The sequence below is a fragment of the Rhodobacter aestuarii genome, from assembly GCF_900156655.1.
GTDB lineage: Bacteria > Pseudomonadota > Alphaproteobacteria > Rhodobacterales > Rhodobacteraceae > Rhodobacter > Rhodobacter aestuarii.
On the sequence record NZ_FTOG01000004.1, the window covers coordinates 225,109 to 280,255 of the forward strand.

Genomic DNA, 55,147 nt, shown 5'->3' on the forward strand with positions numbered 1-55,147 from the left:
GGCCCCGCTCGGCCAAGGTGATCGCGCAGGCCATGCCCGCTGGCCCCGCGCCCACCACGGCGATGCGTTTGGGGTTTTCCGCCGGTGCCAGAACCAGTTCGGTTTCATGCGCGGCGCGCGGGTTCACAAGACAGGTGGAGATTTTGCCCGAGAAAGTATGATCAAGGCAGGCTTGGTTGCAACCAATACAGGGGGCGATTTCCGCCGCGCGGCCGGTAGCGGCCTTGGCCACAAAATCGGGGTCCGCCAAGAAGGGCCGCGCAAGGCTGACCATATCCGCCTTTCCCTCGGCCAAGATGCCCTCGGCCACCTCCGGCGTGTTGATCCGGTTGGAGGTGATGACGGGGATCCCCACCTCGGGCCGCAAACGCCCCGTCAGCCATGCAAAGGCCGCGCGCGGGACAGAGGTGGCAATCGTCGGCACGCGCGCCTCATGCCAGCCGATCCCGGTGTTGAGCATCGTGGCGCCCGCCCCCTCAATCGCTTTGGCCAGCGTCACCACCTCGTCCCAAGTTGAGCCGTCGGGAATGAGATCAATCAGAGAGATACGAAAGATCACGATGAAATCTTGGCCCACCGCCGCGCGGACGCGTTTCATCACCTTAACGGGCAGGCGCATCCGGTTTTCATACGGTCCACCCCAGTCATCGGTGCGGCGGTTCACATGGCGCACAAGGAATTGATTGAGGAAATACCCCTCTGACCCCATCACCTCGACCCCGTCATAGCCCGCCTCGCGGGCGCGCGCCGCGGCGGTGGCGATGTCAGTGATTTGCTTTTCAATCCCCGCTGCATCCAGCTCTTTTGGCGGAAAGGGCGAGATGGGGGATTTGACCGCGCTGGCCGAGACGCATTCTGGCCCATAGGCATAGCGCCCGGCATGCAAGATTTGCATCGCGATCCGCCCGCCCGCGTCATGCACCCGGTCTGTGACCATCCGGTGATTGGCCATGTCTTCAGGCGTGAACAGCCCCGCCGCGCCGGGAAAGACCCCGCCTTCGCGATTGGGGGCCATGCCGCCCGTCACCATCAGCCCAACACCGCCGCGCGCGCGGGTGGCATAAAATTCGGCCACCCGGTTCCAATCTCCGGTTTCTTCAAGATTGGTATGCATCGATCCCATCAGCACACGGTTGGGCAACACCACATGCCCCAAATCAAGCGGGCTTAGCAGATGCGGATACTGGCTCATGATGTCCTCCCTTTGGGTCAGATTAGCCAGATGGCCTGCGCTGTCACGCCCAACGCCGCGTCATGGCGGGTAAGTTGCGGAAATGAGAGGCGGATCGGGCAAAACTAACCTTAGGTTTACCAAGGCAACAATCGTTTCCATGCCTTAACCGAACCCCGCAATTTCCCCGGTATTGTCCTTGGTGTGTCCCATTTGCGCCCGATTTGAGGGTGAAAGCTTTTGAGAACAGGAAACATTGCCGATGGATAACCGATGGACCGCCTGACCGAAATGGAAGCCTTTGCCACTGTTGTGGATCAGGGTGGCTTTACTGATGCTGCGAAGAAAATGGGTATCTCGAAATCTGCGGTGTCAAAGCATGTTTCCGCGCTGGAGGCGCGGCTTGGCGCGCGGCTTTTGAACCGTACCACGCGGCGCGTGTCGCCCACCGAGATTGGCCTCGCCTATTATGACCGCGCCCGACGTGTGCTCAACGACGCGGGGGAGGCCGATGCGCTTGTGACCTCCATGCAGGTCGCGCCCTCGGGGCTGTTACGGATTTCGGTGGCAACTGATTTTGGGGTCAACTTGCTCTCGCCCGTGCTTGGGGATTTCTTACAAGAATATCCCGAGATCACTGTGAATATGGTGCTCAATAACCGCTATGTGGAGCTGATTTCCGAAGGCTTTGATATGGCGATCCGGGTTGGCGAGTTGGAAGACAGCACGCTTCGCGCTCGAAAGCTGACGGAAACCGCCAAGCGGATGATCGCGGCCCCCGGCTATTTTGAGAAATACGGTCGCCCGACAAAGATCGACGATCTGAACGAACACAAGCTTTTGCATTATTCGAACCAGTCGAATGGCAATGTTTGGAAGATCACCGCGCCTTCGGGCGAGCGGCGGCAGGTGCGTTCTGCCGGTTGGCTGACGGTGAACGATGGGCAATCGCTGCTGCATGCCGCGATCGCGGGGCTGGGCATCGCCTATCTGCCCTCGTTCCTTTACGCCGAGGCGATGCAGCAAGGTTTGGTGGAAGAGGCCATGCCCGATCTGCCAATGGAAACGCTTGGCATCTATGCGGTTTACCCGCCGGGCCGGTTCACGCAGCCCAAAGTGCGCGCTTTCATTGATTTTCTGGCACAGACCTTCAACGACAAAGGTCCTGACAACTGGTGAGTTTTCGCGGCGCCTCTCCGCCCGGCGCTGTTACTTGGGGGTCGAGGCCAATACGGCTTCGACCCTTCTGTTTTGCTCGCGCCCCTCTGGGGTCAGGTTCGACGCACGCGGGGCAAGCCAGCCCGCGCCTTCGGCGCTCAGTTGTGCGGGGCTAACCCCATGCACCGAAATCAGCCGTTGCCGCACAGCTTCGGCGCGACGTTTTGAAAGCGCGATATTGCCCGCAAGCGAGCCGGAATTGTCCGTGTGCCCAACCAGCGCGACGCGCGCATCGGGGTGAATCGCCAGATAATCGGCCAGCGAAGCGAGCGTTTCGTAGTTTTTATTGCCGAGCGCAGCCGCCCCGCTTTCAAAGACCAGATCATCCAGCGGGACCGCGCCTTCGGCCTCAAGCAAGGTGCCAAGATCGCTGGTCTGTTCCGCTTGTGGCTGCGGGGAGGGTTGTGGTGCGGCCAAGGGCGTTGCCGGCACCGGTGCGGCCACTTCCTGCAAGGTGAAATTGGTCAGATGCACGAACCCGGACTCCGAGGAGCGGGAGACCGTTAGTGCCAACCAATCATCGCCCCGGCGCGCGGCCAAATAGCGAAAATCGCCCAAATCGACATGCATTTCGGGTTCGGGCAACAGATCGAGCGCGTAGCGGAAATCAAAGCCGCCGCAGGCATCCGTCTCGCATTCATAGACCACGGCATAGCCTGCCGCTTCGATCTGTGCGCGCAGGGGCGCAAAGATCTGAAGCGAGGTTTCTTGATTGCCGCGCAACCGCCAAGCCCGATCGGTGCGGCTGCCCTCAAGATGCTGGCTTGCAAGCGTAGCTTCCTGCCAAGGCCCGATGCGCATTTCATAAGAGGTTCCGGCGGCGGCGCGCTCAGCGGAAACCATCGCGCCTTGTGGCAAGGTGAGTTGCAATGGCGCGGCCACCGCAGGCGCTGCAAGGCAAATCAGGGGCAGGGCGAGCCAGCGTTTCATGCGGTGACCTCGCGGCGGTAATGGTAGGAACAGGTTTCAGCCATGCCCAAGGCACGGTAGAGCGCATTGGCGGGCGCATTGGCGCGGGTCACGACAAGCGCGAGCGTTTCGGCCCCTTGTTCGGCGGCCCAACGGGTGGCCTCGGCCATCATGGCGCGGGCAAGGCCGTGGCGGCGGAAGCTCGGCAGAACCGAAAGCGCGTGCACCATTGCGACGCCTTCATGGATCGCAACGAACCCTGCCCCAGCGGCGCGGTCTTGCTTGCGGCCCAGCACAACCGCTTTAGGGCCGGTTGCCCGCGCCATTACCGCTTGGCGTTCTGGGCCGATGCTGGTTTCGTCCCATACCTCGCGCGCAATTGCCAAGGGGGGCCAATGGGCAAAGGCGGTGACGGGTGGCACGTCTTGCGGCAATTGCGCGATGGGGACGGTATAGATCACCACCGGGTCAAAAAGCTCATAGCACCGTGCCTCTAGGGCCGCATCCAGCGCAGTATCTTCAGGGCGCAGCATGAATTTGGGTTGCTGGCCAAGGGCGCGGTGCGCAGCCTCCGCCGCCGCGATATCGGCTTGATCAAACGCTCCCTCTAGGCTCGCGCAGCTGACCCGCGATCCGCCACCCAACCCTTCGCGGATCACGAACCCCCCAACCCGGCGGGTGGAGGCCGCGGGCCAAGTGGCATCTATGACCGCGAAAAAATCGGTCATTGCCCCTCCGGGAACATGGCTTGCAGCGCGGTATAGGCCGCTGCGAGCGCGGCTTCATCAGTGGCGCGGGCCACAAGATTGGTGCCGTAACGGCCATCGGTCACGAAAGGGTAGGAGCCGAAAGAGACCTCTGGGTGATCTGCCGCCAGTTGCCGTAACTCATCTGCAATGGCGGCTTCGGCCACCATCAATTGCCAGTTGCGGCTGATCAGCGGCTTGCCACCCGCGAGGCGCGGCACCAGCCCCGCCACCATCGCTTGGAAGATATTAGGCACCCCCGCCATCACATGGCAGTTTTCCACGCTAAAGCCTGGTGCGCCGGAAACGGGGTTGTCGATCAACGCCGCGCCATCGGGAATGCGCGCCATGCGCAAACGCGCCTCGGTAAATTCCACCCCGCGCGCGGCATAATGCGCGGCCAAAATCGCGCGCGCATCTTCGCGCACGCCGATGTGCCTGCCAAAAGCCTCCGCCACTGCATCGGCGGTGATGTCATCATGCGTTGGCCCAATCCCCCCTGAAGTGAACAGATGATCATGCGCGCCCGCCAATTCGCGCACGGCGGCGATGATCGTGGGCGCATCGTCCGAAATCACCCGGATCTGGCGCAGGTCGATGCCGTGTTGCACCAGCACCCCCGCGAGGTGATGGGCGTTCCCTTCTCGGGTGCGCCCGGTCAGGATTTCATCGCCGATGATCAAAATAGCTGCGGTCGGGTTGGGCATGTGATCTCTCCTCGCGCATCGGTATAAGCGGCTGCGACGTTGCGGAAAAGCCCGGCTCTGGCCAAGCGGCGCGATTGTGACTATCTAGGGCCCACGAAGCAGGAGATGTGCAGTGACTGACGCCCAAGGACGCGTGACCAAAGACGGTATCCGGATTTACGATGTGGCGGAATATGAGGGGATGCAGGCGGCGGGCCATGTGGCGGCGCGCATCCTTGATGAAGTGGCGCCCTTGGTGGTGCCCGGCGCGACCACGGCCGTTCTGGATGATTTCGTGCGCAACCGGGTGGAAGAACTGGGCGCGACCTCGGCGACAATCGGCTATCGCGGCTATAAGCACGCGTCCTGCATTTCGGTGAACCATGTGGTGTGCCACGGCATTCCCGGCCCGAAAATCCTGAAAGACGGCGACATTCTCAACATTGACGTGACGGTGATTTTGGATGGCTGGTTTGGCGACACTTCGCGGATGTATGTGGCGGGCAACCTGTCGCGCAAAGCGGAACGCCTGATCCAAGTCACCCATGACGCGCTGATGATCGGCATTGAGCAAGTGAAGCCCGGCAATACCTTTGGCGATATTGGCTTTGCGATTCAGCGCTATGTCGAAGCGCAGCGGATGAGCGTGGTGCGTGATTTCTGTGGCCACGGCGTGGGCCGCGTGTTCCACGCCCCGCCGAACGTGCTGCACTATGGCCGCAAAGGTGCGGGCGCGGTGCTTGAAGAGGGCATGATCTTCACCATCGAGCCGATGGTGAATCTTGGTCGCCCCGAAACCAAAGTGCTATCGGATGATTGGACGGCGGTGACCCGCGATAAATCGCTGTCGGCCCAGTTTGAGCATTCGGTGGGCGTGACCGCCGACGGCGTGGAGATTTTCACCCTGTCTCCGGCGGATCGGTTCCACCCGACCTGGGGCTAAGATTGCGGGCTAAATTCGCCCCAAAGCGTTGAAAGTTAAACGGGCCGGGGCGATTGCTCCGGCTCAGTCGTATTTGCGCTGATCGTCGATCACCTTGCCATCATTGGGCAGGCTGCCCGGCGCGACAAGCTCGATCTTGCCCTTCAGCTTCAGCGCCTCAACCACGCCTGCTGCGTAACGCTCCGGCTCGCAGGTTTCGGTCTCAACCTGCACCGTCATCGCATCCATCTCGCCTTCGCGCGTGGCAATGACGCGGGCGCGTTTGACTTCTGGGTGGGCGGCGACAAAGGCGGCCACTTGTTCGGGGCGCACGAACATGCCCTTGATCTTGGTGGTTTGATCGGCGCGGCCCATCCAGCCTTTGATCCGCATATTGGTACGCCCGCAGGGCGAGACGCCAGGCAAAACCGCGCTCAAATCGCCGGTGGCAAAACGAATGAGCGGATAGCCTGGGTTGAGCGAGGTCACGACCACTTCGCCCACCTCTCCGGGTGCGACCGGGTCGCCTGTGCCGGGACGAACGATTTCAACAATCACGCCCTCATCGACAATCATCCCCTCCATCGCCGGGCTTTCATAGGCGATATTGCCCAGATCGGCGGTGGCATAGCATTGCAGGCAGGAAATGCCGCGCTCGGCATATTCTGCGCGCAGGCTGGGAAAGAGCGCGCCCCCCCCGACCGCCGCGCGGGTGATGGCCAACTGCTCGCCCATCTCGGCGGCTTTATCCAAGATCACCTTCAGATAGTCGGGCGTGCCCGCATAAACCGTGGTGCCCACATCAACCGCCGCGCGCACCTGTAACTCGGTCTGCCCGGTGCCTGCGGGCAACACCGCCGCACCCACGGCCCGCGCGCCGGATTCAAAGATCATCCCTGCGGGGGTGAGGTGATAGCCAAAGCAGTTTTGCACGATGTCGCCCTTGCCCACGCCCGCAGCATGCAAGAACCGCCCCATGCGCCACCAATCGGCGCTGGTGTCGCCGGGTTCGTAAATCGGACCGGGGCTCTGGAAGATATGCGCAAAGGCATGGGCGGGCTTGGTTGTCATGCCGCCAAAGGGTGCTGCCGATTTTTGCGCTGCGCCAAGGTCTGACTTGCGCAGCACGGGCAGGGTGGCGAGCGCCTCAAGGCTGGTGATCTGCGCCGCCTCAACTGCGCCCAGATGCGCTGCGAGACCGGGTGCCGTGAGCGCGCGCGAAACCGCTAACGGCAGCGCCTGCGCCAAGGCCGCCGCACGGGCATCAGCAGAGCGGGTTTCCAGATCGTCATAGTAACGGCTCATGGGGGGACCTTTCGCTGCGGTCAGGGGGTTTCTGCGCTGCAAAATGCTGCGCAGCAATTTAATGTATACAGAGGGTTATCAGGCCAGCCAGCGCTTGCGGCGGCGGTAGCTGCGCACGTCGCGGAAGCTTTTACGGCCATCATCGGACATGCCCAGATAGAACTCTTTCACATCCGGGTTTTCGCGCAATTGTTTGGCGGGGCCATCCATCACCACGCGACCACTTTCCAAGATATAGCCGTAATGTGCATAGCGCAGCGCGACGTTGGTGTTTTGCTCGGCCAACAGGAAGGTCACGCCTTCACCCTCGTTCACGGCTTTGACGATCTCAAAGATCTGTTCCACCAATTGCGGAGCAAGGCCCATTGAGGGTTCATCCAGCAAAATCGTTTCGGGCCGCGACATCAGCGCCCGGCCCATCGCCACCATCTGTTGCTCGCCGCCGGAAGTATAACCCGCTTGGGATTTGCGGCGCTCTTTCAGGCGGGGGAAATAGCTATAGACCATTTCGAGGTCTTTCATCACCTCGGCGCGGCCATCTGTGCGGGTATAGGCGCCCGTGAGCAGGTTTTCTTCGACCGTGAGGTGCTCAAAACAATGCCGCCCCTCCATCACCTGAATCACGCCTTTGCGCACCAGATCGGCGGGAGACATATCTTGCACCCGCTCGCCGCGGTAGACGATGGCGCCTTTCGTGACCTCGCCTCGTTCAGAGCGCAGAAGGTTCGAGATCGCCTTAAGGGTCGTTGTCTTGCCTGCGCCATTGCCGCCCAAAAGCGCGGTGATGCCACCTTTCGGCACCGATAGGCTGACGCCTTTCAGAACCAAGATCACGTGGTTGTAGATCACCTCGATATTGTTCACTTCCAAAAGCGTATCGGCTTCGGTCTTGGCGGCGTCGAGCATGGCAGTCTCCCTATGCGGAGCCCCCGGCCCGTAAGCCGGGGGCATTGGCGTGAGTGGCTTAGTTGCAGCGGGGCGTGATGCCCGATTCTGCCGCGAAGGCCGCCGAATCTTCGGCAATCAACGGGTCCAGAACGTCGGCGTCAGAGGTGATCCAGTCAGAGACCGCGCTCCATTTCTTGGTGCTCGAATCCCATTGCAAGATCATCGCCGAGCCGGGGCCGCCGTGGTCGGCGCAGGTGGCGTGGATTTCCTGCGCGAAGCCCGGCAGGCCCAGTTCCGTCAGGCGTTCTTGCGTGAGGTTAAGGTTTTCAAACCCTTCGCGCACCTCTTCCGGGGTCACCGCCGAATGGCCCGCCATTTCTTGCGCGGTGCGGATCGCTTCCGAGATGATCATCGCCGCATACATGCCGCGCGAGTAAAGCACGTTGCCAAGGTTATCGCCCGCGCCCGCCGCTTTGCCGGGGTCGAAGACATATTGCTTCAGGTCGGCATAGATCGGGAATTCGTCACCGACGCCGTGGAAGCTGATCGACTTATAGCCCATCGCTTTGTCGCCCGCGGGGCCAACGTCGTTTTCAGAACCCGACCACCAGACACCGATGAAGTTTTCCATCGGGAAGCGGATGTTGACGGCTTCTTGGATCGCGACTTGGTTCATCACGCCCCAGCCCCACATCAGCACGTAATCGGGCTTGTCGCGGCGGATTTGCAGCCACTGCGATTTTTGCTCTTGGCCCGGCGGGTCAACCGGCAGCAGGCTCAGTTCGAAACCGTGTTTCTTGGCCAGTTCCTCGAGCGTGCGGATCGGTTCTTTGCCATAGGCCGAGTTGTGATAGACGAGCGCGATTTTCTTGCCCGAAAGATCGCCGCCGCTTTGATCGAGCAGGTATTTCACCGCGACCGAAGCGCCATCCCAATAGTTGGCCGGGTAGTTGAAGACCCATTCAAACACAGAGCCATTCGCCGCCGAGGTGCGCCCGTAGCCGGGGGTGTAAAGCACATGGTGGTCAGCAGTGACTTTGGGGATCAGCTGGTAGGTGATCCCGGTCGAAAGCGGGTTATAGGCAAGCGCCGCTTGGCCCTTGGTGCCCTCATAGCATTCGACACCTTTTTCGGTGTTATAGGCGGTTTCGCATTCGGGCACCGCGACCATCTCGCCGCCAATGCCGCCATCGCGCTCATTAAGCAGCGTGAAGTAATCGGCAAAGCCATCGGCATAAGGGATGCCGTTGGCTGCATAAGACCCGGTGCGGTAGCTCAGGTTCGGCACCGTCAGATCCGCCAATGCGGGGGCCGCGGTGGCCACAAGGGCCGCAGCCGCGAGTGCAGCAAAGCTCTTTTTCATACGTTCTTCCTCCCAGTGACGTATTGTTCTTGTCAGCCGGTTGCCCGGGTCTTGCGCCGGCCCCTCAGTGCGGGAAGGGCCAGAGTCTCAGTTTTTCTTTGGCGATGCGCCACAGCTGGGCGAGCCCATGCGGTTCGACGATCAAGAAGATCACGATCAAGGCGCCAACGATCATCAGTTCCAGATGCGCGGCCACATCGGTGGGCCAGCCCAAGGCCCCCACAAGCACGTTCTTGAGGAATACCGGCAGAAGCACCAGAAATGCCGCCCCGGCAAAGGAGCCAAAGATCGAGCCCAAGCCGCCGATGATCACCATGAAGAGCACCAAGAACGACTTGTTGATGCCGAAGGATTCGCCCACTTCCGCCGCGCCAAGGTAGACGGAGAACAACAGCGCCCCGGCGATGCCGATGAAAAAGGATGAGACCGCAAAGGCTGTGACCTTGGCCGAAAGCGGGTTCACGCCAATGATCTCTGCGGCGATGTCCATGTCACGAATGGCCATCCATTTGCGCCCCACGGTGCCGCGTGTCAGGTTGCGCGCCATCAGGGCAACGAGCGTGAGGATCACAAGGCAAAACAGATATTTCGCGACGGCTGAGGTTTGCGCCCCGGTGATGTAGATGCCAAACATCGTGCGGTCCGGCGCGGTGATCTGGCCCGAGGCTGAGTAGTTGTAAAACCACGGCACTTTGTTGAAGAGCCAGACCAAGAAGAACTGCGCGGCAAGCGTCGCCACGGCCAGATAGAACCCCTTAATCCGCAGGCTCGGCAGACCAAAAAGCACGCCCACAAAGGCCGTCACGCCGCCCGCCAAAATGACATGGAAGAAGAACGGCACTTCGGGAAAGGTGGTCATCAGCTTGTAGACCGCATAGGCGCCCACCGCCATGAAACCGCCGGTGCCCAAGCTCACCTGTCCGGCATAGCCCACCAGAATGTTGAGCCCAATCGCCGCGATTGCATAGATCAGGAAGGGCACGAAGACCGCATTCGCCCAATAGTCATCAATGAAGAAGGGCACCACGGCATAGGCAACGATCAACGCTGCGAAATAGCCCATACGGTCCAGCCGGATCGGAAAGGTCTGACTGTCGGCCCGGTAGCTTGTCTTGAAATCACCTGCTTCGCGGTAAAACATCAGCCTCTCCCCCGTTTTGTGACACGGGGAAGGGCCGATGCGCTCCCCGTCAGCAGCCGCGCTTGATCCGCATCCAGGACCAGATCCCGGCTCCGGCGCCCATGGCGGCAAACATGATGTTGATGGTTCTTATCAGCGCCGGTTCTTCCGGCGGGGCGGCGAGGGCGATCCAACCAAATGTCAGGGCCGCCAGCCAGCCGATGGTGAAGGCGATGGAACAGGTTTTCAGCGTCATTGCGAAGAGGCCTCCCTACCTCTTGCGCAGCCACGATATGAGGCTGCGCGTGATGCAACCTTCCTTTCGTGCGCGCCGCCTCTCCCTGACGGGGCGCAGGTTTGACAGGATGTCGCAGCCCGGCCCAGCAATCAACTGGTTTTTCAACTTGCGCGTGCAGCATCGTCACACCCTCTCGATGATCTTCTCGCCGAACAGGCCCTGTGGCCGGAACACGAGGAAGATCAGCGCCAGCACATAGGCGAACCAGTTCTCGGTCGCGCCGCCAATCAGCGGGCCAATCCAGAACTCAAAAAGCTTCTCGCCCATGCCGATGATCAGCCCGCCCACAATGGCGCCCGGGATCGAGGTGAAGCCGCCGAGCATCAGCACCGGCAGTGCCTTGAGCGCAATGAGCGAAAGCGAGAATTGCACGCCCGATTTGGAGCCCCACATGATGCCTGCCACCAGCGCCACAAAGCCCGCGATGGACCACACCAAGATCCAGATGAAGCGCAGCGAAATGCCAACAGAAAGCGCGGCTTGGTGGTCATCGGCCACAGCACGCAGCGCGCGGCCCTGCTTGGAATATTGGCTGAAGATCGTCAGCGCGGTCACCAAAAGCACGGCGACAAGCGTGGCCACAAGATCGAGATTGTCGATAAAGAAGCCGTAGCCGAACAGGTCGCCCGTTACGGTTTCAATCGTTTCGTTGATCCCCTGCGGCAGGCCGACATCAAGCGTTTTGATATCGGCGCCCCACATCACATCGCCAAAGCCTTCAAGGAAATAGGCGAGCCCGATGGTGGCCATGAAAAGGATGATCGGCGCTTGGTTCACAAGGTGTTTGAGCACCAATTTCTCGATGATGATTGCCATGATCACCATCACCCCGGCCGTCAGCAAAATTGCCAAAAGCGCAGGCACTTGCCACGGGAAGCTTTCCAGATGGCCGCCGGTCATGGCGTTGATCAGATGCGCAAACGGCACTTGGCCTTTTTGAATGCCGACGAGCGTGAGCGCAGCGAAAAGAGCCAGCACCCCTTGGGCATAGTTGAACACGCCAGAAGATTTGTAGATCAGCACGAACCCAAGCGCGACGAGCGAATACATCACCCCGGTCATCAACCCATTCAGCGCCGTTTCGGTCGCGTAAAGCAGCTGGTCAGTCATGGGCCACCCCCAGATAGGCGTCGATCACGTCTTGGTTGTTGCGCACTTCATCGGGCGGGCCGTCGCCAATTTTGCGGCCGTAATCCATCACCACCACGCGGTCGGACAAATCCATCACCACGCCCATATCGTGTTCGATCAAAACTGTGGTGGTGCCAAACTCGTCGTTCACATCGAGAATAAAGCGGCACATGTCCTCTTTTTCTTCGACGTTCATGCCCGCCATCGGCTCGTCCAAAAGCAAGATCTTGGGTTCTGCGGCCAAGGCGCGGGCGAGTTCCACACGCTTCTTGAGGCCATAGGGCAGGCGGCCCACTGGCGTTTTCCGAATGTTCTGAATTTCAAGGAAGTCGATGATCTTTTCAACTTTTTCGCGGTGCTCATTTTCTTCCGCCGCTGCGCTGCCCCACCACATCGCTTGGCTGAGCAGGCCCGATTTCATCAGCGTCAGCCGCCCGGTCATGATGTTGTCGAGCACGGACATGCCGTCGAAAAGTGCAATGTTTTGGAAGGTGCGGGCAATGCCGAGCCTGGCCACCTGATAGGGGCGCATCGCGGGGCGTTTTTGGCCGTGAAACCAAACCTCGCCCTCGGTCGGCACATAAAAGCCAGAGATCACATTAAGCATCGAGCTTTTGCCCGCGCCGTTCGGGCCGATGATGGCGCGAATTTCGCCCTCGCGGATGTCAAAGGAGATGTCTTTGATCGCCACAACGCCGCCAAAGCGCAGGGTGATGTTTTTCAACTCCATCAACACGCCGCCGATCTGGCGACCATCGGGGGTGGTGTAGCCTTCGACCATATCCTTCATTCCGCAGCCTCCCGGTGAGCGTGCGCCTCGGGCGCAACGGTGGCGTCTTCAATCCGCAAAGTGGCTTTGATCGCCCCTTTGCGCCCGTCTTCGTAGGTGACCTCGGTCTCGGTGTAGATGCTGGTTGAGCCGTCATAGAGCGCGCCAATCAAATCGGCGAATTTCTCGGCAATCACGTTGCGGCGCACCTTACGGGTCCGGGTCATTTCGCCGTCATCGGCATCCAACTCTTTGTGCAGCACCAAGAAGCGGTGGATTTGGCAGCCCGACAGCATCGGGTCTTGGGCCACGCTCGCATTCACCTCGTTGATATGCTCGCGGATCATTTCATAGACGCGCGGATGCCCCGCCAATTCCTGATAGCTGGCATAGGCGATGTTGTTCCGCTCGGCCCAGTTTCCCACCGCCGTCAGGTCAATGTTGATAAAGGCGGTGCAGCGGTCACGGTCCGCGCCAAAGACCACGGCCTCAAGGATGTTGGGGTAGAACTTGAGCTTGTTTTCCACATATTTGGGCGCAAACAGCCGACCATCAGCCATTTTGCCCACGTCTTTGGCGCGGTCGATGATGCGCAGATGTCCGGTGCCTTCTTCAAAAAAGCCCGCGTCACCCGTCGCCACCCAGCCTTCGGCATCTTTGGTCGAGGCCGTGCTTTCTGGGTTGTTGTAATATTCCACAAAGGTGCCGGGGCTGCGGTAGAACACCTCGCCATTCTCGGCAATTTTTACCTCAACGCCGGGGCTTGGCACGCCCACCGTATCGGCGCGCACTTGCCCATCGGGTTGCTGGGTGATGAAGACAGAGGCTTCGGTCTGCCCGTAAAGCTGCTTTAGGTTGATGCCGAGCGAGCGGTAAAACTCAAAAATCTCCGGCCCGATCGCCTCGCCCGCGGTATAGGCCACGCGAATCCGGCTTAGCCCCAGCGTATTTTTCAGCGGCGCGTAAATCGTCACATCGCCGGTGCGATAGTTGAAGTAATCGCGCAAAGGTTGCGGGTAGATGTTGAGCAAAGGCCCTTTGGCTTTGAAATATTTGCGATGCTCCATCGGGTGGCGCAGCCGCACAATGGCGAGCCGCACCGCGTTTTCCACCATCGTTTCAAAGGCAAACCCGATCCCCATCGAGAAGCGATAGGCCCAACGGAAACGCCGCCGCAATGTGGGCTTGGAGCGTTTCACCCGATAGCGCGGCATCCCGAATTCTTCGCCGGTGCCTTTGGCATATTCCATGAAATGCTTGAACAGCCCGTGCTTGAGATCGCCCGCATCTTCCATGCGGATCATTACATTGGTCAGCATGGTTTCAAAAATGCGCGGCGGGGCAAAGAAATAGGTCGGCCCGATCTCGCGCAGGTCGGTCATCATCGTTTCGGGGCTTTCGGGGCAGTTGACGCAAAAGCCCGCCACCATCGCTTGGCCGATGGAGAAGATGAAATCGCCCACCCATGCCATCGGCAGATAGGCAAGCACATCTTCATCGGGGCCAAGGTGGTCAAAGGCGGCGGAGTTCTTCGCCGTTTCGATGATATTGCGGTTGGAAAGCACCACGCCTTTGGGCTTGCCGGTGGTACCAGAGGTGTAAAGCATCACGCAGGTGCTGTCGTAATTCAGCTCGGCCACGCGCTTTTCGATCTCGCCCTCATAGCGGAAATGGCCCGCTTTGCCCTCGGCGATAATGTCATCAAGCGCATTCATGCGGGAATGGTCGTATTTCCGCATCCCGCGCTTGTCGGTATACATAACGTGCTGAATGTGGTGGATGCGGTCTTCGACCTCGACGACCTTATCGACCTGTTCTTGATCGCCGCAAACCACGAACCGCGCGCCGCAATGCTCCAGCACATAGGCCATCTCTTCGGCCACGGCGTCTTGATAAAGCGGCACTGGCACCGCGCCACACATTTGCGCGGCCACCATGGCCCAGTAGTGCGCCGGGCGGTTGCGGCCGATGATGGCGATGTGATCGCCCCGTTCCACGCCAAGGCTCAAAAAGCCCATCGCCATGGCCCGGATTTCATCGGCCGCTTCCGCCCAAGTCCAGCTTTGCCAGATGCCGAATTCCTTTTCGCGGTAGGCCGGACGGGACCCGAACCTTTCGACGTTGCGCGCCAATAGCGCAGGAATCGACTGCGCGGATTGCTCCGCAGCACCATGATCTGCCATTTTTCCTCCCTCGCGCCGCTGAACCGGCGTCTGACCGGATGGCTCTCCCCTTCCATCCGGCATGGGGGGAGGTTCGGGGTTAAAGTTTTCGGGACTTTTGCCCAATCCTTACGAATTCTTACCGCGCGGCGGAGGGACTTTGCGCCGCGCTCGCAAGGTGCTAGCGATGGGGCGGGGAGGCGTGGGGTATGAGTGAGGATGCACGCGCAAGGCTGACACAAGCCGGGTTGAACCTAATTGGTCAGGCCTTGTCTATTTTTGACAATGATTTGCGGCTGGCGGTCTCTAACCGGCAGTATCAGGTGATGTTCGATTTGCCCGAACATCTGACGCGGCCGGGGACCACCTTTGCCGATACGATCCGTTGGCTTGCGGAACGTGGCGAATATGGCGAGGTGGATGATCTCGACACTTGGGTCGCGACGCGGGTGGAGCAGGCGCGAATCTTTGCGCCCCATTACATGGAACGCACCCGAGCCAATGGGCGCACCATCGCGGTGGAGGGCGCGCCCTTGGCCGAGGGCGGCTGGATCACCGTCTACACCGACATCACCGGGATTAAGCGGCAAGAAATGCTTTTGCGGGCCCGCTCCGAGGAACTCTCGGAGCAGGTCTTGGAAAATGCCGAACAACTCGCGGCGGCAAACCGCGAATTGGCGGCGACCAATGCCGCTTTGGAAGAGGCGCAGCATGAGTTGATGCAAACCGCCGCGCGGATTCGGCAGGTGACTGAAATGATGCCCGCGCATATCGCGCATATGGGGGCGGATTTCGTCTATACCTTTTCAAACCGGCGACTGAGCGCGGTGATGCCGGGTTCACTTGATAAGCCCGAGGGTTGCCCGGCAGAGGAGGTTTTGGGGGGCGAAACTTTCCGCCGTATTTTGCCCGGCTTTACCAAGGCTTTGGCGGGTGAGGCGAATGTGCTGGAGATCACGCATGACCCGTCTGGGCGGCGCATCCGCATTGCGCTGACGCCCGACCGGGATGCTGCGGGCGCGGTTTGCGGGGTCTATATTCTTTCGACCGATGTGACCGAGGAAACGCAGGCGCGCGCGGCGCTTGCGCAAAGTGCCAAGCGCGAATTGGCGGCACAAATCACCTCGGGCATGGCACATGATTTTGCCAATTTGCTGACCATTATCTTGGGGCTGCAAGGGCGGCTTTTGCGCACCAAGGGCATGCCGTCTGAGGCTTTGGGCGCGGTGCGGGCCACGCTGTCTGCCGCGCGCCGGGGGGGCACACTTTTGGACCGGATCGCCGCAATTTCCGGCAAACGCGCGCTACGCCCGCAAGCGGTGAACCTGCCCGCGTTGGTGGCCGATCTGGTGGCGATGGCGGCCCCGACTTTGGGTGACCGGGTCGCGATTTCTCTGGATGTCGACGGGCTTGCCGCACCGATCTTGCTCGACCCCGGCCCGTTACAAGACAGCTTGCTGAACCTGCTTTTAAACGCACGCGATGCGATGGGGCCACGGGGCGGCGCGATCCGCATTGCTGCGCATCCGGTGCAAGATACTTGGATCGAGCTTTCCGTCACCGATACCGGGCCGGGGTTTAGCCCCGAGGCGCTGACCCGCGCGCTCGACCCGTTCTTCACCACCAAAGGGGGGGAGGGGTCTGGGCTCGGTCTCTCGATGGTCTATGACCAGACGAAATTGGCGGGCGGCACCGTGCGAGTGGAAAATTGCGAACCCGGTGCTTGCGTGACCTTGCGGCTGCCGTTGCGCCCGGTGGAAACGGCGCTGGCGCCGACGCTCGTTCTATTGGTTGAAGATGATGCCGATATCCGCACCTCGGTGCGCGAGATGCTGCGCGAATTGGGGCACACGGTGTTAGAGGCCGCGAGCGCGCCCGAGGCCGAGGCGCTGAGCAGCTTGCCCGAAATTGGCATGGTCCTTTCAGATATTCAGCTGCCCGGAGAAGAAACCGGGGTCGATCTGGCGCATCGGCTTGGGGATCGTATTCCGGTCGCGCTGATGACCTCGCTCCCGCCGGGGGATCGTCTGCGTGCCGCCGCGCCGTGCCCGGTGCTGCAAAAACCCTTTGTTGCGGCAGAGCTTGCCGCGCTCATCGCTGGAGTGCGCCAATGAATGCCCCCAACACGAACGCCCCGCATGTTGCGATTTTGGATGATGAGCCGGAAATCCGCCGAATGCTGGTGGATGCGCTCGAAGAATCGGGGTTTCGCACCACCGCCTATGGTCGCGCGACCGAATTTGAAGCGGGGCTAAAGCGCGCCCAGCCTGATGTCTGCTTGGTCGACCTTGGTCTGCCAGATCGGGACGGGCTCGCGCTGGTGCATCGGCTCGCGCTCGAATCGGGCGCGGCGATCATCATCATTTCCGGGCGCGCACAGGTGCAGGACCGGGTGACGGGGCTCGAACTGGGGGCCGATGACTACATCATCAAACCCTTCGACCCCGCCGAGGTGGTCGCCCGGATCCGTGCACGTCTGCGCAAACCGCGGCCCGATGCCGCGGCCCCGGCGCAAGTGGCTTATTTTGCGGGCTGGAAAGCCTCGTTTGAGCGGTATGTGCTGATCAATGCCGAGGGCGTTGAAACCCCCTTTTCCCATGCGGAAGGGGAGGTGTTGCGTCTGTTCCTTGAAAGCCCGAACCGGCTGATTTCGCGCGCGCAGATGCAAGAAACCTTGGGGGGCGCGGCGGGCGAAAGCTTTGACCGGGCGATGGATGTGCGCATTTCGCGGTTGCGCACAAAACTGTGCGAAGACCCCAAAAATCCCCGGTTGATCAAAACAATCTACGGCGCGGGCTATATTTTCTTGGGCGATGTGCGGTGGGAATAGCCTGCGAACTGGCCCCGCGCCCAATGGACGCCGCGACAGGGGCGCACTTTACGCCGCGGCCTTGGGCGATTAACTCTTGGGGGCAAAGACGGAGCGCATCATGAAACCTGCCCTTACCCTTTACCTCGCCGCCCCGCGCGGCTTCTGCGCGGGCGTGGACCGGGCCGTGAAAATTGTCGAGATGTCGCTCGAGAAATGGGGCGCGCCGGTCTATGTGCGCCACGAGATCGTGCACAACAAATACGTCGTCGATACTTTGCGCGACAAAGGCGCTGTTTTCGTTGAGGAACTTGACGAATGCCCGGTGGATCGCCCGGTGATCTTTTCCGCCCATGGCGTGCCGAAATCGGTGCCCGCCGAGGCCGAGCGGCGCAATATGATTTATGTCGATGCGACCTGCCCGCTGGTGAGCAAGGTCCATCTTGAGGCCGAACGCCATGCCGAGGAAGGTCTTCAGATCATCATGATTGGCCACACGGGCCACCCGGAGGTGATCGGCACGATGGGGCAATTGCCCGAAGGCGAAGTGCTTTTGGTGGAAACCGCTGCCGATGTTGCAACGCTGGAAGTGCGCGACCCGGAGAAAATCGCCTGGATCACCCAAACCACGCTGTCTGTCGATGACACGGCTGAGGTTGTCGCCGCGCTCAAGGCGCGTTTCCCGACCCTTGTCGGCCCCGGCAAAGACGACATCTGCTACGCCACCACCAACCGCCAAGCGGCGGTGAAGGCCGTTGCGCCGCAGGTCGAGGCGCTTTTGGTGATTGGTGCGCCGAATTCGTCAAACTCCAAGCGCTTGGTCGAAGTGGGCCGCAACGCGGGTTGCGCCGTTTCGCACCTGATCGAACGCGCCACCGATATTCCGTGGGAGGCGCTTGAGGGGCTTGAAAAGGTCGGCTTGACCGCCGGGGCCTCTGCCCCCGATGCGCTGATCGAAGAAGTTCTGAACGCGTTCAAAGATCATTTTGATCTGACGGTGGAAACCGTTGAAACCGCGAAAGAGCGCATCGAATTCAAGACCCCGCGGATCTTCCGCCACGACGCCTAATGCCAGACCTTTTTGCTTGGACGGACGGCGCCTGCTCGGGTAATCCGGGGCCGGGGGGCTGGGGCGTTTTGATGCGCGCCATGGATGGCGAAACCGTGGTGAAAGAGCGTGAGCTTTCGGGCGGCGAGCCTGACACCACCAACAACCGCATGGAGTTGATGGCGGCGATTTCCGCGCTTGAGGCGCTGACGCGTGCAACTGCGATCACCATCACGACAGACTCGGCTTACGTGAAAAACGGCGTGCAAAGCTGGATTCACGGCTGGAAGCGGAACGGCTGGCGCACCGCTGACAAAAAGCCGGTGAAAAACGTGGACCTGTGGCAGCGGTTGGACGCGGCGCAAGCGCGCCACGAGGTGACGTGGAAATGGATCAAGGGCCATGCGGGCCATGCCGAAAACGAACGCGCCGATGAATTGGCGCGCGCGGGCATGGCCCCTTACAAGCCGCCAAAATCCTAAAGGAACAGGTGCAGCACCAAGGGCGCCATGAATGCGGTCAGGACCGCGTTCAGCCCCATGCCGATCGAGGCAAAGGCCCCCGCCGTGTCATGCACCTGAAAGGCGCGTGCAGTGCCAATGCCATGCGCGGCGACCCCGGTTGCAAAGCCACGCGCGCGCCAGTCTCTCAGGCCAAGCGCGTTGAGCATGGGCGTCACGAACACGGCGCCAATCATCCCGGTGAGCAGCACCAAAACCGCCGTAAGCGTGGGTTGGCCACCCAAGGCCTCGGAAATGCCAATGGCCACCGGGGCGGTTGCGGATTTTGGCGCAAGCGATGCCAGCAGCATGTCATCGGCGCCCAAAAGCTTGGCGATGGCAAGTGCGGAGGCCACAGCCGTAAACGACCCGGCCACCAAGGCGACAAGGATGGGCACCAAGGCTTTGCGAATGGCTTTTAGGTTTGCTTGCAGTGGGATCGCCAAGCAGACCGTTGCCGGGCCAAGCATGAAGTGAACGAATTGCGCCCCTTCAAAGTAATCCGCGTAAGCGGTGCCGGTCGAAATCAGCAAGGTCGCCAGCAAGATCACCGCAATGACCACTGGGTTTGCCAAAGGGTTGCGGCGAGACAACTGAAAAAGGCGGTCGCCCGCCCAATAGGCCAGCAAGGTGGCGGTGAGCCACAAAAGCGGTTGCGACGTCAGATAAGACCAGATCAGCGCGGCATCAGTCATCGGACACGCTCCCCACCAGTTTGGCAGCCAAGCTGAAGGCGATGGCCCCCACCACGATGGCCAGAAGCGTCGAGACCACCAGCGCGATTGCCAGTGCCGGTCCATGCGCCATCAGCGTGGGCATATGTGCCACCACGCCAACGCCCGCGGGCACGAACAAAAGCGACAGATGCGCCAAAAGTCCCTGCGCCACCGGGCGGATCAAATCGCGCAGCTTCTCGCTGGCCGAGATTGCGACCACCATGCCGAGCATCCCGAGCACCGGGCCCGGCAGCGGCAGGTGCAACCCGCGCGAGATCACTTCACCCACGAGTTGAAAGACAAATATGATCGATAAAGCAGGAACCATGGCGCATCTCCGTCTTTTGGACGCAAACAGCTACAGGCTTCCGCAGGGGAAGCACAAGATAGCGCTATCTTGTGGATAAGGGGCGCGTCTTCCGGGTCACGGTCCTATTCAACGGGAGGTGGCGTTGACAGGGCCTGCGCCAACCCCGAAACTGCGCGCCCTGCGACCCGGAATCGGACCCTATCTTGCGTTTCTCTCGTCTGCGCCTGAACGGCTTCAAAAGCTTTGTCGACCCCACCGACCTTGTCATCCATGACGGGCTGACGGGGGTTGTCGGGCCAAATGGCTGCGGCAAGTCGAACTTGCTTGAGGCGCTGCGTTGGGTGATGGGCGAAAACCGTCCCAGCGCGATGCGTGGCGGCGGTATGGAAGATGTGATCTTTGCGGGGGCCGCCACCCGCCCCGCGCGCCATTTCGCGGAAGTGTCGCTCTCGATTGATAACAGCGAGCGGCTTGCGCCTTCGGGGTTCAACGACAGCGACACGCTTGAGATCGTGCGCCGCATCACCCGCGATGCGGGCTCGGCCTACAAGGTCAACACCAAGGATGTCCGCGCGCGCGATGTGCAGATGCTGTTTGCCGATGCTTCGACGGGCGCGCATAGCCCGGCACTGGTGCGGCAAGGCCAAATCTCTGAACTGATCAACGCCAAGCCCAAGGCGCGGCGGCGGATTTTGGAAGAGGCAGCGGGGATCTCGGGCCTGTATCAGCGCCGCCATGAGGCAGAGTTGAAGCTCAACGGGGCCGAGCAAAACCTTGCCCGCGTCGATGATGTGCTTGAACAATTGGGCACCCAATTGGCAGCACTTGCTCGCCAAGCGCGCCAAGCCGCGCGCTATCGGGCGATTGGCGAGGAACTACGCCGCGCCGAAGGTTCGCTTTTGTATCGCCGTTGGCGCGAGGCGGATTTGGCGCGGCTCGAGGCCGAGGATTTGGTGCGCAATGCGCTGATGGCGGCCTCAAAGGCGGAACTTGCCGCGCGCGCCGCCGCCAAGGCGCGGGCCGAAAAAGAGGAAGCGCTGCCGCCCCTGCGCGAGGAAGAGGCCGTCGCGGGGGCTATTTTGCAACGGCTCAGCCTGCAACGCGATGCGCTGAGCGATGCCGAGGCGCAAGCCCAAGCGCGGATTGAGAGCTTGAAGGGTCGCATCGCCCAGCTTGATCGCGATATGGAACGCGAAAGCGGGCTCAATCGCGATGCAGGCGAAACCATCGCCCGACTTGAGTGGGAATTGGGCCAGTTGGCCAAAGCCGCCGAAGGGCATGAAGATAAGCTGGAAGCCGCCGCCGAAGCCTCGGCCGAGGCAGCGGCGGTCTTGGCCGAGCGCGAAGCGCAGTTGAGCGAGCAGACGGAAGATGTGGCCCGGCTCGCGGCTCGCCATGGGTCGGCGCAGCGGCTGGTGAGTGATGGCCGCGCCACGGTGGCAAAAGCGGAGGCCGAGGCCGAACGGGCAGAGGCTGCCGGGGAAGAGGCGGAAGCGGCGCTGGCGCGCGCCGAAGAGGTGTTTGAGGCCGCGCAATCCGCGCAAGAGGAAGCGCAAGATCAAGCCGAAGCCGCGGAAGAGGCGCTGGCCGCCGCCGATGAAGCCCGCACCGAGGTGCAAGCGCGCGAAAGTGCAGCGCGGGCGGCTTGGTCCGAGGCGGAAGGCGAGGCTGGGGCGCTGCGGGCTGAGGTCGCCGCGCTCGCGCGTTTGGTGGAACGCGAGGCTGCAACCGGGCATCAGCTTTTGGACCGGGTAAAGGTCAAAAGCGGTTATGAGGCCGCGCTGGGCGCGGCCTTGGCCGATGATCTGCGCGCCCCCGAGGTTGAAGCAGCCGCGCGTTCCGGCTGGGCCGTGTTGCCGGATTACGCCACTTTGCAGCTTTTGCCCGCGGGCGTGGAGCCGCTGTCACGCCATGTGGAGGTGCCCGCGGTTTTGGCGCGCCGGATCGCGCAAATTGGCTTGGTTGCCGATGCCGCCGAGGGGGCGCGGCTGCAAGAGAAGCTAGCTCCCGGTCAGCGGCTTGTGTCGATGGCGGGGGATTTGTGGCGTTGGGATGGGTTCCGCGCCGGGGCGGAAGATGCGCCCACCGCCGCGGCTTTGCGCTTGCGCCAACTCAACCGTTTGGTGGAACTCAAGCGCGATCTTGAAGAGGTGGCGGCCAAAGCCGAAGGCGCGCGCCAAGCGCATGAGATGCTGGCCCGCGCTTTGGCAGATGCCTCAGCGGCGGACGCCCGTGCGCGTGAGGCACGCCGCACGGCCGATACGCGACTGGCCGAGGCAGGCCGGGCTTTGAGCCGGGCCGAGGCGGATCGCTCGATCCTTGGCGGCAAGCTGGAGGCCGCGCGCTTGGCGGCGAAACGCTACAGTGATGAGGCGGGCACCGCGCGGCTCGCACTGGCCGAGGCCGAGGCGCAATTGGCCGCGCTGCCCGACCTAGATGCCGCGCGGGGCGCGGTGGAGGCGATCAAGCTCACCGTCGAAGCCGCGCGGGTGACGATGATGACCCGTCGCTCGGCCCATGATGAAATCCGCCGTGAGGGCGAGGCGCGCTTGCGCCGCCGCCAAGAGGTGACAAAAGAAATCTCGGGCTGGAAGCATCGTCTCGAAACGGCTGAGAAACGCTCTGCCGAACTGGCCGCGCGGCGCGAAGAAGCGGTGGGCGAACTTGAAGACGCCGCCGAAGTGCCCGAGGAACTCGCCGCGAAACGCGAGGAATTAAACGACGCGATCGACGCGGCAGAGGAACGCCGCGCCACTGCCGCCGATCGTTTGGCCGAGGCCGAAACCGCCGCGCGCGATGCCCAGATGGCCGAGCGCGATGCCGAGCGCTTGGCGGGCGAGGCGCGTGAAGCCAAGGCCCGTGCCGAAGCGCGCCTTGATGGCGCGCGCGAAACGCTTGCCCATGCCGCCGAGCGGATCACCGAGGCGACCGACCTGACCCCGCAAGCGCTTTTGGACACGCTTGAAACCGACCCGGAACAGATGCCTTCGTCTGAGCATTTGGAAACTGAGGTCGCACGGCTGAAGCGCGCGCGCGAGGCCTTGGGCGCGGTCAACCTGCGCGCCGAAGAAGATGCCCGCGAGGTGCAGGAAGAACATGATACGCTTGCCAAGGAAAAGACCGATCTGGAAGAGGCGATCCGCAAGCTGCGCTCGGGCATTTCGGGGCTGAACCGCGAGGGGCGTGAACGGCTTCTGACCGCCTTTGAGCAGGTCAATGAAAGTTTCCGCACGCTTTTTACCCATCTGTTTGGGGGTGGCGCGGCGAGCTTGCAGCTGGTGGAAAGCGATGACCCGCTCGAAGCCGGGCTAGAGATCATGTGCCAGCCGCCGGGCAAGAAACTCTCGACGCTGAGCCTGTTATCGGGGGGCGAGCAAACACTGACCGCGATGGCGCTGATCTTTGCGGTGTTCTTGGCGAATCCCGCGCCGATCTGCGTGCTTGATGAGGTCGACGCACCATTGGACGACGCGAACGTTACACGTTTTTGTGACCTGCTTGATGAGATGACCCGGCGCACAGATACGCGGTTTTTGATCATCACGCACCACGCGGTCACGATGAGCCGGATGGACCGTCTTTTCGGTGTTACCATGCAAGAGCAAGGTGTGAGCCAACTTGTTTCGGTCGATCTCAAGCGCGCCGAGCAACTGGTCGCTTGATCTGGCCAAACGGGATTTGTGCGCCTAAGGTACCAAAAAACATGGAGGTTCGCATGAAACATTACTCGTTCGTCGGGGCGGTTGCCCTTGCCGCACTTGTCGGTGCCACCCCGGTCCAGTCGCAGGTTGTTGGCGACCCGGACGTGATCCGCAGTTTCATGGAATCCTATGGTCTGCAGGTTTCGCGCGATACGGACAATTCTGGCGATCCGCGCCTGTCGAGCCGGATCGAAGGCACGAACTTCAAGGTCTACTTCTACGGCTGCAACAAAGGGCGCTGCGACTCGATCCAGTTCTCTGCGGGCTTTGATCTGCGCGACCCGATGAGCGCGTGGAAGATCAACGAATGGAACCGCAAGAAACGGTTCGGTAAAGCCTATCTCGACGACGAGGGTGACCCCTACGTTGAATATGACATCAACCTCGATTTCGACGGCTGCGGCGGGCGCAATTTCGATGACACCATCGATCTGTGGCGCGTGGTGTTGGGCGAGTTCAAAGACTTCATCGACTGGTAAACAGAGGACACTATGACTTCCGCAATTGAAGCGCGTCTGAGCGCGCTGAACATCACCCTTCCCGATGCCCCGATGCCCGCGGCGAACTACGTGCCGTTTGTGCGCACCGGCAACCAGCTTTTCGTGTCTGGTCAAATTGCGGCGGGGCCGGATGGGCTGATCACCGGCAAGCTTGGCGCCGATCTGGGCGTGGAAGAGGGCGCGGCGGCAGCTCGTCGTTGCGGGCTGGCGCTGCTTGCGCAAGCGCGTGCGGCGCTCGGTGATCTTGATAAGGTCAAGCGGGTCGTGAAGCTTGTGGGCTTTGTGAACTCGACCGCAGATTTCACTGACCAGCCCAAAGTGGTGAACGGTTGTTCCGATCTGATGGTGGAAGTCTTTGGCGACGCCGGGCGCCATGCGCGTTCGGCTGTTTCGGCGGCCTCGCTGCCGATGGGCGTTTCGGTGGAAATCGAAGCGATCTTCGAGGTCGAATGATGGGTTTGCCCGAGGCGTTTTTCGCACACCCGATCGCGCATCGGGCTTACCATGACCTTGCTGCGGGGCGGCCCGAAAACAGCCGTGCCGCAGTGCGGGCCGCTGTCGCTGCCGGATATGGCATCGAGATTGACCTGCAACCTTCGGCCGATGGCGTGCCGATGGTGTTTCACGATTACGACCTGAAGCGCCTAACCGGAACGTCGGGCCGCGTTTGCGGGCTCACGGCGGCGGCGCTGGCTGCCACGCCGCTTCTGGGTGGCGACGAAGGTATTCCGACCCTGGCAGAGGTGTTGGAGATTGTCGCCGGGCAAGTGCCGCTGCTGATCGAGATCAAAGATCAAGACGGGGCGATGGGGTCCTCTGTCGGGGCGCTTGAAGCCGCGGCGGCCAAGGTTTTGGCAGGCTATACCGGGCCTTTTGCGGTGATGTCGTTCAACCCGCATTCGGTCGCGGCTTTTCATGCTTTGCTGCCGGATGTGCCGGTGGGGTTGACCACTTCGGCCTATGATGCGGCGGGTTGGCCGCTGTTGCCGGTGAAGATGCGCGATCAACTGCGTGACATCCCCGATTATGACCGGGTCGGGGCCTGCTTCATTTCACATGAGGCGGCGGATTTGGGGGCGCAGCGTGTGGCGGACCTCAAAGCCAAAGGTGCCGCGATCCTGTGCTGGACGATCCGCTCTCCCGAAGCCGAGGCCACGGCGCGCAAGGTGGCGCAAAACATCACCTTCGAGGGTTACGCGGCTTGACCGCGCGCGCTTGCGCCCCATCCTTTGCGGCAAGAAGGTGGGGCTATGCGCGAAGAATTTGAAATCCGTATCCATGCGCACATCTCCGATATTTCGGAGGCGGATTGGGATGCTTGCGCCTGCCCGGAAACGGCAGAGGGCGGGCGGCCGTTTGACCCGTTTACCACGCATCGTTTCTTAAACGCGCTTGAGCGCTCTGGCTCGGTTGGCCCTGGCACGGGTTGGACAGCGCAGCATTTGGTGGCCTCGATCGAGGGGGAGCTGGTCGCTGTTGCGCCGCTTTACGTAAAGACCCATTCGCAAGGCGAATACGTTTTTGACCACGCTTGGGCCGATGCCTATGAACGCGCGGGCGGTAACTATTACCCCAAGCTGCAAGGCGCGGTGCCCTTTACCCCGGTGCCGGGGCGGCGGCTTCTGTGCCGGGCAGGGCTTGAAGAGGTGGGCCGCGCGGCACTGTTGCAAGGGCTGGCGCAACTGACGGTGCAAAACGGGCTTTCCTCGGCGCATCTGACCTTTTGCAATGCACAGGAGGCGGAGGCGGCGAAAGATCAGGGCTGGCTGCACCGCACGGGGCTGCAATTCCACTGGGAAAACCGTGGCTACGGCAGCTTTGATGACTTCCTCGCCACGCTGGCTTCGCGCAAGCGCAAGGCGCTGCGCAAAGAACGCGAGAAGGCGCAAGCCTTTGGCGGCACGATCCGCGCGCTAACAGGGGCCGAAATATCGGAAGCCCATTGGGAGGCGATGTGGGCGTTTTACCAAGACACGGGCGCGCGCAAATGGGGCCGCCCTTACCTAACCCGCGCCTTCTTTGATGCGCTGCATGACATGCGCGACGATATCTTGTTGATCGTGGCGGAACGCGAGGGCCGCCCAGTGGCGGGCGCGCTCAACTTCATTGGGCGCGATGCCTTGTTTGGCCGCTATTGGGGCTGTGTCGAAGACCACGCGTTTTTGCATTTTGAACTGTGCTACCACCAAGCCACTGATTGGGCGATTGCCCAAGGGCTCGCACGGGTCGAGGCGGGGGCGCAGGGGGAGCACAAACTCGCTCGGGGTTATTTGCCGGTGACCACCCATTCAGTGCATTTCATCGCCCATCCGGGGTTGCGCCGGGCTGTGGCCGATTATCTGGAGCAAGAACGCGCGGCAGTGGCCGATGATGTTTCTGAACTCGCCGAGATGGGGCCGTTCAAAGTTTCGTCGCAAGCGGGGCAGGCCGAGGCAGGCTAGCTGCCCCGGCCCATAAATCTCAAAGCTCAGCTAGAAGGCTCTCGCCTGCCGAAATTTCGCAGGTGCCGGGGCTTTCTTCGCGGTGCAGCACTTTCACCACGCCATCTTCCACCAGCATCGCATAGCGCGCGGAGCGTTTGATCAGCCCAGCGGGCGGGGCGGTGAAATCCATCTCAATCGCCGAGGTAAAGGCGCTTTCGGCATCCGCCAGCATCGTGATGCCAGCCTCCGTCGCCCCGGTGCTTTCGCCCCAAGCGTCCATCACGAAGGGGTCGTTGACGGAGATGCACAAGATCTCATCCACGCCTTTGGCATCAAACGCGGCCTTGGTGCGGATGAAGCTCGGCACATGGGCGGTGGTGCACACGCCCGTAAAGGCCCCCGGCACGGCAAAGATCACGATCTTGCGCCCGGCCATTTTGTCCCCCAGATGCACTGCTTCTGGACCTTCTGCCCCCATTTTCAGGAAGGTGGCGCCGGGAAGCTTGTCCCCAACCGTAATGCTCATGTCGATCTCCCTTCGCATTGCTAAGCCTTGGGGGAACGATATAGGAGGGGCAAGGAAGCTGACCAGAGGAAGACCCATGAGCGGGATCGTGATCATTGGCGCAGGGCAGGCCGCCGCATCCTTAGCCGCCAAACTGCGGGGCTTGGGCTACGAGGGCGCGGTGACGATTTTGGGCGCCGAGCCGGTTGCCCCCTATCAGCGCCCACCGCTTTCCAAGGGCTACCTTCTGGGCGATATGCCGCTTGATCGGCTGACGCTGCGCGCGCCCGATTGGTATGAAACGAATAATGTGACTTTGCGCACCGGGGTGACGGTCACCGGCATTGATCGCGCCGCGAAAGAGGTGCTGATCGGGGAGGAGCGGCTCCCCTATGACCAACTCGCACTTTGCACTGGCGCACCGCCGCGCCGCCTGCCAGCCGCGATGGGCGGCGACCTTGCAGGCGTTTATACCGTGCGCACCTTGGCCGATGTCGATGCAATGGCGGGGGAGTTCACGGCAGGCCGCAAGCTTGTGGTTGTGGGCGGCGGCTATATCGGGCTTGAGGCGGCTGCGGTTGCTTCCAAACTCGGGCTGGCCGTCACTTTGGTCGAGGCTGCGCCGCGGATTTTGGGGCGGGTCGCCTGTGCGGAAACGGCGGATGCGATCCGCGATCTGCACCGTGCGCATGGGGTCGAAATTCTCGAAGGTATTGGCATTACGCAACTGACGGGCGCGGGTCGCGTGAGCGGCGTGGAATTGGCCGATGGCCGGGTGCTGGACGCCGATTTCGTCATCACCGGGATTGGTGTGACCCCCGCAACCGAGTTGGCCGCAGCGGCGGGTCTTACGGTCGAAAACGGGATCGCGGTTGATGCTGAGGGGCGGACCTCTGATCCGGCGATTTGGGCGGCGGGCGATTGCGCGGCCTTTCCGGGGGAGACGGGCCCGATGCGGCTCGAATCCGTCGGCAATGCGATTGATATGGGCGAGTTGGTGGCCGAGAACATGCTGGGCGCGGGCAAAGCCTATGTGCCCAAGCCGTGGTTCTGGTCGGATCAATTCGACGCCAAGCTGCAAATCGCCGGGCTGGGCACGGGCTACGACCAGATCGTGACCAACACGGCTGAGGGGCAGTCCTTTTGGTATTTCCGTGCAGGGAAACTGCTTGCCGTGGATGCGCTCAACGCGCCGCGCGCCTATATGGTGGGTAAGCGGGTGATCGAGGCGGGCAAACCCGTCACGCCCGAGCAGGTTGCGGCGGCCACCGATCTCAAGGTGCTGATGAAATGAGAATCATTGGTGGCGAGCGGCGGGGCCTGAAACTGACCGATGTGGGCGCGGGCGATGCGAGCGCGCATTTGCGTCCCACCACAGACCGGGTGCGCGAAAGCATCTTCAACCTGCTGATCAACGGCACCCAGGGCAACCCGATCCCCGATGCGCGGGTGTTGGACCTGTTTGCGGGCACCGGGGCGCTGGGGCTAGAGGCGCTTTCGCGTGGCGCGGCCCGTGTGGCTTTTGTGGATGATGGCACCGCCGCGCGGGTGTTGCTGCGCAAGAATGTGGAACTGATGCGCGCGATGGGCGTGACCGATATCTGGCGGCGCGATGCCACCAATATGGGGCCGTGCCGGGGCGCGGGCTATGACCTCATTTTCCTTGATCCTCCCTATGGCATGGGGCTCGGGGAAAAGGCGCTGGCCTCATGCCTTGCCAACGGTTGGATCGGGCCGGGGGCGACCGTCGTGTGGGAAGAAAGCACCGCCCCGATCGTGCCGGACCCGCTCGAACAAATCGACCAACGCCGTTATGGCGACACGCTTGTGACCCTTGCCCGGATGCCCGCATGACCATCAAAGCCGTTTTGTTCGATTGTGACGGGGTGCTGGTCGATAGTGAACCCGCCACCTTTGCCGCGCTGCAGGTGGAGCTTGCGGCGCATGGGCTGCACTTGAGCCTTGAGGAAATGGAGCAGCGCTTCATCGGCGGGACGATGGAAAAGCTGCGCCAAACCGCAAATGAAATGGGTGCGGGGCTGCCGCCCGAGTGGGTGGGGGAGTTTTATGAAAAACTCTACACCCATTTGCGCGCAGGCACGCCCTTGATGCCTGGGATTGAGGCCTTGCTGGATCGCCTGGATGCCGCGGGGATTTCTTATGCCGTGGGCTCAAACGGACATCACCGCAAAATGGAAGCAAGCTTGGGTCAGCACCCGCGGCTTTGGGCGCGGCTAAAAGATCGGCTTTTTTCGGGCCAAGAGCTTGGTTGCCCGAAGCCTGACCCGGGGCTTTATCTGCATGCGGCGGCTTTCCTCAGTGTCGCGCCGACCGACTGCGTTGTGGTGGAAGACAGCGCTACGGGCGCACGCTCGGCGATTGCGGCGGGGATGCGCTGCTTTGGCTTGGTGCCGCCGCAGGGTTCAGACCATGCGCGCGAAACGCTGACCGCCGTGGGGGCAGAGTTGATTGCGGATCTGGGGGAGATTCCGGCGCTCATCGGGCTTCGCTAATCTGCGCCTTTGGTCGCCGAACAAATTAAAAGGCCGCTGGGTTGCCCCTGCGGCCTTTTGAATTCCTGCTCGAAGCGACGCCTCAGCCTTGACGGGCTTTGAAGCGCTTCTGCGTCTTGTTGATCACGTAAACGCGGCCTTTACGGCGCACGATCTGGCAATCGCGATGACGCTGCTTGAGCGAGCGGAGCGAGTTGCGGACCTTCATCGGCCTTCTCCTGTTCGCGGCGACGTGCGCCTTGAAAAGCAAATGCCCCCGAAGGGGCGGTGAATGGTGGGCGGTACTGGGATCGAACCAGTGACCCCTACGATGTCAACGTAGTGCTCTACCGCTGAGCTAACCGCCCGAAAACCTGCTGCATTCCGCGTCTCGCCTTTCCCGGAAAGAAAAGGACGCGGGCGGAACCGCGTCGGTCTGGGGGTCTATAGAAGGAGTCGCGGCGGCTTTCAAGAGCCTTTTGGCAGGAAAAGAAATTGGTGTAAGCTTTGCCTCATAAGGAGCGTTCATGTCGCAAGCCGATCACTCACATCTCCCCTATCGGCTACACCTGCCTGAGGTGCTGACCTCGGGCGTGGTTTTTGCCTCGCCGCATTCGGGGCGCCAATATCCACAAGAGTTTGTGCGCCGTGCACAGCTGGATTTATTGCGTTTGCGCTCTTCCGAGGATGCCTTTGTCGATCGGCTTCTGGGCATGGTGCCGCACCATGGCGCCACGCTGTTGGAAGCGAATTACCCGCGCGCCTATGTGGACCTGAACCGGGGCGAAGAAGAGCTCGATCCGGCCTTGATTGATGGTGTCGCGCGCGGCTCTGGGGGCGCACGTGCGGCGATGGGTCTTGGGGTGATTCCCCGCGTCGTTTCTGGTGGGCGCGAAATTTTCATGGGAAAAATTCCGCAAGCCGAGGCGAAAGCGCGGATTGAGGCTGTCTGGCGGCCCTATCATGCGCGGCTTGGGGCACTGTTGCAGGAGCGGCGTGCCCGATTCGGGCGGGCGATTCTTTTTGATGTGCATTCGATGCCGAGCGAGGCGAGCACGCCGCGCCAACGCTGTGCCGAAATTGTGCTGGGGGACCGTTTCGGAACCTCGGCCAAAAGCGAGACGATGCATCATGTCGAATCGGTGTTTCGGCGCGCGGGCCTGTCTGTGGCGCGCAACACGCCCTTTGCCGGGGCCTATATCGTGCAACGTTACGGGCGGCCTGCATCGGGCATTGAAGTGATCCAAATCGAGATTTCACGCGCGCTTTACATGGATGAAGAGCGCATCGAACCGCTGCCGCATTTTGAGATGTTTGCGGCGTTGATCGGCGCGGTGAGTGCAGAACTGGCCGAATTGGTGCGGGGTCGCGGCGATGCCGGGCAGATGGCGGCGGAATAGCTTAGCTTTTGGCCATGCCGCGCCCCAGACGGATCGCATCTGACCCATATTTGGCCCGAATCGCATCGGCGGCCCGTTCGGCCTTGCTCCGTGCGCCCGCTTGCGGATCGAGCAAATCGCCCATCGGGTCATTGCCATCGGCAGGCGAAAGATCGGTATAGCCTGCACCAATCAGCCGAAACGGCCCTTTCTCTGGCAGCGCCGCCAGCAAGGCGCGGCTGGTGCGAAATAGCGTGTCAGAGAGTTGCGAGGGTTCATCAAGACGGGTTTGGCGGCTGAGCGCGGAAAAATCCGCCCGGCGCAGTTTCAAGACCACGGTGCGGCCTTGCAGACCCTTCGCCTTCATCCGGTCGGCGGCTTTTTCGCACATCGTCCAAAGGATGTTTTCCAGCTCTTCGCGGTCGGCAATATCTTTGGCAAAGGTGGTCTCATGCGAGACCGATTTGATCTCGGCATCGGGGGTGATTTTGCGGTGGTCCACCCCATGCGCAAGATCATAGAGCCGTGCGCCGGTGGCCCCAAAGCGCCCCTCTAAAGCGCTTTTGCTGGTGCGGCGGATGTCGGCCAAGGTGCGCAGCCCCGCGCGCGCCAAGGCGGCCCGCGTCGCCTCGCCCACGCCCCACAGAACCGAGGCAGGCTTGTCGCGCAAAAAGGCCTCGGTATCCGCGCGTCCAATCACCGAAAAGCCGCGCGGCTTATCAAGGTCAGAGGCGATCTTGGCCAAGAACTTGTTATGCGCGAGCCCGATGGAGGCCGTGACGCCAATCTCGGTTTCAATCTCGCGCACCAGCCGCGCAAGGCTCACCGCAGGCGGCGCGTGGTGCAGCCGTTCCGTGCCCGTCAGGTCCAAAAACGCTTCATCCAGCGACAGCGGCTCCACCAAAGGTGTGAGTGCTGTGAATTTCGCACGAATCAGCGCCGAGACTTCGGCATAACGTTCTTTGCGGGGCGGGATCACCACCGCATCCGGGCACAGCTTGCGGGCTTGAAACATCGGCATGGCCGAGCGCACCCCCGCGATGCGCGCAATATAGCAGCAAGTGGTGACCACGCCGCGTGTACCGCCGCCGACGATCAGCGGCTTGCTGGCAAGGCTTGGGTCATCGAGCTTTTCGACCGAGGCAAAGAAGCTGTCGCAATCAATATGCGCGATCGACAGGCTGAAAAGCTCGGGATGTGCCAGCATGCGCGGCCGCCCGCAGCGGGGGCAGCGGGGCGGGCTCGTCTCAAAAGTGGCAAAGCAGTCGCGGCACAAAGCGGGCATGATGGCGGCAATCTAGCCTAAGCCGCAGCCGGGCGGGAGGGGCGTCGCCGCTTTTGGCCCTTCGGCTTTGCGTAAATATCCGGGAACGCGACGGGGGGCAGAGCCCCCCGCCACTGGTTCAGTTCAGCACCCGATCTTCGGGCTGGATACGCTGGGAGGCAGAGACGCGCCCCCCAACCACCAACCCGTCCGGGCCTGCGGTGACCTTGACCTCCACCCCGTCTTTCACCTCGCCCGCGAGCAAAAGTTCTGCGAGCGGGTCTTGCAGCGCGCGTTGGATCACCCGTTTAAGCGGGCGCGCCCCAAAGACCGGGTCATAGCCTTCATCGGCGAGCCATTTGAGCGCGGCCTCATCCAGCGCCAACGCGATCTTGCGCGCGGCCAGCCGCTTTTCGAGCCGCCCGAGCTGTATCGTCACGATCCCGTCCATATTCTCGCGGCTGAGCCGATCAAAGATCACCATCTCATCCAAGCGGTTGAGGAATTCGGGGCGGAAATGCATCCGCACCGCCTCCATCACCTCGGCCTTGGCCTCAGCGGTATCGGTCCCATCCGGCAGGCGGCTGAGCGCTTGGCTGCCTAGGTTTGAGGTCAGCACGATCAGCGTTTGCTTGAAATCGACCGTGCGGCCTTGGCCATCGGTCAGCACGCCATCATCCAGCACCTGCAACAGCACGTTGAAGACATCGGGGTGAGCTTTTTCTACCTCGTCAAACAACACCACCTGATAGGGCCGCCTCCGAACCGCTTCGGTCAGAACCCCGCCTTCGTCATAGCCAACATAGCCCGGAGGCGCACCGATGAGCCGCGCGACCGAGTGTTTCTCCATGAATTCCGACATGTCGATGCGGACCATCGCGCTGTCATCATCAAAGAGATAATTGGCCACGGCTTTGGTCAGTTCGGTTTTCCCTACGCCGGTCGGGCCAAGGAAGAGGAACGACCCAAGCGGGCGGTTTTCATCATTCAGCCCCGCGCGCGCACGGCGCACGGCATTGGCCACAGCGGTGATGGCGGCATCTTGCCCGATCACCCGCTTGTGGAGTTCTTCCTCCATCTTCAGTAGCTTCTCGCGCTCGCCCTCAAGCATTTTCGAGGTCGGGATACCGGTCCAGCGTTCCACCACTTCGGCGATTTGCTCGGGGCGGACGGCTTCTTCCACCATCTTGGTTTCGGCCACCGTTTCCGCCTCGGCCAGAAGCTTTTCAAGCTCGGGAATGCGGCCGTATTGCAGTTCGCCCGCCTTGGCGAAGTTGCCCTCACGTTTGGCGTGTTCAAGTTGCACGCGAGCTTGGTCAAGCTGCTCTTTGACGTTGCGGGAAGCTTCCAGCATATCGCGTTCAGACTGCCATTTAGCGGTCATCACAGCAGAGCGTTCTTGCACCTCGGCCAAGTCTTTTTCGAGCTTTTCAAGCCGATCTTTGGAGGCCGCATCTTCCTCGCGTTTGAGCGCCTCGGCCTCGATCTGCATTTGCAGGATCTGCCGATCAAGCGCGTCAAGCTCTTCGGGTTTGCTGTCCACTTCCATACGCAGGCGCGAGGCCGCCTCGTCCACAAGGTCAATCGCCTTATCGGGCAAGAAGCGGTCGGTGATGTAGCGGTGCGAAAGCGTCGCCGCCGCCACCAGCGCCGAGTCAGAAATACGCACCCCGTGGTGGAGTTCATATTTCTCTTTGATGCCGCGCAGGATCGAGATCGTATCCTCGACGGTGGGCTCTTCCACCATCACCGGCTGGAAGCGCCGCGCCAAGGCCGCGTCTTTCTCGACATATTTGCGGTATTCATCAAGCGTGGTGGCCCCAACGCAATGCAGCTCGCCCCGCGCAAGCGCCGGTTTGATCAGGTTTGCGGCATCCATCGCCCCATCGGATTTGCCCGCGCCCACAAGCGTGTGCATTTCGTCGATGAAAAGGATGATCTCGCCCGCAGCCGCCTCGATCTCTTTCAAGATCGCTTTGAGCCGTTCTTCAAATTCACCGCGATATTTCGCGCCAGCGATCAGCGCCCCCATATCAAGCGCCAAAAGCTTTTTGTTGCGCAGGCTTTCGGGGACGTCGCCATCAATGATGCGCAGCGCCAAGCCTTCCGCAATCGCGGTTTTCCCGACACCGGGTTCGCCGATCAGCACCGGGTTGTTTTTGGTGCGGCGGCTCAGCACCTGCATGGTGCGGCGAATTTCATCGTCCCGGCCAATGATCGGGTCGATCTTGCCGTCTTCGGCGGCCTGCGTCAGATCGCGGGCATATTTCTTCAGCGCCTCATAGCCATCTTCGGCAGAGGTACTGTCGGCGGTGCGGCCCTTGCGAATGTCATTGATTGCGGTATTGAGGTTTTGTGCAGTGACCGCGCCCGCATCAAGCGCATCTTTCGCGCGGGTGTTCACCATGGCGAGTGCCATCAGCATCCGTTCCACCGGAACGAAGCTGTCGCCCGCTTTTTTGGCGAGTTTTTCGGCCTCATCCAAAACGCGCACAAGGCTTTGCTCAACATAAACTTGCCCGTCGCCGCCCGAGACTTTGGGCAGTTTGGAGACATAAACGTCCACCGCTTCCTGTACCCGCTTGGGCTCGCCGCCCGCGCGTTGGATCAGGTTGGCCGACAGACCTTGGTCGTCATCCATCAGGGCTTTCAGCAAATGCTCGGGCTGCACGCGTTGGTGGCCTTCACGCATCGCGATCGTTTGCGCGGCTTGCAGGAACCCGCGCGACCGTTCCGTGAACTTCTCCATGTTCATCGGTTCTCTCCTCTATGAAGCCCCCGGCTCTTGCGGCGCCCGTCATGGCACGCCCCGGTTCCGGGTCTTGATCAAAAGGTGGTTTTTTCGCGGCCCCGGTTCAAGAGGGAGAGGGGCGAGGCAATCTTTTTTTCACCTTTGGTGCCGTTGGAAACCTTTTGCCAACCTTGTGCGTTGATCCTGAGCCCCCAAGGCTTGGAGGTTCCTATGCATCACGCGACCGCGATCCATATTGCGCAACTGATCTACAATGCCGCGCTGCGCCGGTTTGAGGCGGTGGTGGAGTTTTTCGCGCCGGGGATGCCGGTGCCGCTTCGGGTGCCAGTGCGGGTGCAAGCGCAACCCGATATGGCGCACCGTCGTTTGGTGCACGCGCTCACGCGCGAGGCGCAACGCCAAGGTATCGGTCGGTTCTGATTTCCTTGACCGAACCGGGGATCGGGGGCAGAACCCCGCCGAGAGCCCTTTGCCCCGGAGATTGCCATGCCCCTGCCCGCCGATGACCGCCTGATCGTGGCGATGGATGTACCCAATGCGATTGCAGGGCTGGAACTGGCCGCGAAGCTGGGAGACTCGGTCAGCTTCTATAAAATCGGTCTGGGCATGCTCACGGGTGGCGGCTTGGCGCTGGCCAATGAGCTTAAGGCCGAGCAGGGTAAGAAAATCTTCCTCGATATGAAGCTGTTCGATATCGGCGCCACGGTTGAAGCCGCAGTGCGCGGCCTTGCGCAGTTCGATCTCGACTTTCTCACCGTGCATGGCGACCCCTATGTGGTGAAAGCCGCGAAAGAGGGGGCAGCGGGCAAGCCGCTCAAGATTCTCGCCGTCACGATCCTGACCTCGCTTGACCGGGCCGATCTGGATGGCGCGCTGATCCGTGAAGGTGATCTGGCCGATTTGGTCGTGGAACGCGCAGGCAATGCTTTTGCCGCAGGTGCGGATGGGGTGATTGCCAGCCCGCGCGAAGCGGCGCTGATCCGCGCTTTGCCTGAGGCTGCGGGCAAGCTGCTTGTCACGCCGGGGGTGCGCCCCGCAGGGGCCGATCTGGGCGATCAAAAGCGGGTGGAAACACCGGCTTCGGCTCTGGCGGCGGGGGCGGACCATCTGGTGGTTGGGCGCCCGATCTGGAAAGCCGAAGATCCGCGTGCCGCCGCGCAGGCGATTTTGCAAGAGATCGCGGCGATCTGATCCGAAAATCAAAACCCAGAAATACGCGCGGCGGCCCTTGGGCCGCCGTAATCATTCTGCCGTGAGATACGGCTTTGGCTCAGTGGCCGGTGGACGCTTCAGCAGCGGCAGCACCGTGACCCAGCCCCATCGGTTGCGCGACCGACAGCCAGACCACAAGGCCCACGAGGCAGACGATCGCACTCGTGAGAAAGAACTTCAGGCCTTCGGCCTCTTGCGGAAAATCGTCGTACATGGCTGTTCTCCTGTATATACTGCGTCTCTACGCCGCATGCGGCGTTGCGTCCAGTCTCGTATGCAAGAGTATGCAGGTTTTCCTCAGTTTTCGTTGATATCGCGGTCCCAAATCCGGGTTTGACCGGGGTGTACCCCCATCAATTTGCGCATCACCAGCCAGACGGCCAATGCCGATAGCGCCAACACCAAAACCGCGAGCGGAAGTGAGTCGCCGATCACGCCGATCCACAAAAGACCGCCCACTAAAATGGCGCCCACGGCGAAGCCCAGCAGGATGAAACCGGGCAAAAGCATTTCGAGCGCGCCCAGCAAAACGCCCGCCACAACCCAAATCCACGGTTCTTGCCAAGACATCACGACCGCCCTTTCAAGAGTTTGAACGCCTCGCCAAAGGCCTCAAGCGCCGAGGCGGGCAAAAGCACGGTTTGCTTGCCCTCGCCAGAAGCGACCTTGGCAATCGCATCCACCTGTTTCAGCGCCACTTGGTATTGCGCAGCCTCGATCCCGTTCTTCGCAATCGCCTCGGCAATCACGCTGGTGGCATAGGCTTCGGCCTCGGCGGTCACGCGTTTGGCTTTGGCTTGTTGCTCGGCGGCATAAAGATCGGCATCAGCCGAAAGTTCGACCGCACGTTTTTTCCCCTCAGCCTCGGTCACCTGCGCACGGCGGGCGCGTTCAGCGTTGAGCTGTTGCAGCATCGCGGCGCGGGTGGCTTCATCCAGATTGACATCCAAAATTTCGGCGCGGGTGACCTCAATCCCCCAGTCATCAACGACATTCGCGACATTGTCGCGGATATGCGAAATCAGCCCCGAGCGGTTCGATTGCACGGTGTCGAGTTCCATTTGCCCGATTTGCGAGCGCACGATCCCGGCCACGGTGGTGGCAATCGCTGCATCAATATCGCGAATCCGGTAGACCGTGCGTTCCGGCTCGATCACCCGATAGAAGACCGAAGTATCGACCTGCACCAGCACGTTATCCGCAGTAATCGCGTCTTGGCGCGAGGTGGGTAGCTGGCGTTCCAGCACCGAAACTTTATGCGCGACCTTATCGAGAAACGGCACGATGAAGTTGATGCCGGGGCCAAGCACCGCGCGCAGCCGCCCAAAACGCTCGACCACGTGCTTTTCGGATTGCGGCACGATTCGCACGCCCAAGAAGATCGACAAAATGACAAAGGCGGCTAGGGCGAGCATCACCGCGTTGCCGCCAAACAGGGACGGATCTCTTAGAAGGTCTTCGGTGTTCATAGATCAATCTCCTTTGGTCAAACGCGGTCAGTATCGGTGGAATTATGGCTTCGATATGTCGGCGGGCGCATTGGCAGGCAGATCAAAGGGGATCGCCGGAGGGATTGCGGCTGTTGCATCATCGCCGCCCGGCAGCAGTTTGACGCCGACCAAAATGGCCGCGACCACCACCGCCCAGCCGCCGGGGCGCGACATGAGCCACAGCCCCACCCCAAAGAACCCAAGTGCGGTGCGCAGCGATGCCATGCCCGCGAAACTGAGAAGCGGTCCCCACATCAGCGTTTTCCCCCATAGGTTTGCCAAGCCCAGATCAGCGCCATCGCGCCCAAAATCGCCCCGACAAGCCCGGCCATCAGCCCCATGATCGCAATCAAGAACCGCAGCACCAGCCCGCCGATCAAGGCGCCAAAGACGCCAATCGCGATGGTGGTGGGAATGTCTGCATCTATCTTCATCAACCGCGTGGCCAGAAAGCCTGCGGCGATGCCGATCAGGATAAAGCTTATGATGGGCATGGGCGGCTCCTCCGCTCGCCAGACCGGTATAGCCCTAATATGTGAAGCGATGCGCGCAAAGAAAAGCCCCGGCACGTGGGCCGGGGCAGGTTGCCGCTTCTTTGGCGACGATTATTGCAGATCGGCGAAGGCGGCTTTGAGCCGCTGGGCTGCTTCCACCACCCGTGCGCGCGGGGTGGCAAGGTTGAAGCGCAGATAGCTTTCGCCCCCCAAGCCAAAGGTTGCACCGTGGTTCGCGGCAACTTTCGCGCCTTTTTCCACGCGGGCGATGAATTCTTCGGTGGCCATGCCGGTGCCGGAAAAATCGACCCAAGCCAGATAGGTGGATTGCAGGTCCATCGACTTCAGGCCGGGGATCGTGTTGACGGTTTCGTCAAAGACTTTCCGGTTGCCGTCGATATAGGCCACCAGTGCATCGACCCAAGCCGCGCCTTCGGGCGAATAGGCGGCGGTCGACATTGCCAAGCCAAAGCTGTTGGCGGAAATGCCCATCGCCGCCATGCTGCCCGCAAATTTCGCCCGCAACTCCGGGTCCGCAATGATCACATTGCCCGAATGCCCGCCCGCGATGTTGAAGGTTTTCGAGGTCGCCGTCATCATCACCAGCGGCTGATCGGGGGCGGCCACGGCCATCGGAATGTGTTTGTGGCCCGGCATCACAAGGTCATGGTGGATTTCATCCGAAACCAGCACAAGGTTGTGGCGCTTGGCAAAGGCGGCGGTGGCCTCCAGTTCCGCCTTGGTCCAGACCCGGCCGCCGGGGTTGTGCGGCGAGCACAAGATCATCATCTTGGCAGAGCCATCCATCTGCGCGTCCCAAGCGTCAAAATCCATCTCATAGCGGCCCTCGACCAGCTTGAGCGGGCATTCCACCACTTTACGCCCCGAGGCTCGGATCACGCGGGCAAATGCGTGATAAACCGGGCTCATCAGCACCACGCCATCGCCGGGTTGGGTGAAGGCATCAAGGCAAAGCGCCGTGCCATTCACCAGACCGTGGGTGGTGAAAATCCACTCAGGCTCCACAGTCCAGCCGTGGCGGTTCGCCATCCACCACTGAATCGCGGCGTGATAGGCGCGGTTGTCCCCCCAATAGCCAAAGATGCCCTGCGACAGCATGGTTTGCAGCGCCTCGGCCACCACTTGCGGCGGGCGGAAATCCATATCGGCCACCCACATCGAGATGCCTTCTTGCGGCGAGACGCCGTAGATTTCTTCCATACAGTCCCATTTCACCGAATGGGTGCCGATGCGGTCGATGACTTCGTCGAAGTCGGGAAGGGTGGTCATGCCGGGCTCCTTGGGGGTGGTGTTCCGGTTGAGAGTGATAATCCGGTCCAATGTTCCAGTGAAGAGTAAAATAATGGAACATATTCCCGAAAATTTGGCCTTTTCGAGAACGGGGCTGCGCGGATAGGTCGCCCGCGCCGCCCCTTGCGAAGATATTGCACGCGCGCGAGCCATGGCTTAGATCAGTTCCATGACGCTGAAAACCATCCTTTTGCACCCCGACCCGCGGCTCAAGAAGCATTGCGATCCCGTCGCGACGATCGACGACGAGATCCGGCAATTGGCCGATGACATGCTTGAAACCATGTATGACGCCCCCGGCGTGGGCCTTGCGGGGCCGCAAGTGGGCGTGCTCAAGCGCATCTTTGTGATGGATTGCGCCAAGGATAAGCTGGGCATCCCAGAGCCGATGGTGATGGTGAACCCGGAAATCACTTGGGTGTCGGAAGACAAGAACGTGCATGAGGAGGGCTGCTTGTCGCTGCCCGAACAATATGCCGAGGTGACCCGCCCGAAAGAGGTGCGGATGCAATGGCTCGGCCTTGATGGGCAAATGCACGAAGAGCAGTTTGACAGCCTTTGGGCGACCTGCGCGCAGCATGAGCTGGACCACCTTGATGGCAAGCTGTTCATTGACCATCTGGGCCCGCTCAAGCGGCAGATGATCACCCGCAAGTTGGAAAAGTGGAAGCGCGAAAAAGCCCGCGAAGCCAAGAGCAGCTGGAGCTGAAATGGCGGTTCGCCCCTTTATCCGCTACGACGACAAGCGCCTGCACACGCCCGCCGAGCCCGTTGAGGCGATCACCGAAACGGTGCGGATGATCTGGGACGATATGATCGACACGATGGAAGCCATGCCCGGTCAGGGTGTGGGCCTTGCGGCACCGCAAATCGGTATCATGATGCGGCTCGCTATTGTCGATGCCTCTGAGGCGCGCGGCCAAGTGGTGCGGATGGCTAACCCCGAAGTGCTGCATGCCTCGGTGCAGTTGCTCAAGCATGACGAGGGCAGCCCGAACCTGCCGGGCGTTTGGGCCTCGGTGGAGCGTCCGCGCGCGGTGACGGTGCGCTTTCTCAACGATCAAGGCGAGATGGAAGACCGCGATTTTGTCGGGCTTTGGGCCACCTCGGTGCAGCACCAAATCGACCATCTCAACGGCAAGACCTATGTCGACCACCTCAGCGCGCTTAAGCGCAAGATGCTGGTGGCGAAATCGGCCAAATACGCAAAGAAAGCCTGATGCGCGTCATTTTTATGGGAACGCCCGATTTCTCGGTTCCGGTGCTTGAGGCGCTGGCCGAGCATCATGAGGTAGTGGCCGTTTACACCCAGCCGCCGCGGCCTGCGGGGCGGGGTAAGGCCTTGCGCCCCTCGCCGGTGCAGGCGCGGGCGGAAGAGCTGGGGCTTGAGGTGCGCCACCCGGTAAACTTCAAAGCCGCCGAAGATCGGGAAGCTCTGGCCGCGCTGGGCGCCGATATCGGTGTTGTGGTGGCTTACGGTCTGCTTTTGCCGCAAGCGGTACTGGATGGGCCGAAGCTTGGGTGCTTGAACATCCATGCCTCGCTCTTACCGCGTTGGCGCGGCGCGGCTCCGATCCACCGTGCGGTGATGGCGGGCGATGCGGAGACCGGCATTTGCATCATGCAAATGGAAGCGGGGCTGGATACCGGCCCGGTGCGTTTGCGCGAGCAGCTTGCCATTGGTGCAACCGAGACCACAGGCGAGGTGCATGATCGGCTGAGCGCAATGGGCGCGCGGCTGATCATCGAGGCGCTGGATCAATTGCCGGAATTGCCGCCCGAAGTGCAGCCCGAAGAGGGCGTGACCTATGCCTCGAAAATCGACAAGGCAGAGGCGCAGGTGGATTGGGCACGCCCCGCCACAGAGATCGTGCGCCAGATCAACGGGCTTTCGCCGTTTCCGGGTGCGTGGTGCCTTGTGGGGGAAGAGCGGGTAAAACTGCTGCGCGCAGAGATCGGCGCAGGCGACGCTGCACCGGGCACTGTTTTGGGCGGTTTCGAGATTGCCTGTGGCACCGGGTCGGTGCAGGTCTTGCAAGCGCAGCGCGCGGGCAAAAAGCCGATGTTGGCGGCCGAGGTGCTCAAAGGCTTGAGCCTGCCCGACCGCCTTTAAGGGACATCAGATCGGCGGCAGATAGCCAAGTGCCGCACCGCCCGCGCCATTGTCGCGCACAAAGTCGAGCGCCGGGCCGAATCGTACCGGGGTTTCGCGCTTCGTCGTGCAGATCAACTCAGGCCCTTCGACCTCGGCTGCCATGATCAGCGCTGTGGCGACATGCTTGTCACCTTCATAAAAATCCACATGGCCGCGCAGATGCGCAACATCAGAGGCATCTAACGAAAAACCGCCTGCCCAGCGGCGCAGCACGGGCCAGACTTTCCCGGCAGCATGCACCGCGAGCCGCGCCGGACGGCGGCCTTCTTTATGGCTCGCTTGGCGCAGGCCAGCGGCGATATCGTTCGGCAAGAACTCCATCTCTATCTCCCAATAAGGGCTACCCCTCCCAAGGCGCTCCTGTCCCAAGTGTGTGACATCTTGTGTAAAAATCAAGTTAATCGTCGGGTAAACTAGGTGTACTTTCGTCGGGAGAAGCCCTTTGCAACGACAGTTGCCCAGACCGACCTCAGGCGATAGCCTGCCCAAAACGTCGGAGGCTTTGATGCGTTCCATTCTTTCTGCTTCTTTTATGACAGCTATGTGTCTTTCTGTTTCGCTCCCCGTGACAGCGCAGGCGCAATGCGGGGGGAATTTCTCCAGTTTTGTGGCCGGGCTGAAGGCAGAGGCGCAACGCCACGGGCTCAGCGCGGCGCAGGCGGATGCTTTTTTCAAAGGGGTTCGACAAGACAGCCGGGTGCTGAAAGCGGATCGGGCGCAGGGCGTGTTTCGGATGAGCTTTCTGGATTTCGCGAATCGGGTGATTTCGCAAAATCGGCTGACGAATGGCGCGCGGATGGCGCAGAAATACGATGCGATCTTCGATCGGGCAGAGCGCGATTATGGCGTCTCGCGCGGGGTGCTTTTGGCATTCTGGGCGCTTGAGACCGACTTCGGTCAGGTGCAGGGCGATTTCAACACCCGCGATGCGCTGGTGACGCTCGCGCATGATTGCCGCCGCCCGCAATTGTTCCGCCCACAGGTGATCGCAGCGGCAGAGCTTTTCAAACGCGGCGACTTTGACCCGGCTCGCACCATCGGTGCTTGGGCGGGGGAAGTCGGTCAGGTGCAAATGCTGCCCGATGACATTTTGCGCAACGGGGTCGATGGTGACGGCGATGGCCATGTGGACCTGAAAGGCTCGAGCGCAGATGCGCTGATGTCCGGGGCGCGGATGATCGCGGGCATGGGGTGGCGGCGTGGTGAGCCTTGGTTGCAAGAAATCGCGGTGCCTGCGGAAATGGATTGGTCGAAGACCGGGCTGAACCGCTCGCTCTCCACTGCGGAATGGGCGCGGATGGGGGTGAAACCGCGCTCGGGCGCATTTGCGGGGGGGCAGGGCTCGGTGCTGCTGCCGATGGGGCGTAAAGGGCCTGCCTTCATCGCCTATCCGAATTTCAAAGTGCTGTTTGAGTGGAACAAGAGCTTCGTCTACGTCACCACCGCCGCCTATTTCGCGACCCGGTTGGAGGGCGCGCCGCGGGTCGATCCGCAATCGCCCGAGCCGGGGCTCAGCGTGGCGCAGATGAAGGCGCTGCAGCAAAAGCTACAGGCGCAGGGCTTTGATGTTGGCCCGATCGACGGGATCTTGGGGGAAAAGACTCGTGAAGCCGTGCAACGTGTGCAAAAGCGGCTGGGCCTACCGGCAGATGCCTGGCCCACGCCCGCGTTGTTGCAACGGCTTTAATTTTCGCGGAAGGCGCGGGCGAAGTAATCGGTGAAGGGCTTGGTCAGATAGGCCAGAGGGCTGCGGTCGCCAGTGCGGATATAGGCTTCGGCAGGCATGCCGGGCAGGATTTCCAATTCCCCGAGTTTTTCGATCTCACCGGGATCAATCATCACCTCGACACGGAAATAGGTGGCCCGCGTTGCGTCATCGGTCAGCGCGTCTGCGGAAATGCGCGTCACTTGGCCAAAAAGTTCGGGCGTGGTGCGGCTGGCAAAAGCCGGGAAGCGTAACGTCACCGGCTGGCCCACGGTGATTTCGTCAATATTGATTGGCGAGGCTTTCACCGCCACGACCAACGGGCGATCTTGCGGGATGATATAAAGCACGGGCTCTGCCGCGCGGATCACCGCGCGCGGGGTGGTGACGGCAAGTGCATAGACCCGGCCAGCCACAGGGGCGCGCAGTTCAAGCCTGTCGATTTGCTCGGTCAGCGCGCGCCGCCGCTCGGCCAATTCCAATTCGCGGTAGCCAATATCGCGTAGCTGGGTTTCAGCATCTTCGCGGCGCTGCGAGGAAAGCCGTAGTGTTTCCAACTCAAGCTCGGTGATGCGCCCCTCGGCTTGTGCCTTTTCGGCCAAAAGCGAGCCCACTTGCCCGGCAAGGTTTGCGGCCTCGCGTTCAAGCGCCAGCACGCGGCTGGCTTGCGCCAGACCTTTTTCCAAAAGGCCGCGTTGGTCCGCCAGTTCCCGTTCGATCAGGTCTTGTTGCGATTGCAGGGCTTGGCGCTGCGCATCAATACCCACGATCTGCGCTTGGGTCTGTTCGCGCCGCTTTGCGACCTGTTCGAGCGATTTTTGCAGCGTTTCAAGCCGTGCCGCAAAAAGCCGTTTCTGCCCGTCGACCAGTTCTGCCACGTCGGGGTTGTGGGCGGCTTCTTGCAACAATTCTTCATGGAAGGTGATTTCGGGCGCATCGGCGCGTTCGGCTTCAAGCCGGCCGCGACGGGCCAGAATTTCGAAGAATTGGCCCTCAACAATGGCGCGTTCCGATTGCGCCAATTCACCATCCAGCCGGATCAGCAATTGGCCTGCGGTGACGGTATCGCCCTCGCTCACGTCAATTTCGGCCACCACGCCGCCATCGGGGTGTTGCACCACTTGGCGGTGTTGATCGACCTCAACCTGACCGCTGGCCACAACGGCACCCGCGATTGAGGAAAACACCGACCATGCCCCGAACCCGCCCACAAGAACGGCAAGGGTCAGAAAGCCAATCACCAGCGCGCCGCGAGGGGAGAGCCGGTCAGGCCCTGCCGGGGCCGCAGGCGCAGAGGCCAGCTTGAGCGCCGCAGGTTTGGCCGTGTCGGCGGCAACGGGGGCACTCTGGGAGGTGGTTTTTTGATCTTCGCTCATGCCACACCTCCGGGGCCGGGTTTGCGCCCAATCTCAGCCGCGTTTTGCACCATTGCCTTGAGCACCTCTTCGCGCGGGCCAAAGGCGCGCCGGATGCCGTTGTCGAGCACCAAGAGCGTGTCACATTCGGCAATCGCTGCAGGGCGGTGCGCCATGATCAGTACCGCGCCGCCAGCCGCTTTCATGCCCCGCACCGCGATGTTGAGCGCCTGCGAGCCTTCATTATCGAGGTTGGCGTTGGGTTCATCCAGAACCAGCAGCACCGGGTTGCCGTAAAGCGCGCGGGCCAGACCGATGCGCTGGATTTGCCCACCGGACAGCCGCCCCCCAGCTTGCGTGACCTTGGTGTCATAGCCTTCGGGCAGATCGAGAATGAGCTTGTGCGCGGCGGCCCGTTTCGCCGCGTCCACCACCATTTCCGGGTTCGGGTTATCAGAAAGCCGCGCGATGTTTTCGGCAATGGTGCCATCAAACAGCGTGACACGCTGCGGCAGATAGCCGATCAACTGCCCCAAGACATCCGGGTCATATTGATCGAGCGTCGCGCCATCGAGACGCAAAGAACCATTCGCGGGGCGCCACAAGCCACAGATCGCCCGTGCAAGCGTGGATTTCCCCGCCCCCGAAGGACCAATCACCCCAAGCGCTTGGCCCGGGTCCAACCGGAAGGAAACCGCGCGCAAGGTCGGGCTTTGGGAGCCGGGGGGCGCGACGGTGAGCGTTTGTGCCTCAAGCACGGCTTTGGGGCGCGGCAGGGCGGTATGGTTGGGTTGGCGCGGCATCGTGCTGAGAAGGAGTGCGAGCCGTCCCCAACCATCGCGGGCGCGCGATACAATGGCCCAACCCCCCACGGCTTGTTCGACCGGGGCAAGGGCGCGGCCCATCAGGATTGAGCCCGCGATCATTGCCCCCGCGGTCATCTCGCCTTGCAGCACGATATAAGCGCCCAAAGCGAGAATTGCCGATTGCAGGAAGATGCGGAAGGTTTTGGTGAAGGTGGTGAAGCCACCACCCATATCGGTCGCCCCCAGCATCGAATCGGCTGCCTGACTGCGGGCCTTGCGCCAGCGCCCAAAGGCGGCATTGCGCATCCCGAGTGCCTGAATGAGTTCGGCTTCCTCGCGCAGCTGGTCCGACATGCGTTCTGACGCGATTTGCGCCCCGGTCGCCATTTGCAGTGGCCGGGAGGTGACCCATTGGTTGATCAGCGTCACCGCAATCAAAAGCACGCCGCCGCAGATCGACAAAAGCCCCAAAAGCGGGTGGAACAGGAAGATGGCCGAAAGGAACACCGGCACCCAGGGCAAATCGAAGATTGCCAAAAACACCGGCGAAGACAGGAACTTGTTGATCGCATCAAGGTCGCGCAACGCGGCGGTTGAAATCGCATCATTGGGCGCCAGCGCATTGCGGCGCAGGGCTGCATCAAAAACCCGCGCTTCAAGCGAGGCTTGCACCCGCGCACCAATTCGGGCGGTGACGCGCCCGCGAGCGTAATCCAAAAGCCCCATGGCGGTGAAAAGGAACAGGACCAGCAGGAACAATGCCGTGAGCGTTTCAACGGATCTTGCGCCCAAAACGCGGTCATAAACCTGCAGCATGAACATTGGGCCGGTCAGCATGAGTAAGTTCACAAAGACCGAAAAAAGCCCCACGGCCCAGAAAAGGCGCCTGTTTTCAGCTCGGGCGGCGCGTAGTTCCGCTTTCCCTGCTGCCAGTTCGTCTCGTTTCATTCGGTGGTCTCCGCGAGCTCGATTGATTTTTGAGCAAAGCCTGCTCGTATTGAAACATCGCAAGAAGGGTAATGTGTTGCGACCATAAAAATGTATCGGTGCCTTGTCTCTGCGGTTCCGGCTCCTTATTCCTTGGAAAGGGTTTGGCCCAAAAAACGAGGTTTGTCACCTATCTTCGCTGCCGATGCGAAGGGCGGTCGGAGGTTGAATGCGTAGATTTTTTGGTTTCGCATTGGTGGTGGGCTTGACGCTAGCAGGCTGTGGGGAGCATCGGCCCACGGTGCCGCAGCAAGATGTGATCTATGATCCCTATGAGGCCGGAAACCGGCAAGTTCATGCCTTCAACAAAGGTTTGGACCGAGCTTTGTTCAAGGCCCGCGAGGGGCAGCCGCGCAGTCGCGACACCCTTCTGACGCGCAGTTTCTCGAACGCAGGCGGCAACCTTTCCCTGCCCGGGAAGGTCGTGAACTCGCTGCTGCAAGGGCGTCCAGAGCCCGCAATCAAGAACACGTTCCGCTTCGTTATCAACTCCACCCTCGGGATCGGCGGCATCTTTGATCCGGCGGGGTCGTCTTTCTCGCTGCCCGAAACCGACACTGATTTTGGTGAGACGCTTGCCGTTTGGGGCGCGCAGGAGGGGGCCTATATGGAACTGCCCTTCTTCGGTGGCTCAACCGAACGCGATGCCTTGGGCAGTGTTGTTGACATCGCGCTGGACCCGGTTGGCCAAGTCCTCGAGGGCGCCGAGGCGACCGGGGCAATGGCGCTTACGCTTGGTGGCAAGGTCGCCAAGCGCAAGCGGTTCGGCGAAACCGTAGAATCGGTCTATTATGACAGCGCAGACAGCTACGCGCAGGAGCGGTTGCTCTATCTGCAGATGCGCCGCCACCAATTGGCGGGCGAGGAGACGAATGATGAAGAAGCCTGGGATCCCTATGAAGACCCCTATGCGGAATGATCGGCGCCAATTGATCCTTGGCGCTGGGGCTACGGTGCTGGCTGCGGGACTATTGCGCCCCGGTGCGGCTTTTGCGCTCACCGATGCCGAGGCGCGGGAACTGGTTTCACGTGCGGTGAATGACGTGAATGCCGCGATTGCCTCTGGCAAGACCGGCCCGGGGCTTTACGCGCAGTTCGAGGCGATCTTCACGAAATATGCCGATGTGGCCACGATTGGGCGCTCGGCCTTGGGTGTTGCCGCGCGTCAGGCGTCGGCGAGCCAGATGTCGGCCTTCACCAAGGCGTTTCGTGGTTACATCTCGCGCAAATATGGTCAGCGGTTCCGCGAGTTCATTGGCGCCCGGTTTGAGGTAGAAGGCGCGCGGAAAGTGAAAACCTTCTATGAGGTGAAAACCGTTGCGCATTTGCGCGGCCAAGCCCCGTTTGAGGTGCTGTGGCATGTGTCGGATCGTTCGGGCAAACGGCTCTTCTTCAACGTGATCATCGAGGGCGTGAACATGTTGGCGGCCGAGCGCACCGAAATTGGCGCGATGCTGGACGCGCGGCGCGGCAATATCGATGCTTTGATCGCGGATCTGAAAAACGCCAGCTAATCACGGCTGACAGCAGAATTGAAAACGCGGCCCCGGTGAGGGCCGCGTTTTGTCTTTAGTAAAGCTGGCGCAAGAGCGAGTCGATCGCTTCGCCAAGGCTTTGCGGGCGCTGTGGTTCGGGCGCAGGTCCGCCGGGGCGGATCAATTGGCCATTGACCACCGGCACGCCGCCTTCGGGGATCGGGTCGCCCGAAGACCAAACCTGCCCCGGATAGGCGTTGGAGCCCGCATAAGGGTCGGGCTGGCCGCGCCATTCGGCAGGGTCGGCCATCGGCAGCGGGGTCACAGGCTGCCCCGCTTCCACCCGTGTCATCACTGCGTGCCAAATATCGGCGGGAAGCCCGCCGCCCGTCACGCCAGTGAGCGGCTTGTTATTGTCATAGCCCATCCAGACGCCCGCCACATAATCGGCGGTAAAGCCAATGAACCACGCATCCCGCGCGGCTTGGGTGGTGCCGGTTTTGCCTGCCGCCTCGCGCCCCTCAAGCTTCGCGCGCTGCCCGGTGCCTTGCTCGACCCCTTGGTGCATCATCCAGATCAACTCGCGCGCGGCTTTTTCCGAAATCACCCGCTCACCCATGCCACCGCCGGCGCCAAAGAGCGGTTCTTTATCGCCGCGCAGGCGCAGGTCAGTGAGCCCATAGGGTCGGACCGAGGAGCCGCCATTCAAAATGCCCGCGAAAGCCCCGGTCATTTCCAGCAGCGTCGATTCAGACACGCCCAGCACCACGGCAGGGCCTTCGGCGAGTTTCGAGGCAAAGCCAAAATCGGTGGCCGCGCGGCGCACCGCGTCAAAGCCCACGGCTTGGCCCACGCGCACGGTGGCGGTGTTGATGGATTTGGCAAGCGCCATCCAGAGCGGGATCGGCCCCAAATAGCCGCCACCATAGTTTTTCGGCGTCCATGGCCCAGAGCCGGGCACCGAAATCGTCAACGGTGCGTCTTCCACAATCGTGTCGGGCGTCCAGCCCATGTCGAGCGCCACCGCATAGACGAACGGTTTGAAGGTGGAGCCGGTTTGGCGGCGCGCTTGCGTGGCGCGGTTGAATGCGCCCGAGACTTTGGAGGCGCGCCCGCCCACCATCGCGCGCACCGCGCCATCGGCAGACATCACCACAATCGCCGCTTCCGCGGTGGACCCTGCGCGGACCTTGGTTTCAAAGATCTCTTTAAGCGCTTCTTCCGCGGCGGTCTGGATGCGTTGGTCGAGCGTCGTGCGAATGACCACATCTTCCGTTGTGTCTTTCGACAAAAAGTCCGGAATGCTGTCCATCACCCAATCGGCAAAATAGCCGCCCGCGCGCGCTTGCGCGGCTTCCGAAAGCGTGGCCGGATTGGCGCGGGCTTTTTGCCATTCTGCATCGGTCAAGAACCCTTGGTCATGCATTAGGGCCAGCACCATGCCTGCCCGCTCTTGCGAGCGTTTGAGGTTTGTTGTCGGCGCATAGGTTGAAGGCGCTTTCAAAAGCCCGGCCAGCATCGCGGCCTGTTGCGCATTCACATTGGCCGCCGAAATCCCGAAATAGCGCTGTGCGGCAGCTTCAAAGCCGCGTGCCCCCGCGCCAAGATAGGCGCGGTTGAGGTAGATCGTCAGGATCTCATCCTTGGAGTATTTGACCTCCATCGCCAGCGCATAGGGGATTTCCTTGATCTTGCGGGTGATCCCGCCCGAGCGGCAGTCGTTTTCGTACTCGGCTTCGGTCTTCCACTGCTTTTGGTCATAAGGCACACCAAGACAGAGTAGCTTGGCGACCTGTTGGGTGATGGTGGAGCCACCGTTGCCCGAGAGCGGGCCACGCCCTTCGGATAGGTTGATTTTGATCGCCGAGGCGATGCCGCGTGGTGAAACGCCGAAATGGCGATAGAAGCGCCGGTCCTCGGTGGCGACGACCGCGTTTTTCAAAAAGGGCGAGACGCTGCCAGCCGTGGTTTGCCCGCCAAAGGTTTCACCGCGCCAAGCAAAGACCTTGCCGTTTTCGTCGAGCAATGTGACCGAGCCTCGGTTGCGGCCATCCAAAAGCGCGGTGTAGTCGGGCAATTGCGCGTAGAAGTAAAAAGTCGCAAGGCCAAGGATCAACACCACCACTGCGCCCGAACGCCAGGTGAACCCCCAAATAATCCGCCAGATCAGGCTGAAGAGGCCGAGAATAAAGCCAGAAATCGGGCCGCGAGGGCGCGGGCTACGCGGTTTGCGCGGCGGCTTCGCCTTCCGGGTTGGGGCGGATTTCGCCTTCGGTTTCGCTGCCGCTTTCGAAGGGTATCGCTTGTCTGCCACCAGCGGCCCACGCCGCCCGCCTGTTCCCGCCATTGTCGTTCCATGCCCGTTGTTTCGGGCAACTTACACCGCCCGATCCGCCATTTCGAGCCACAAGCTTTCACGATTCGGTTTTTAGAAAGCTTAAATATTGTGCGCTGCGCACAAATTGTGCGTTTTGGGCGTTGAATCGGATTTTGCCTGCTTAGGAAACAGGCGGCCATCCTTGTGCCTGACGGCCTTCCCAAGCCTTCTACGGCAGTGCGGTGCCTCCGGGCATCGGGGAGTGCTGACAATAGGAAGGGACATCCAGTGAAACTCATCATTGCAGCAATCAAGCCGTTCAAGCTCGAGGAGGTGCGCGAAGCGCTCACCGCTATCGGCGTGCGCGGCATGATGGTGACTGAGATTAAAGGCTTCGGCGCACAGTCGGGCCACACGGAAATTTATCGCGGTGCGGAATATGCCGTGAACTTCGTGCCGAAGGTGAAGCTCGAAATCGTCGTGGCCGATGGCCTTGCCGATGAAGTTGTCGAGACGATCCTGAAAGCCGCCAAGACCGATAAAATCGGCGACGGCAAAATCTTCGTGCTCGACGTCAATCAGGCCGTGCGGGTTCGTACCGCCGAAGCCGGCGACGACGCGCTCTAAGCAAGCTCAGGGGGACCAGAGACAATGAAAAACCTTGCAAAAATTTCGGGCCTCTCGGCGGCGCTTTCCGCGCTGGCGCTGCCCGCTTTCGCTCAGGAAGCGACTGAAGTCGTTGCCGAAGTCGTCGAAGCTGCCGGCCCGATCGTTGATAAAGGCGACGTGGCGTGGATGATGACCGCGACGCTGCTCGTTCTGTTCATGATCATCCCGGGCCTTGCGCTGTTTTACGGTGGCCTCGTCCGCACGAAAAACATGCTCTCGGTGCTGATGCAAACCACGATGATCACCTCGGTGGTGATGATCGTTTGGGTGCTTTGGGGTTACTCTTTCGCCTTCGGCGGCAGCTCCTCGCCGTTCTGGGGCGGCCTTGGCAAACTCTTCTTGTCGGGCGTGAACGCGGATTCGACCGCGGCCACCTTCACCGATGGCGTCGAGATCCCGGAATATCTGTTCATCGCCTTCCAGATGACCTTCGCCGCGATCACCCCGGCCCTTTATGTGGGTGCCTTTGCTGAGCGCGTGAAATTCTCGGCCGTGATCCTGTTCACCGTGCTGTGGGTGACCGTTGTCTACTTCCCGATCGCCCACATGGTGTGGGATGGCGCTGGCCTGATCTTCAACTGGGGCGCTGTTGACTTTGCTGGCGGCACCGTTGTGCACATCAACGCTGGTATCACCGCTCTGGTCTTCGCCTTCGTCATTGGCCCGCGTCTTGGCCTTGGCAAAGAGAACATGGCCCCCCACTCGATGACGCTGACCATGGTCGGTGCGGCGATGCTGTGGGTTGGTTGGTTCGGCTTCAACGCCGGTTCGAACCTCGAAGCCACCTCGGGTGCGACCCTTGCGATGATCAACACCTTCGTCTGCACCGCCGCCGCTGTGGTGAGCTGGGCTGCCGTTGAAGCGATCTTCCGTGGCAAAGCCTCGGGTCTGGGCGCTGCTTCGGGTATGGTTGCTGGCCTCGTTGCCATCACCCCGGCTTGCGGCACCTCGGGTCCGGTTGGCTCGATCGTGCTCGGCCTTCTTGTCTCGCCGATCTGCTACTTCTTCGTGACCAAAGTGAAGTCGATGCTGAAATACGACGACAGCCTTGACGTCTTCGGCGTGCACGGCATCGGTGGTATCGTCGGCGCGATCATGACCGGCGTGCTGATGGCTCCGGCCTTCGGCGGCATCGGCGACGCGGACTTCTCGATCGCTTCGCAAGTCTTCATCCAAGCCAAAGCCGTTGTGCTGACGATCGTTTGGGCCGGCGTGGGCTCGCTGATCCTGCTCTACATCGTCAAAGCCATCACCGGCCTGCGTGTGGCTGCCGATGACGAGCGTCAAGGTCTCGACCTCACGACCCACGGCGAGAGCGCCTACCACTCGTAAGAGTAAGGTCCAAGAAAACGAAAGGCCCGGGATCATCCCGGGCCTTTTGCTTTGGTTGGTTTGCGTTCTGCCTGTATCAGTCTGCCGGTCTTGCGGTGGGCTTGCGCAGGAACAGCGCGAGAGGGATGGCGCAAAGCGTGACCCACATCATCGCCTTGAAGTCATCGACGTAAGAGATCATCGCGGCTTGGGCGTTGACCGATTGGTTGATCACGCTCCAAAACGCGCCTTCGCCGCGTGTTAGGGTGAGCGACTGCATCAGCCCGCCCAATTGCCCGCTCATCCGTGCGGCGAACTCCGGGTCGAGCAACGAGATATTCGCCACCAGTTCGGTGTGATTGATCTGCGTATTGCGGGTGAGCAGCAGCGTGACAATCGAAATCCCGATGGACGAGCCGATGTTGCGCACAAGGCTGAAAAGGGCCGTCGCATCGCCGCGATATTGCGGATCAAGCGTGGCAAAGGCCACGGTGGAAAGCGGCACGAAAACAAGCCCCAACCCAAGCCCTTGCACAAAGCCAGAGACCACGATCAGCGTTGAATCCATCTGCGGGCCAAAGCCGGTCATGATGTAGAGCGACCACGCGGTGAGCAAAAGCCCCGTCACCACCAGTTTGCGGGCATCGACGACGCGCAAGAGTTTGCCTGCTGCGATCATGGTGATCATCGTGCCCATGCCGCGTGGGGCCATCACCACGCCAGTGGTAATGATCGGATATTGGAAAATGCCCGAAAGCATCGGCGGCAGAAGGGCGAGTGACGAGAGAAGAATGATCCCGATCACGAAGATGAAGACGAGCCCGGTGACAAAGTTGCGGTCTTTGAACATGCCGGGTTCCAAGAACGGATGCTCGGTCCCCAAAATCCAGATCACGAAGACCCAAAAGCCTGAAAGCGCGATGCCAAGCTCGATCCAAATCTCGGCGGCGTTGAACCAATCCACCTCGCCGCCGCGGTCGAGCATCAGTTGCAGCGCACCGACGCCGATGGCCAAAGCCGCAAAGCCGATGAAGTCAAAACGCCGAATGCGCCGTGCCATATGCGGCAGGTAGGCGGCACAGCCGAGGAGCGCCACCGCGCCCAAAGGCACGTTGATATAAAAGACCCAGCGCCAGTTGATTGTGTCCGTCAGATATCCGCCCAAGGTGGGGCCGATGATCGGGCCGACCATGATCCCCGCGCCCCAGATCGCCATCGCTTGGCCGTGCTTTTCGCGCGGGTTGATATCGAGCAGGAAGGTTTGGCTCAGCGGCACGATGGCCGCGCCAAAAACCCCTTGGGCAAGGCGAAAGAGCACCATCGTCTCAAGGCTCCACGCGATGCCGCACAGCATTGAGGCCGCCACAAAGCCAATGATCGAGGCGATGAACACCTCTTTCCGGCCATAGCGTTCAGAGAACCAGCCCGTCAGCGGCGTGGCGATGGCTGCCGCCACGATATATGAGGTCAGAACCCAGTTGATCGTATCCGAGGAGGCGCCCAAATCGGCGCGCATCGCGGGCAGGGCCACATTGGCGATGGTGGTGTCGAGCACCTGCATGATGGTGGCCAGCATCAAGGAGGCGGTGATCAGCCCCTTGTGCGGAACCTCGGTGGGCGCGCTCATGGCTTATTCTCCGGTCGCGGCCTGCGCGGGGGTGGCTTCGAGCCCCATCACCAGCGCATCGAGATGCGTCTGCGCTTTGGTATCCACCGTGACCGAGGCTGAAAGCCCGGTGCGCAGCCCCTCAAGGTTGCTGCCGGGCACAAGGCGCAGGGTTACCGGAACACGCTGGGTCACCTTCACCCAGTTGCCGGTGGCGTTTTGCGCGGGCAGGATCGAAAATTCCGCCCCGGTGCCTGCGCCCACGGCTTCCAGCACCGCTTCATAGTCACGGCCCGGGAAGGCGTCGAATTCGATCGTGGCCTTTTGCCCGGGGGCCATGTGGCCGATTTGGGTCTCTTTGAAATTCGCCTCAATCCATGTGTCGTCGGTTTCGACGAGCGAGAAGAGAGAGGCGCCCGCGGTGACGAACTGACCGGTTTTGAAGCTGCCCGCCTTATAGACCACGCCGTCGGCGGGGGCTTTCACTGTGGTTTGGCTCAGATCATAGGCGGCTTGGTCGCGCGCCACGAGCGCGGCCTGCACGGTCGGGTGATCATCGGTTTTGACATCTGGGTTGCCGCCCAAAGCGGCCAGCGCGGCGGCCACGTTTTGCTTGGCCGCGGAAAGCGTTTCAAGCGCGGAGGAGGCATCATGGCGCGCGGCATCCAGCGCCGATTGCGTGCCTGCGCCGCGCGCGGTGATTTGCTGTTGGCGCTCAAGCTCGCTTTGCAGGTAATCGGCGTTGTCTTGCGCCACCTTTTCTTGCGCCACAGCAGCAGCCCAAGCGGCGCGCAATTGTTCGACCCCAAGCCGGGCTTGGGCAAGCGATGCTTCGGCTTGCGCAAGCGCGAGTTCATAGGGTTGCGGGTCAACGCGGAAAAGCGGTGCGCCCGCTTTCACCACCGCATTGTCAGCAATGAAGACCTCTGTCACCCGGCCCGAAAGCTGGGAGGCGACGGAAATACGGGCTTGTTGCACGGCGGCATTCTCGGTCGATTCGTAACGGCCCGAGGCAAGCCAGACCCATAGACCGCCTGCCACAAGTGCCAGCGGCAGGGCGGCCATCAGGAGTTTCTTCGGAGACTTCTTTGGGGCAACTGTTTCAGCGGTCATGGTCGGTCTCGGTCGTGTGGGAAAGGTTGGAAATGATCTGGCGCAGCGCGGCCA

The 55,147-nt window shown here is 61.4% G+C and carries 56 protein-coding genes and 1 tRNA gene (2 of these 57 running past the window's edge); 25 read left to right on the forward strand and 32 right to left on the reverse strand.

Translation table 11 applies throughout. The annotated features are described in order from the left end of the window. Positions 1-1,192 carry the 5' portion of an NADPH-dependent 2,4-dienoyl-CoA reductase gene (locus BW967_RS07635; protein ID WP_076484465.1) on the reverse strand. 821 nt of this gene lie to the left of the window's left edge, so the window shows 1,192 of its 2,013 coding nt (coding positions 1-1,192); the start codon lies at positions 1,190-1,192; the stop codon falls past the left edge of the window. A 252-nt stretch (positions 1,193-1,444) separates the two neighbouring features. On the opposite strand from BW967_RS07635, the gene BW967_RS07640 reads away from it, so the two are divergent. After that, positions 1,445-2,350 carry a LysR family transcriptional regulator gene (locus tag BW967_RS07640; protein WP_076484466.1) on the forward strand — a complete coding sequence of 302 codons (906 nt, stop codon included), beginning with the start codon at positions 1,445-1,447 and terminating at the stop codon, positions 2,348-2,350. Positions 2,351-2,380: 30 nt separating this feature from the next. On the opposite strand, the gene BW967_RS07645 is transcribed toward BW967_RS07640, so the two are convergent. The 3 genes from BW967_RS07645 to BW967_RS07655 are packed head-to-tail and all read right to left on the reverse strand — an operon-like array spanning position 2,381 to position 4,751. Then, positions 2,381-3,319, reverse strand: a complete 939-nt coding sequence (locus BW967_RS07645) for an OmpA family protein (RefSeq protein ID WP_076484467.1) — start codon at positions 3,317-3,319, stop codon at positions 2,381-2,383. Continuing rightward, on the reverse strand, positions 3,316-4,026 hold the full coding sequence (locus BW967_RS07650; protein ID WP_076484468.1) for a GNAT family N-acetyltransferase: 711 nt from the start codon (positions 4,024-4,026) through the stop codon (positions 3,316-3,318). Before BW967_RS07650 ends, BW967_RS07645 begins: the two co-directional genes overlap by 4 nt. Then, positions 4,023-4,751 carry a competence/damage-inducible protein A gene (locus BW967_RS07655; RefSeq protein WP_076484469.1) on the reverse strand — a complete coding sequence of 243 codons (729 nt, stop codon included), beginning with the start codon at positions 4,749-4,751 and terminating at the stop codon, positions 4,023-4,025. Before BW967_RS07655 ends, BW967_RS07650 begins: the two co-directional genes overlap by 4 nt. Before the next feature lie 112 nt (positions 4,752-4,863). Here BW967_RS07655 and map point away from each other — a divergent pair, with 112 nt between their 5' ends. Next, positions 4,864-5,673, forward strand: coding sequence for a type I methionyl aminopeptidase (map, locus tag BW967_RS07660; protein WP_076484470.1), 810 nt, complete (start codon positions 4,864-4,866; stop codon positions 5,671-5,673). 63 nt (positions 5,674-5,736) lie between these two features. On the opposite strand, the gene BW967_RS07665 is transcribed toward map, so the two are convergent. From BW967_RS07665 to BW967_RS07700, 8 genes are all read right to left on the reverse strand, one after another. Next, entirely contained in the window at positions 5,737-6,957 is a 1,221-nt protein-coding gene (locus tag BW967_RS07665) for a phenylacetate--CoA ligase family protein (protein WP_076484471.1), read from the reverse strand. 78 nt (positions 6,958-7,035) lie between these two features. Beyond that, positions 7,036-7,863: an ABC transporter ATP-binding protein gene (locus tag BW967_RS07670; protein ID WP_076484472.1), complete on the reverse strand. Its 828-nt coding sequence runs from the start codon at positions 7,861-7,863 to the stop codon at positions 7,036-7,038. 58 nt (positions 7,864-7,921) lie between these two features. Further along, a complete protein-coding gene (locus BW967_RS07675) occupies positions 7,922-9,208 on the reverse strand; it encodes an ABC transporter substrate-binding protein (protein WP_076484473.1) in 1,287 nt (428 codons plus the stop codon). A gap of 64 nt (positions 9,209-9,272) precedes the next feature. Further along, positions 9,273-10,349 (reverse strand): branched-chain amino acid ABC transporter permease, encoded by a 1,077-nt coding sequence (locus tag BW967_RS07680; protein WP_076484474.1) that lies wholly within the window; start codon positions 10,347-10,349, stop codon positions 9,273-9,275. Positions 10,350-10,398: 49 nt separating this feature from the next. Further along, positions 10,399-10,584, reverse strand: a complete 186-nt coding sequence (locus BW967_RS07685) for a hypothetical protein (RefSeq protein WP_076484475.1) — start codon at positions 10,582-10,584, stop codon at positions 10,399-10,401. Between the two features lie 165 nt (positions 10,585-10,749). Beyond that, entirely contained in the window at positions 10,750-11,736 is a 987-nt protein-coding gene (locus BW967_RS07690; RefSeq protein WP_076484476.1) for a branched-chain amino acid ABC transporter permease, read from the reverse strand. Next, the gene (locus BW967_RS07695) at positions 11,729-12,547 is read right to left on the reverse strand and encodes an ABC transporter ATP-binding protein (protein ID WP_076484477.1); all 819 of its coding nucleotides are present in this window, start codon (positions 12,545-12,547) and stop codon (positions 11,729-11,731) included. The genes BW967_RS07690 and BW967_RS07695 overlap by 8 nt, the downstream gene beginning before the upstream one ends. Next, on the reverse strand, positions 12,544-14,709 hold the full coding sequence (locus tag BW967_RS07700) for an AMP-binding protein (RefSeq protein ID WP_076484478.1): 2,166 nt from the start codon (positions 14,707-14,709) through the stop codon (positions 12,544-12,546). The genes BW967_RS07695 and BW967_RS07700 overlap by 4 nt, the downstream gene beginning before the upstream one ends. Positions 14,710-14,897: 188 nt before the next feature. On the opposite strand from BW967_RS07700, the gene BW967_RS07705 reads away from it, so the two are divergent. The 4 genes from BW967_RS07705 to rnhA all read left to right on the forward strand — a co-directional run bounded on the left by BW967_RS07705 (position 14,898) and on the right by rnhA (position 19,027). Further along, complete coding sequence (locus BW967_RS07705; protein ID WP_076484479.1) at positions 14,898-16,802, forward strand: PAS-domain containing protein; 1,905 nt, start codon at positions 14,898-14,900, stop codon at positions 16,800-16,802. Continuing rightward, positions 16,799-17,518, forward strand: coding sequence for a response regulator transcription factor (locus BW967_RS07710; RefSeq protein ID WP_076484480.1), 720 nt, complete (start codon positions 16,799-16,801; stop codon positions 17,516-17,518). Before BW967_RS07705 ends, BW967_RS07710 begins: the two co-directional genes overlap by 4 nt. 97 nt (positions 17,519-17,615) lie before the next feature. After that, entirely contained in the window at positions 17,616-18,566 is a 951-nt protein-coding gene (ispH, locus tag BW967_RS07715) for a 4-hydroxy-3-methylbut-2-enyl diphosphate reductase (protein ID WP_076484540.1), read from the forward strand. Continuing rightward, positions 18,566-19,027 (forward strand): ribonuclease HI, encoded by a 462-nt coding sequence (rnhA, locus tag BW967_RS07720; protein WP_076484481.1) that lies wholly within the window; start codon positions 18,566-18,568, stop codon positions 19,025-19,027. Before ispH ends, rnhA begins: the two co-directional genes overlap by 1 nt. Here rnhA and BW967_RS07725 read toward each other — a convergent pair. Continuing rightward, entirely contained in the window at positions 19,024-19,740 is a 717-nt protein-coding gene (locus tag BW967_RS07725) for an LrgB family protein (protein ID WP_076484482.1), read from the reverse strand. The two genes, rnhA and BW967_RS07725, sit on opposite strands and share 4 nt — an antisense overlap. Next, positions 19,733-20,089, reverse strand: coding sequence for a CidA/LrgA family protein (locus BW967_RS07730; protein ID WP_076484483.1), 357 nt, complete (start codon positions 20,087-20,089; stop codon positions 19,733-19,735). Before BW967_RS07730 ends, BW967_RS07725 begins: the two co-directional genes overlap by 8 nt. Positions 20,090-20,274: 185 nt before the next feature. Here BW967_RS07730 and smc point away from each other — a divergent pair, with 185 nt between their 5' ends. The 5 genes from smc to BW967_RS07755 are packed head-to-tail and all read left to right on the forward strand — an operon-like array spanning position 20,275 to position 26,713. After that, positions 20,275-23,733: a chromosome segregation protein SMC gene (gene smc / locus BW967_RS07735; RefSeq protein ID WP_076484484.1), complete on the forward strand. Its 3,459-nt coding sequence runs from the start codon at positions 20,275-20,277 to the stop codon at positions 23,731-23,733. Between the two features lie 53 nt (positions 23,734-23,786). Then, complete coding sequence (locus BW967_RS07740) at positions 23,787-24,251, forward strand: YbjN domain-containing protein (protein WP_076484541.1); 465 nt, start codon at positions 23,787-23,789, stop codon at positions 24,249-24,251. 12 nt (positions 24,252-24,263) lie between these two features. Continuing rightward, positions 24,264-24,725 (forward strand): RidA family protein, encoded by a 462-nt coding sequence (locus tag BW967_RS07745; protein WP_076484485.1) that lies wholly within the window; start codon positions 24,264-24,266, stop codon positions 24,723-24,725. Further along, complete coding sequence (locus tag BW967_RS07750; protein ID WP_076484486.1) at positions 24,722-25,477, forward strand: glycerophosphodiester phosphodiesterase family protein; 756 nt, start codon at positions 24,722-24,724, stop codon at positions 25,475-25,477. Before BW967_RS07745 ends, BW967_RS07750 begins: the two co-directional genes overlap by 4 nt. A gap of 45 nt (positions 25,478-25,522) precedes the next feature. Continuing rightward, the gene (locus BW967_RS07755) at positions 25,523-26,713 is read left to right on the forward strand and encodes a GNAT family N-acetyltransferase (protein ID WP_076484487.1); all 1,191 of its coding nucleotides are present in this window, start codon (positions 25,523-25,525) and stop codon (positions 26,711-26,713) included. Between the two features lie 19 nt (positions 26,714-26,732). Here BW967_RS07755 and BW967_RS07760 read toward each other — a convergent pair whose 3' ends face one another. After that, entirely contained in the window at positions 26,733-27,221 is a 489-nt protein-coding gene (locus BW967_RS07760; RefSeq protein WP_076484488.1) for a peroxiredoxin, read from the reverse strand. A gap of 76 nt (positions 27,222-27,297) precedes the next feature. On the opposite strand from BW967_RS07760, the gene BW967_RS07765 reads away from it, so the two are divergent. Genes BW967_RS07765 through BW967_RS07775 form a run of 3 tightly spaced genes read left to right on the forward strand, consistent with a single transcriptional unit; the run spans position 27,298 to position 29,713 of the window. Continuing rightward, complete coding sequence (locus BW967_RS07765) at positions 27,298-28,494, forward strand: NAD(P)/FAD-dependent oxidoreductase (RefSeq protein ID WP_076484489.1); 1,197 nt, start codon at positions 27,298-27,300, stop codon at positions 28,492-28,494. After that, a complete protein-coding gene (rsmD, locus tag BW967_RS07770; protein WP_076484490.1) occupies positions 28,491-29,054 on the forward strand; it encodes a 16S rRNA (guanine(966)-N(2))-methyltransferase RsmD in 564 nt (187 codons plus the stop codon). Before BW967_RS07765 ends, rsmD begins: the two co-directional genes overlap by 4 nt. Then, positions 29,051-29,713, forward strand: a complete 663-nt coding sequence (locus tag BW967_RS07775) for an HAD family hydrolase (RefSeq protein ID WP_076484491.1) — start codon at positions 29,051-29,053, stop codon at positions 29,711-29,713. Before rsmD ends, BW967_RS07775 begins: the two co-directional genes overlap by 4 nt. 82 nt (positions 29,714-29,795) lie before the next feature. Here the strand turns inward: BW967_RS07775 and ykgO are convergent, their stop codons facing one another. Together ykgO and BW967_RS07785 are read right to left on the reverse strand one after the other, a co-directional pair. Then, positions 29,796-29,921 (reverse strand): type B 50S ribosomal protein L36, encoded by a 126-nt coding sequence (gene ykgO, locus BW967_RS07780; RefSeq protein WP_013069105.1) that lies wholly within the window; start codon positions 29,919-29,921, stop codon positions 29,796-29,798. A 64-nt stretch (positions 29,922-29,985) separates the two neighbouring features. Next, positions 29,986-30,060: transfer RNA gene (locus BW967_RS07785), tRNA-Val, on the reverse strand. 159 nt (positions 30,061-30,219) lie between these two features. On the opposite strand from BW967_RS07785, the gene BW967_RS07790 reads away from it, so the two are divergent. After that, a complete protein-coding gene (locus tag BW967_RS07790; RefSeq protein WP_076484492.1) occupies positions 30,220-31,092 on the forward strand; it encodes an N-formylglutamate amidohydrolase in 873 nt (290 codons plus the stop codon). Position 31,093: 1 nt separating this feature from the next. On the opposite strand, the gene BW967_RS07795 is transcribed toward BW967_RS07790, so the two are convergent. Then, positions 31,094-32,356 (reverse strand): DNA polymerase IV, encoded by a 1,263-nt coding sequence (locus BW967_RS07795; protein ID WP_076484493.1) that lies wholly within the window; start codon positions 32,354-32,356, stop codon positions 31,094-31,096. A gap of 118 nt (positions 32,357-32,474) precedes the next feature. Continuing rightward, on the reverse strand, positions 32,475-35,090 hold the full coding sequence (gene clpB / locus BW967_RS07800) for an ATP-dependent chaperone ClpB (protein ID WP_076484494.1): 2,616 nt from the start codon (positions 35,088-35,090) through the stop codon (positions 32,475-32,477). Between the two features lie 207 nt (positions 35,091-35,297). Between clpB and BW967_RS07805 the strand changes: the two genes are divergently transcribed. Both BW967_RS07805 and pyrF read left to right on the forward strand, forming a co-directional pair. Further along, positions 35,298-35,507, forward strand: coding sequence for a hypothetical protein (locus BW967_RS07805; protein WP_076484495.1), 210 nt, complete (start codon positions 35,298-35,300; stop codon positions 35,505-35,507). Between the two features lie 66 nt (positions 35,508-35,573). Beyond that, positions 35,574-36,278, forward strand: coding sequence for an orotidine-5'-phosphate decarboxylase (gene pyrF, locus BW967_RS07810; RefSeq protein WP_076484496.1), 705 nt, complete (start codon positions 35,574-35,576; stop codon positions 36,276-36,278). Between the two features lie 79 nt (positions 36,279-36,357). Here the strand turns inward: pyrF and BW967_RS18685 are convergent, their stop codons facing one another. From BW967_RS18685 to BW967_RS07835, 6 genes are all read right to left on the reverse strand, one after another. Continuing rightward, a complete protein-coding gene (locus BW967_RS18685; RefSeq protein ID WP_170952619.1) occupies positions 36,358-36,513 on the reverse strand; it encodes a hypothetical protein in 156 nt (51 codons plus the stop codon). 83 nt (positions 36,514-36,596) lie between these two features. After that, positions 36,597-36,869, reverse strand: a complete 273-nt coding sequence (locus BW967_RS07815; protein ID WP_076484497.1) for an NfeD family protein — start codon at positions 36,867-36,869, stop codon at positions 36,597-36,599. Then, on the reverse strand, positions 36,869-37,768 hold the full coding sequence (locus BW967_RS07820; RefSeq protein ID WP_076484498.1) for an SPFH domain-containing protein: 900 nt from the start codon (positions 37,766-37,768) through the stop codon (positions 36,869-36,871). Before BW967_RS07820 ends, BW967_RS07815 begins: the two co-directional genes overlap by 1 nt. Before the next feature lie 42 nt (positions 37,769-37,810). Then, the gene (locus BW967_RS07825; protein WP_076484499.1) at positions 37,811-38,044 is read right to left on the reverse strand and encodes a hypothetical protein; all 234 of its coding nucleotides are present in this window, start codon (positions 38,042-38,044) and stop codon (positions 37,811-37,813) included. Continuing rightward, the gene (locus tag BW967_RS07830; RefSeq protein WP_076484500.1) at positions 38,044-38,283 is read right to left on the reverse strand and encodes a GlsB/YeaQ/YmgE family stress response membrane protein; all 240 of its coding nucleotides are present in this window, start codon (positions 38,281-38,283) and stop codon (positions 38,044-38,046) included. The genes BW967_RS07825 and BW967_RS07830 overlap by 1 nt, the downstream gene beginning before the upstream one ends. A gap of 111 nt (positions 38,284-38,394) precedes the next feature. Continuing rightward, entirely contained in the window at positions 38,395-39,573 is a 1,179-nt protein-coding gene (locus BW967_RS07835; protein ID WP_076484501.1) for a MalY/PatB family protein, read from the reverse strand. A 190-nt stretch (positions 39,574-39,763) separates the two neighbouring features. Between BW967_RS07835 and def (BW967_RS07840) the strand changes: the two genes are divergently transcribed. From def (BW967_RS07840) to fmt, 3 genes are read left to right on the forward strand one after another with little or no spacing between them, the layout of a single operon-like run. Then, positions 39,764-40,303, forward strand: coding sequence for a peptide deformylase (def, locus tag BW967_RS07840; RefSeq protein ID WP_076484502.1), 540 nt, complete (start codon positions 39,764-39,766; stop codon positions 40,301-40,303). A gap of 1 nt (position 40,304) precedes the next feature. Next, positions 40,305-40,814 (forward strand): peptide deformylase, encoded by a 510-nt coding sequence (gene def, locus BW967_RS07845; protein WP_076484503.1) that lies wholly within the window; start codon positions 40,305-40,307, stop codon positions 40,812-40,814. Next, positions 40,814-41,707 carry a methionyl-tRNA formyltransferase gene (gene fmt / locus BW967_RS07850; protein ID WP_076484504.1) on the forward strand — a complete coding sequence of 298 codons (894 nt, stop codon included), beginning with the start codon at positions 40,814-40,816 and terminating at the stop codon, positions 41,705-41,707. Before def (BW967_RS07845) ends, fmt begins: the two co-directional genes overlap by 1 nt. Positions 41,708-41,713: 6 nt before the next feature. On the opposite strand, the gene BW967_RS07855 is transcribed toward fmt, so the two are convergent. Then, positions 41,714-42,070, reverse strand: a complete 357-nt coding sequence (locus tag BW967_RS07855) for a hypothetical protein (RefSeq protein WP_076484505.1) — start codon at positions 42,068-42,070, stop codon at positions 41,714-41,716. A 184-nt stretch (positions 42,071-42,254) separates the two neighbouring features. Here BW967_RS07855 and BW967_RS07860 point away from each other — a divergent pair, with 184 nt between their 5' ends. Continuing rightward, positions 42,255-43,436, forward strand: coding sequence for a lytic murein transglycosylase (locus BW967_RS07860; RefSeq protein WP_076484506.1), 1,182 nt, complete (start codon positions 42,255-42,257; stop codon positions 43,434-43,436). Here the strand turns inward: BW967_RS07860 and BW967_RS07865 are convergent. Continuing rightward, the gene (locus BW967_RS07865) at positions 43,433-44,830 is read right to left on the reverse strand and encodes an HlyD family type I secretion periplasmic adaptor subunit (RefSeq protein ID WP_083952030.1); all 1,398 of its coding nucleotides are present in this window, start codon (positions 44,828-44,830) and stop codon (positions 43,433-43,435) included. The genes BW967_RS07860 and BW967_RS07865 overlap by 4 nt on opposite strands. Beyond that, positions 44,827-46,563 (reverse strand): type I secretion system permease/ATPase, encoded by a 1,737-nt coding sequence (locus BW967_RS07870; protein ID WP_076484507.1) that lies wholly within the window; start codon positions 46,561-46,563, stop codon positions 44,827-44,829. Before BW967_RS07870 ends, BW967_RS07865 begins: the two co-directional genes overlap by 4 nt. A 208-nt stretch (positions 46,564-46,771) precedes the next feature. Between BW967_RS07870 and BW967_RS07875 the strand changes: the two genes are divergently transcribed. Both BW967_RS07875 and BW967_RS07880 read left to right on the forward strand, forming a co-directional pair. Then, on the forward strand, positions 46,772-47,521 hold the full coding sequence (locus BW967_RS07875; RefSeq protein ID WP_076484508.1) for an MlaA family lipoprotein: 750 nt from the start codon (positions 46,772-46,774) through the stop codon (positions 47,519-47,521). Next, positions 47,511-48,116, forward strand: coding sequence for an MlaC/ttg2D family ABC transporter substrate-binding protein (locus tag BW967_RS07880; RefSeq protein WP_245826476.1), 606 nt, complete (start codon positions 47,511-47,513; stop codon positions 48,114-48,116). The genes BW967_RS07875 and BW967_RS07880 overlap by 11 nt, the downstream gene beginning before the upstream one ends. Before the next feature lie 55 nt (positions 48,117-48,171). Here the strand turns inward: BW967_RS07880 and BW967_RS07885 are convergent, their stop codons facing one another. Beyond that, positions 48,172-50,424, reverse strand: a complete 2,253-nt coding sequence (locus BW967_RS07885) for a transglycosylase domain-containing protein (RefSeq protein ID WP_076484510.1) — start codon at positions 50,422-50,424, stop codon at positions 48,172-48,174. Positions 50,425-50,682: 258 nt separating this feature from the next. On the opposite strand from BW967_RS07885, the gene BW967_RS07890 reads away from it, so the two are divergent. Next, entirely contained in the window at positions 50,683-51,021 is a 339-nt protein-coding gene (locus tag BW967_RS07890) for a P-II family nitrogen regulator (protein ID WP_076484511.1), read from the forward strand. Between the two features lie 24 nt (positions 51,022-51,045). Continuing rightward, entirely contained in the window at positions 51,046-52,395 is a 1,350-nt protein-coding gene (locus BW967_RS07895; RefSeq protein ID WP_076484512.1) for an ammonium transporter, read from the forward strand. Between the two features lie 76 nt (positions 52,396-52,471). Here the strand turns inward: BW967_RS07895 and BW967_RS07900 are convergent, their stop codons facing one another. The 3 genes in view from BW967_RS07900 to BW967_RS07910 are tightly spaced (at most 3 nt apart) and all read right to left on the reverse strand, a layout consistent with a single transcriptional unit that may run on beyond the window. After that, positions 52,472-54,001 (reverse strand): DHA2 family efflux MFS transporter permease subunit, encoded by a 1,530-nt coding sequence (locus BW967_RS07900; RefSeq protein ID WP_076484513.1) that lies wholly within the window; start codon positions 53,999-54,001, stop codon positions 52,472-52,474. Between the two features lie 3 nt (positions 54,002-54,004). Further along, positions 54,005-55,093: an HlyD family secretion protein gene (locus BW967_RS07905; RefSeq protein ID WP_076484514.1), complete on the reverse strand. Its 1,089-nt coding sequence runs from the start codon at positions 55,091-55,093 to the stop codon at positions 54,005-54,007. After that, on the reverse strand, positions 55,083-55,147 hold the end of the coding sequence (locus BW967_RS07910) for a MarR family winged helix-turn-helix transcriptional regulator (RefSeq protein WP_076484515.1). Its footprint extends 394 nt past the window's final position; the window shows 65 of its 459 coding nt (coding positions 395-459); the start codon falls outside the window, past its right edge; its stop codon occupies positions 55,083-55,085. Before BW967_RS07910 ends, BW967_RS07905 begins: the two co-directional genes overlap by 11 nt.

Bases quoted from the DNA above. Each gene is read 5' to 3' on its own strand.
- BW967_RS07640 (WP_076484466.1), top strand. From the start codon at position 1,445: ATGGACCGCCTGACCGAAATGGAAGCCTTTGCCACTGTTGTGGATCAG.
- BW967_RS07645 (WP_076484467.1), bottom strand. From the start codon at position 3,319: ATGAAACGCTGGCTCGCCCTGCCCCTGATTTGCCTTGCAGCGCCTGCG.
- BW967_RS07650 (WP_076484468.1), bottom strand. From the start codon at position 4,026: ATGACCGATTTTTTCGCGGTCATAGATGCCACTTGGCCCGCGGCCTCC.
- BW967_RS07655 (WP_076484469.1), bottom strand. From the start codon at position 4,751: ATGCCCAACCCGACCGCAGCTATTTTGATCATCGGCGATGAAATCCTG.
- BW967_RS07665 (WP_076484471.1), bottom strand. From the start codon at position 6,957: ATGAGCCGTTACTATGACGATCTGGAAACCCGCTCTGCTGATGCCCGT.
- BW967_RS07670 (WP_076484472.1), bottom strand. From the start codon at position 7,863: ATGCTCGACGCCGCCAAGACCGAAGCCGATACGCTTTTGGAAGTGAAC.
- BW967_RS07675 (WP_076484473.1), bottom strand. From the start codon at position 9,208: ATGAAAAAGAGCTTTGCTGCACTCGCGGCTGCGGCCCTTGTGGCCACC.
- BW967_RS07680 (WP_076484474.1), bottom strand. From the start codon at position 10,349: ATGTTTTACCGCGAAGCAGGTGATTTCAAGACAAGCTACCGGGCCGAC.
- BW967_RS07685 (WP_076484475.1), bottom strand. From the start codon at position 10,584: ATGACGCTGAAAACCTGTTCCATCGCCTTCACCATCGGCTGGCTGGCG.
- BW967_RS07690 (WP_076484476.1), bottom strand. From the start codon at position 11,736: ATGACTGACCAGCTGCTTTACGCGACCGAAACGGCGCTGAATGGGTTG.
- BW967_RS07695 (WP_076484477.1), bottom strand. From the start codon at position 12,547: ATGAAGGATATGGTCGAAGGCTACACCACCCCCGATGGTCGCCAGATC.
- BW967_RS07700 (WP_076484478.1), bottom strand. From the start codon at position 14,709: ATGGCAGATCATGGTGCTGCGGAGCAATCCGCGCAGTCGATTCCTGCG.
- BW967_RS07705 (WP_076484479.1), top strand. From the start codon at position 14,898: ATGAGTGAGGATGCACGCGCAAGGCTGACACAAGCCGGGTTGAACCTA.
- BW967_RS07710 (WP_076484480.1), top strand. From the start codon at position 16,799: ATGAATGCCCCCAACACGAACGCCCCGCATGTTGCGATTTTGGATGAT.
- rnhA (WP_076484481.1), top strand. From the start codon at position 18,566: ATGCCAGACCTTTTTGCTTGGACGGACGGCGCCTGCTCGGGTAATCCG.
- BW967_RS07725 (WP_076484482.1), bottom strand. From the start codon at position 19,740: ATGACTGATGCCGCGCTGATCTGGTCTTATCTGACGTCGCAACCGCTT.
- BW967_RS07730 (WP_076484483.1), bottom strand. From the start codon at position 20,089: ATGGTTCCTGCTTTATCGATCATATTTGTCTTTCAACTCGTGGGTGAA.
- BW967_RS07740 (WP_076484541.1), top strand. From the start codon at position 23,787: ATGAAACATTACTCGTTCGTCGGGGCGGTTGCCCTTGCCGCACTTGTC.
- BW967_RS07745 (WP_076484485.1), top strand. From the start codon at position 24,264: ATGACTTCCGCAATTGAAGCGCGTCTGAGCGCGCTGAACATCACCCTT.
- BW967_RS07750 (WP_076484486.1), top strand. From the start codon at position 24,722: ATGATGGGTTTGCCCGAGGCGTTTTTCGCACACCCGATCGCGCATCGG.
- BW967_RS07755 (WP_076484487.1), top strand. From the start codon at position 25,523: ATGCGCGAAGAATTTGAAATCCGTATCCATGCGCACATCTCCGATATT.
- BW967_RS07760 (WP_076484488.1), bottom strand. From the start codon at position 27,221: ATGAGCATTACGGTTGGGGACAAGCTTCCCGGCGCCACCTTCCTGAAA.
- BW967_RS07765 (WP_076484489.1), top strand. From the start codon at position 27,298: ATGAGCGGGATCGTGATCATTGGCGCAGGGCAGGCCGCCGCATCCTTA.
- rsmD (WP_076484490.1), top strand. From the start codon at position 28,491: ATGAGAATCATTGGTGGCGAGCGGCGGGGCCTGAAACTGACCGATGTG.
- BW967_RS07775 (WP_076484491.1), top strand. From the start codon at position 29,051: ATGACCATCAAAGCCGTTTTGTTCGATTGTGACGGGGTGCTGGTCGAT.
- ykgO (WP_013069105.1), bottom strand. From the start codon at position 29,921: ATGAAGGTCCGCAACTCGCTCCGCTCGCTCAAGCAGCGTCATCGCGAT.
- BW967_RS07790 (WP_076484492.1), top strand. From the start codon at position 30,220: ATGTCGCAAGCCGATCACTCACATCTCCCCTATCGGCTACACCTGCCT.
- BW967_RS07795 (WP_076484493.1), bottom strand. From the start codon at position 32,356: ATGCCCGCTTTGTGCCGCGACTGCTTTGCCACTTTTGAGACGAGCCCG.
- clpB (WP_076484494.1), bottom strand. From the start codon at position 35,090: ATGAACATGGAGAAGTTCACGGAACGGTCGCGCGGGTTCCTGCAAGCC.
- BW967_RS07805 (WP_076484495.1), top strand. From the start codon at position 35,298: ATGCATCACGCGACCGCGATCCATATTGCGCAACTGATCTACAATGCC.
- pyrF (WP_076484496.1), top strand. From the start codon at position 35,574: ATGCCCCTGCCCGCCGATGACCGCCTGATCGTGGCGATGGATGTACCC.
- BW967_RS18685 (WP_170952619.1), bottom strand. From the start codon at position 36,513: ATGTACGACGATTTTCCGCAAGAGGCCGAAGGCCTGAAGTTCTTTCTC.
- BW967_RS07815 (WP_076484497.1), bottom strand. From the start codon at position 36,869: ATGTCTTGGCAAGAACCGTGGATTTGGGTTGTGGCGGGCGTTTTGCTG.
- BW967_RS07820 (WP_076484498.1), bottom strand. From the start codon at position 37,768: ATGAACACCGAAGACCTTCTAAGAGATCCGTCCCTGTTTGGCGGCAAC.
- BW967_RS07825 (WP_076484499.1), bottom strand. From the start codon at position 38,044: ATGTGGGGACCGCTTCTCAGTTTCGCGGGCATGGCATCGCTGCGCACC.
- BW967_RS07830 (WP_076484500.1), bottom strand. From the start codon at position 38,283: ATGCCCATCATAAGCTTTATCCTGATCGGCATCGCCGCAGGCTTTCTG.
- BW967_RS07835 (WP_076484501.1), bottom strand. From the start codon at position 39,573: ATGACCACCCTTCCCGACTTCGACGAAGTCATCGACCGCATCGGCACC.
- def (WP_076484502.1), top strand. From the start codon at position 39,764: ATGACGCTGAAAACCATCCTTTTGCACCCCGACCCGCGGCTCAAGAAG.
- def (WP_076484503.1), top strand. From the start codon at position 40,305: ATGGCGGTTCGCCCCTTTATCCGCTACGACGACAAGCGCCTGCACACG.
- fmt (WP_076484504.1), top strand. From the start codon at position 40,814: ATGCGCGTCATTTTTATGGGAACGCCCGATTTCTCGGTTCCGGTGCTT.
- BW967_RS07855 (WP_076484505.1), bottom strand. From the start codon at position 42,070: ATGGAGTTCTTGCCGAACGATATCGCCGCTGGCCTGCGCCAAGCGAGC.
- BW967_RS07860 (WP_076484506.1), top strand. From the start codon at position 42,255: ATGCGTTCCATTCTTTCTGCTTCTTTTATGACAGCTATGTGTCTTTCT.
- BW967_RS07865 (WP_083952030.1), bottom strand. From the start codon at position 44,830: ATGAGCGAAGATCAAAAAACCACCTCCCAGAGTGCCCCCGTTGCCGCC.
- BW967_RS07870 (WP_076484507.1), bottom strand. From the start codon at position 46,563: ATGAAACGAGACGAACTGGCAGCAGGGAAAGCGGAACTACGCGCCGCC.
- BW967_RS07875 (WP_076484508.1), top strand. From the start codon at position 46,772: ATGCGTAGATTTTTTGGTTTCGCATTGGTGGTGGGCTTGACGCTAGCA.
- BW967_RS07880 (WP_245826476.1), top strand. From the start codon at position 47,511: ATGCGGAATGATCGGCGCCAATTGATCCTTGGCGCTGGGGCTACGGTG.
- BW967_RS07885 (WP_076484510.1), bottom strand. From the start codon at position 50,424: ATGGCGGGAACAGGCGGGCGGCGTGGGCCGCTGGTGGCAGACAAGCGA.
- BW967_RS07895 (WP_076484512.1), top strand. From the start codon at position 51,046: ATGAAAAACCTTGCAAAAATTTCGGGCCTCTCGGCGGCGCTTTCCGCG.
- BW967_RS07900 (WP_076484513.1), bottom strand. From the start codon at position 54,001: ATGAGCGCGCCCACCGAGGTTCCGCACAAGGGGCTGATCACCGCCTCC.
- BW967_RS07905 (WP_076484514.1), bottom strand. From the start codon at position 55,093: ATGACCGCTGAAACAGTTGCCCCAAAGAAGTCTCCGAAGAAACTCCTG.